The 52,545-nt window shown below is 61.2% G+C and carries 41 protein-coding genes (1 of these 41 running past the window's edge); 26 read left to right on the top strand and 15 right to left on the bottom strand.

Annotated features, from left to right (window positions below):
- Positions 1-2,099, bottom strand: a 2,099-nt coding sequence (locus ASD32_RS13615; RefSeq protein WP_244490164.1) for an FdhF/YdeP family oxidoreductase, incomplete at its 3' end; no start/stop codon positions are given.
- A 260-nt stretch (positions 2,100-2,359) separates the two neighbouring features.
- On the opposite strand from ASD32_RS13615, the gene ASD32_RS13610 reads away from it, so the two are divergent.
- On the top strand, positions 2,360-3,268 hold the full coding sequence (locus ASD32_RS13610) for a DMT family transporter (protein WP_060638662.1): 909 nt from the start codon (positions 2,360-2,362) through the stop codon (positions 3,266-3,268).
- 29 nt (positions 3,269-3,297) lie between these two features.
- Here the strand turns inward: ASD32_RS13610 and ASD32_RS13605 are convergent, their stop codons facing one another.
- The 5 genes from ASD32_RS13605 to ASD32_RS13585 all read right to left on the bottom strand — a co-directional run bounded on the left by ASD32_RS13605 (position 3,298) and on the right by ASD32_RS13585 (position 9,723).
- Positions 3,298-4,209, bottom strand: a complete 912-nt coding sequence (locus tag ASD32_RS13605) for an SMP-30/gluconolactonase/LRE family protein (RefSeq protein ID WP_060638559.1) — start codon at positions 4,207-4,209, stop codon at positions 3,298-3,300.
- 207 nt (positions 4,210-4,416) lie between these two features.
- Positions 4,417-6,018 (bottom strand): ABC transporter ATP-binding protein, encoded by a 1,602-nt coding sequence (locus ASD32_RS13600; RefSeq protein ID WP_060638558.1) that lies wholly within the window; start codon positions 6,016-6,018, stop codon positions 4,417-4,419.
- 1 nt (position 6,019) lies between these two features.
- Positions 6,020-7,147 carry an ABC transporter permease subunit gene (locus ASD32_RS13595; RefSeq protein ID WP_060638557.1) on the bottom strand — a complete coding sequence of 376 codons (1,128 nt, stop codon included), beginning with the start codon at positions 7,145-7,147 and terminating at the stop codon, positions 6,020-6,022.
- Positions 7,140-8,063, bottom strand: a complete 924-nt coding sequence (gene oppB, locus ASD32_RS13590) for an oligopeptide ABC transporter permease OppB (RefSeq protein WP_060638556.1) — start codon at positions 8,061-8,063, stop codon at positions 7,140-7,142. Before oppB ends, ASD32_RS13595 begins: the two co-directional genes overlap by 8 nt.
- A 61-nt stretch (positions 8,064-8,124) precedes the next feature.
- Positions 8,125-9,723, bottom strand: coding sequence for a peptide ABC transporter substrate-binding protein (locus ASD32_RS13585; protein ID WP_060638555.1), 1,599 nt, complete (start codon positions 9,721-9,723; stop codon positions 8,125-8,127).
- Between the two features lie 649 nt (positions 9,724-10,372).
- On the opposite strand from ASD32_RS13585, the gene fba reads away from it, so the two are divergent.
- From fba to ASD32_RS13565, 4 genes are all read left to right on the top strand, one after another.
- The gene (gene fba, locus ASD32_RS13580) at positions 10,373-11,419 is read left to right on the top strand and encodes a class II fructose-bisphosphate aldolase (RefSeq protein WP_060638554.1); all 1,047 of its coding nucleotides are present in this window, start codon (positions 10,373-10,375) and stop codon (positions 11,417-11,419) included.
- Between the two features lie 54 nt (positions 11,420-11,473).
- The gene (locus tag ASD32_RS13575) at positions 11,474-12,241 is read left to right on the top strand and encodes an SDR family oxidoreductase (RefSeq protein WP_060638661.1); all 768 of its coding nucleotides are present in this window, start codon (positions 11,474-11,476) and stop codon (positions 12,239-12,241) included.
- Complete coding sequence (locus ASD32_RS13570; RefSeq protein WP_060638553.1) at positions 12,216-12,761, top strand: gluconokinase; 546 nt, start codon at positions 12,216-12,218, stop codon at positions 12,759-12,761. The genes ASD32_RS13575 and ASD32_RS13570 overlap by 26 nt, the downstream gene beginning before the upstream one ends.
- A gap of 91 nt (positions 12,762-12,852) precedes the next feature.
- Positions 12,853-13,692: a fumarylacetoacetate hydrolase family protein gene (locus tag ASD32_RS13565; RefSeq protein ID WP_060638552.1), complete on the top strand. Its 840-nt coding sequence runs from the start codon at positions 12,853-12,855 to the stop codon at positions 13,690-13,692.
- A 286-nt stretch (positions 13,693-13,978) separates the two neighbouring features.
- Here ASD32_RS13565 and phnF read toward each other — a convergent pair whose 3' ends face one another.
- Positions 13,979-14,716 (bottom strand): phosphonate metabolism transcriptional regulator PhnF, encoded by a 738-nt coding sequence (gene phnF / locus ASD32_RS13560; RefSeq protein WP_060638551.1) that lies wholly within the window; start codon positions 14,714-14,716, stop codon positions 13,979-13,981.
- Between the two features lie 85 nt (positions 14,717-14,801).
- Between phnF and phnG the strand changes: the two genes are divergently transcribed.
- The 15 genes from phnG (at position 14,802) to phnN (ending at position 27,576) form a co-directional block, all read left to right on the top strand.
- Complete coding sequence (gene phnG / locus ASD32_RS13555; RefSeq protein WP_060638550.1) at positions 14,802-15,269, top strand: phosphonate C-P lyase system protein PhnG; 468 nt, start codon at positions 14,802-14,804, stop codon at positions 15,267-15,269.
- Positions 15,269-15,889, top strand: coding sequence for a phosphonate C-P lyase system protein PhnH (phnH, locus tag ASD32_RS13550; protein ID WP_060638549.1), 621 nt, complete (start codon positions 15,269-15,271; stop codon positions 15,887-15,889). The genes phnG and phnH overlap by 1 nt, the downstream gene beginning before the upstream one ends.
- A gap of 3 nt (positions 15,890-15,892) precedes the next feature.
- Complete coding sequence (locus ASD32_RS13545) at positions 15,893-17,005, top strand: carbon-phosphorus lyase complex subunit PhnI (protein WP_060638548.1); 1,113 nt, start codon at positions 15,893-15,895, stop codon at positions 17,003-17,005.
- Positions 17,002-17,421 carry a FosX/FosE/FosI family fosfomycin resistance hydrolase gene (fosX, locus tag ASD32_RS13540; protein WP_060638547.1) on the top strand — a complete coding sequence of 140 codons (420 nt, stop codon included), beginning with the start codon at positions 17,002-17,004 and terminating at the stop codon, positions 17,419-17,421. The genes ASD32_RS13545 and fosX overlap by 4 nt, the downstream gene beginning before the upstream one ends.
- Positions 17,418-18,296 (top strand): alpha-D-ribose 1-methylphosphonate 5-phosphate C-P-lyase PhnJ, encoded by an 879-nt coding sequence (locus tag ASD32_RS13535; RefSeq protein WP_060638546.1) that lies wholly within the window; start codon positions 17,418-17,420, stop codon positions 18,294-18,296. The genes fosX and ASD32_RS13535 overlap by 4 nt, the downstream gene beginning before the upstream one ends.
- 241 nt (positions 18,297-18,537) lie before the next feature.
- On the top strand, positions 18,538-19,314 hold the full coding sequence (gene phnK, locus ASD32_RS13530; protein WP_060638545.1) for a phosphonate C-P lyase system protein PhnK: 777 nt from the start codon (positions 18,538-18,540) through the stop codon (positions 19,312-19,314).
- A 64-nt stretch (positions 19,315-19,378) separates the two neighbouring features.
- Positions 19,379-20,086: a phosphonate C-P lyase system protein PhnL gene (gene phnL, locus ASD32_RS13525; RefSeq protein WP_060638544.1), complete on the top strand. Its 708-nt coding sequence runs from the start codon at positions 19,379-19,381 to the stop codon at positions 20,084-20,086.
- Positions 20,083-20,700 (top strand): DapH/DapD/GlmU-related protein, encoded by a 618-nt coding sequence (locus ASD32_RS13520; protein WP_060638543.1) that lies wholly within the window; start codon positions 20,083-20,085, stop codon positions 20,698-20,700. Before phnL ends, ASD32_RS13520 begins: the two co-directional genes overlap by 4 nt.
- A gap of 141 nt (positions 20,701-20,841) precedes the next feature.
- Positions 20,842-21,678 (top strand): phosphonate ABC transporter ATP-binding protein, encoded by an 837-nt coding sequence (phnC, locus tag ASD32_RS13515; protein WP_060638542.1) that lies wholly within the window; start codon positions 20,842-20,844, stop codon positions 21,676-21,678.
- Between the two features lie 88 nt (positions 21,679-21,766).
- Complete coding sequence (gene phnD, locus ASD32_RS13510) at positions 21,767-22,672, top strand: phosphonate ABC transporter substrate-binding protein (RefSeq protein WP_060638541.1); 906 nt, start codon at positions 21,767-21,769, stop codon at positions 22,670-22,672.
- Between the two features lie 124 nt (positions 22,673-22,796).
- Complete coding sequence (gene phnE, locus ASD32_RS13505; RefSeq protein WP_156383178.1) at positions 22,797-23,717, top strand: phosphonate ABC transporter, permease protein PhnE; 921 nt, start codon at positions 22,797-22,799, stop codon at positions 23,715-23,717.
- Complete coding sequence (gene phnE, locus ASD32_RS13500; RefSeq protein WP_060638539.1) at positions 23,717-25,069, top strand: phosphonate ABC transporter, permease protein PhnE; 1,353 nt, start codon at positions 23,717-23,719, stop codon at positions 25,067-25,069. Before phnE (ASD32_RS13505) ends, phnE (ASD32_RS13500) begins: the two co-directional genes overlap by 1 nt.
- Positions 25,070-25,164: 95 nt before the next feature.
- Complete coding sequence (locus tag ASD32_RS13495; RefSeq protein WP_060638538.1) at positions 25,165-25,860, top strand: DUF1045 domain-containing protein; 696 nt, start codon at positions 25,165-25,167, stop codon at positions 25,858-25,860.
- 1 nt (position 25,861) lies between these two features.
- On the top strand, positions 25,862-27,001 hold the full coding sequence (locus ASD32_RS13490; RefSeq protein WP_060638537.1) for an alpha-D-ribose 1-methylphosphonate 5-triphosphate diphosphatase: 1,140 nt from the start codon (positions 25,862-25,864) through the stop codon (positions 26,999-27,001).
- Positions 27,001-27,576, top strand: a complete 576-nt coding sequence (gene phnN, locus ASD32_RS13485) for a phosphonate metabolism protein/1,5-bisphosphokinase (PRPP-forming) PhnN (RefSeq protein ID WP_060638536.1) — start codon at positions 27,001-27,003, stop codon at positions 27,574-27,576. Before ASD32_RS13490 ends, phnN begins: the two co-directional genes overlap by 1 nt.
- A 15-nt stretch (positions 27,577-27,591) precedes the next feature.
- Here the strand turns inward: phnN and ASD32_RS13480 are convergent, their stop codons facing one another.
- From ASD32_RS13480 to ASD32_RS13450, 7 genes are all read right to left on the bottom strand, one after another.
- Complete coding sequence (locus ASD32_RS13480) at positions 27,592-28,572, bottom strand: hypothetical protein (RefSeq protein WP_060638535.1); 981 nt, start codon at positions 28,570-28,572, stop codon at positions 27,592-27,594.
- A gap of 2 nt (positions 28,573-28,574) precedes the next feature.
- On the bottom strand, positions 28,575-29,984 hold the full coding sequence (locus ASD32_RS13475; RefSeq protein ID WP_060638534.1) for a cytochrome P450: 1,410 nt from the start codon (positions 29,982-29,984) through the stop codon (positions 28,575-28,577).
- A gap of 164 nt (positions 29,985-30,148) precedes the next feature.
- Positions 30,149-30,700 carry a fasciclin domain-containing protein gene (locus tag ASD32_RS13470; RefSeq protein WP_060638533.1) on the bottom strand — a complete coding sequence of 184 codons (552 nt, stop codon included), beginning with the start codon at positions 30,698-30,700 and terminating at the stop codon, positions 30,149-30,151.
- A 139-nt stretch (positions 30,701-30,839) separates the two neighbouring features.
- Positions 30,840-32,072, bottom strand: coding sequence for a pyridoxal phosphate-dependent aminotransferase (locus ASD32_RS13465; protein ID WP_060638532.1), 1,233 nt, complete (start codon positions 32,070-32,072; stop codon positions 30,840-30,842).
- Between the two features lie 53 nt (positions 32,073-32,125).
- A complete protein-coding gene (locus ASD32_RS13460) occupies positions 32,126-33,658 on the bottom strand; it encodes an aldehyde dehydrogenase family protein (RefSeq protein ID WP_060638660.1) in 1,533 nt (510 codons plus the stop codon).
- A gap of 30 nt (positions 33,659-33,688) precedes the next feature.
- Positions 33,689-35,110 carry an FAD-binding oxidoreductase gene (locus ASD32_RS13455; protein ID WP_060638531.1) on the bottom strand — a complete coding sequence of 474 codons (1,422 nt, stop codon included), beginning with the start codon at positions 35,108-35,110 and terminating at the stop codon, positions 33,689-33,691.
- Between the two features lie 10 nt (positions 35,111-35,120).
- The gene (locus ASD32_RS13450; protein WP_156383173.1) at positions 35,121-36,521 is read right to left on the bottom strand and encodes a VOC family protein; all 1,401 of its coding nucleotides are present in this window, start codon (positions 36,519-36,521) and stop codon (positions 35,121-35,123) included.
- 115 nt (positions 36,522-36,636) lie between these two features.
- Here ASD32_RS13450 and ASD32_RS13445 point away from each other — a divergent pair, with 115 nt between their 5' ends.
- The 4 genes from ASD32_RS13445 (at position 36,637) to opgC (ending at position 47,776) form a co-directional block, all read left to right on the top strand.
- Entirely contained in the window at positions 36,637-37,530 is an 894-nt protein-coding gene (locus ASD32_RS13445; protein WP_060638530.1) for a LysR family transcriptional regulator, read from the top strand.
- A gap of 73 nt (positions 37,531-37,603) precedes the next feature.
- Positions 37,604-37,897, top strand: coding sequence for a hypothetical protein (locus tag ASD32_RS29590; RefSeq protein ID WP_156383172.1), 294 nt, complete (start codon positions 37,604-37,606; stop codon positions 37,895-37,897).
- A gap of 95 nt (positions 37,898-37,992) precedes the next feature.
- A complete protein-coding gene (locus ASD32_RS13440) occupies positions 37,993-46,482 on the top strand; it encodes a glucoamylase family protein (protein ID WP_244490163.1) in 8,490 nt (2,829 codons plus the stop codon).
- Positions 46,483-46,612: 130 nt separating this feature from the next.
- Positions 46,613-47,776, top strand: a complete 1,164-nt coding sequence (gene opgC / locus ASD32_RS13435) for an OpgC domain-containing protein (protein WP_060638528.1) — start codon at positions 46,613-46,615, stop codon at positions 47,774-47,776.
- 51 nt (positions 47,777-47,827) lie between these two features.
- Here opgC and ASD32_RS13430 read toward each other — a convergent pair whose 3' ends face one another.
- A complete protein-coding gene (locus tag ASD32_RS13430) occupies positions 47,828-49,585 on the bottom strand; it encodes a glucan ABC transporter ATP-binding protein/ permease (RefSeq protein WP_060638527.1) in 1,758 nt (585 codons plus the stop codon).
- A 458-nt stretch (positions 49,586-50,043) separates the two neighbouring features.
- On the opposite strand from ASD32_RS13430, the gene ASD32_RS13425 reads away from it, so the two are divergent.
- Positions 50,044-50,784 carry a LuxR family transcriptional regulator gene (locus ASD32_RS13425; protein WP_060638526.1) on the top strand — a complete coding sequence of 247 codons (741 nt, stop codon included), beginning with the start codon at positions 50,044-50,046 and terminating at the stop codon, positions 50,782-50,784.
- Between the two features lie 114 nt (positions 50,785-50,898).
- Positions 50,899-52,545, top strand: the start of a protein-coding gene (gene pyc / locus ASD32_RS13420) for a pyruvate carboxylase (protein WP_060638525.1). Its footprint extends 1,812 nt past the window's final position; 1,647 of the gene's 3,459 nt are visible here — the first part of the coding sequence; it begins with the start codon at positions 50,899-50,901; its stop codon lies off the right edge, out of view.

Below are 52,545 nucleotides of genomic sequence, written 5' to 3'. Positions count from 1 at the left end.
ACATCGACGCGGCTGCCCGCCTCGGCACCGAGTTCAGCGAGGTCGGCGGGGTTGATGAAGACGACGCTGCGTTCGCCATAGACGCCACGATAGCGGTCGTCCATGCCGTAGATCGTCGTATTGTACTGGTCGTGCGAGCGGAAGGTCTGCAGCACGAAGACGCCGTCCTGGCCACGAGCGACCTGATGTTCGATCGCGGCGGGAAGCGTGCCGCTCCAGAAGGTGGCGCGGCTGGCCGGGGTTTCCCATTCCCGGTTTGCGGCGGCATTGCGCAGGTGGAAGCCGCGCGGCTTGCGGACGCGTTCGTTGTAATTTTCGAAACCGGGGATGACATTGGCGATGTGATTGCGGATCAGATCGTAATCATCGGCAAGCGCTGCCCAGTCTACCTTGACTGAACCGACAGTCGCCGCCGCGATACCGGCGATGATGGCGACTTCGGAGCGCAGTTCCGGCGAAGCCGGTTTGTTGATGCCGCCGGAGCCATGCACCATGCTCATGGAGTCCTCGACAGTGACGATCTGGCTGACACCCTTTGAGTTCCGGTCGATCTCTGTGCGGCCGAGGCAGGGCAGGATGAAGCTGACTTCGCCCGGCATCAGGTGCGAGTGATTGAGCTTGGTGGCGATATTGACCGTCAGCTTCTGCCGCGAAAGCGCCTTGGCGATGATCGGGCTATCGGGGGTGGCGCGGGCGAAATTGCCGCCAAGGCCGATAAAGGCTTTGGCCGAGCCATCCAGCATGGCGCCGATGGCGGCCAGCACGTTATGGCCTTCCTTGCGCGGCGCCTGGAAATCGAATTCCCGTTGCAGCGCGTCGAGAAAGGCGGCAGGCGCCTTCTCGTTGATGCCCACGGTGCGGTCGCCCTGCACGTTGGAATGTCCGCGCACGGGGCAGAGGCCAGCGCCCGGCTTGCCGATATTGCCGCGCAGCATCATGAAATTGGCGATTTCGCGGATGGTGATCACCGAATGCCGGTGCTGCGTCACGCCCATGGCCCAGGTGCAGATCACGCGTTCGGCGCCCAGATAGGTTTCGGCCGCGCGTTCCAGCTCCAGCCGCGTCAGGCCCGACTGATCCTCGATCTCGGCCCAGCCGGTCGCATCGACAGCGACCCGGTAGGCTTTAAAACCGGCGGTGTGCTGCGTCAGGAAATCAAGATCGAGAACGGAAGGTTCTCCCGCCGCAAGGGCCGCATCATCGGCGGCAAAGACGGCCTTGGCTATGCCGCGCACGGCGGCCATGTCGCCACCGAGGCGTGGCTGGAAATAGTCGCTGGCAATCTCGGTCGAGCCGCCGCGCAGCATTTCCAGCTTGTCTTGCGGATCGGCAAACCGTTCCAGCCCGCGCTCGCGCACCGGATTGAACACTGCGATTTTTGCGCCGCGCTGGGCGGCACGGCGCAGATCGCCGAGCATGCGCGGATGATTGGTTCCGGGATTCTGGCCGATGACGAAGATGGCGTCGGCCTTTTCAAAATCCTCCAGAAGCACGGTGCCCTTGCCGACGCCGACGGCCTGTTTCATGGCAATGCCGCTTGCCTCTTGGCACATGTTGGAGCAATCGGGAAAATTGTTGGTGCCGTAGAGCCGCACGAACAGCTGGTAGAGGAAGGCGGCTTCGTTGGAGGCGCGGCCGGAGGTGTAGAATTCCGCCCGGTCCGGCGTGTCGAAACTGTTGAGGATGGCGCCGATTTCGGTAAAGGCAGCGTCCCAGCTGACGCGCGTATAGGTGTCGGTGGCGCTGTCATAGCGCATCGGATGGGTGAGGCGGCCCTGCTGTTCCAGCTCGTAGTCGCTCCAGGATTGCAGCGCCGTGACGGTGTTTGCCGCAAAGAAATCCGGCGGCGTGCGCTTGTCCGTCGCCTCCCAGGCTACGGCCTTGACGCCGTTTTCGCAGAATTCGAACGAGGATCCATGTTCGGGATCACCCCAGGCGCAGCCGGGGCAATCGAAGCCATCCGGCTGGTTTGCCTTCAACAGCGCACGCGCGCCCGAAATCGGCGAGCCGCTTTCCAGAAGCCGCTTGCCGCAGCTTTTCAATGCACCCCAGCCGCCTGCAGCCTTGGAGGCCTTGCCGATGAAAACAGTCTTGCCCATGAACGCAGTGATCCCTGACGTGCAGCCGATAGAAGAAACGTGACCAAAAAAGAGGTTTAGAGAGGCTTTTGATGGAATTTCGCAGTTCATTCAAGGGTCCGCATCGCATGCGCCGATAGGAATTATCTATCAATCGGTCCAGTCCTAAGCAGGAGCAAGCTTGAACAGCATTCCAATTGTTCATGGACCTATGCTTTTTCGCGACTGGATCGCCCGGCCGGAATGTGCGACTGGCACGCATTGCCGCCGGAATCCATGCCATGACCACTGAGACCCTTGCCCCTTCATCAAATGCCGCCCGCAACGGCGTGTTGATCATGCTCTTGGGCATGCTGATGTTCTCGCTCAACGACGTCATGGGGAAATGGCTGGTCTCGACCTATTCTGTTCCCCAGCTGATGACGATCCGCAGCATCGCCGCGCTGATCGTGCTGACGCCGTTTTTCATCAAGCGCGGCTGGCGCAGCCTCATCCAGGTCGACCGGCCGTGGCTGCATGCGCTGCGTTCGCTGCTGTTTGCCGTCGATGCATCGGCCTTCTATTTTGCGGTCGCCTATATGCCGCTGGCCGATGCGATGACCTATTGGCTGGCAGCACCGATCTATGTCGCGGCCGCGTCGCCGTTCCTGCTTGGCGAAAAAGTCGGCTGGCGGCGGTGGACGGCGATCCTGATCGGCTTTGCCGGGGTCATCATCGCGCTGGAACCATCCGCCAAGAGCTTTTCGCTGCCGGCGCTGATCGCGCTGGTCGGTAGTGCCGCCTTCGCTTTTGCGCTGCTTTTGGGGCGGACCCTGCGGTCAACGCCGGATACGACGCTGATCTTCTGGCAGCTGAGCGGCGCGCTGATCTTTTCTCTGGTCGGCGTCGGGGCCAATACGGCCGGCTGGGCGCCCTTGGATATGCAGGCGCTGTTTGCGCTCAGCCTTCTCGGCATCGTCGCGATGATGGCGCATCTTCTGGTCAGCCGCTCGCTGAAGCTTGCGGATGCGGCCACCGTCGTGCCTTTGCAATATACGCTTCTGTTTTGGGCTGTGGTCTTCGGCTGGATGTTCTTCGGCGATACGCCGCGATGGACCGTGCTCGTCGGCGCGGCGCTGATCATCGCGTCCGGCCTGTTCATCTTCTTCCGCGAACAGCAGTTGAAGCGCCAGGGCGCGATCAACAACTAGCCGGGATCATTAGGGCCTCGTACGAGGCTCTAAGGCCGCTGGGCGCCGGTTGCGGTCACATAGATCGAATAGACGGATTGCGTCGCGGTGATGAATAGCCGGTTGCGGCGGGGGCCGCCGAAGGTAAGGTTGGAAACGCCCTGCGGGATGCGGATCTTGCCGAGCAGGGTTCCGTCCGGGGCAAAACAATGCACCGCATGGCCGCCGCTGGCCCAAAGATTGCCGTTAGTATCGAGGCGGAACCCGTCCGGGCGGCCTTCGTCGAGATGGCAGAAGACCGAGGAATTGGTGAGCCGCGTGCCTTCCACATCATAGACCCGGATATGGGCCGGGGCCGTATCGTCCGGGTTGGTGCCGCTATCGGCGACATAGAGCCTGGTTTCGCTGGGCGAGAAGGCAAGTCCGTTCGGCTGGAGGAAATCGCTGGCCACCGCCGTCAATTCACCTGTGCCCGGATCAAGCCGGTACACACTGCGCTTGTCCTGTTCCGGGGCTGATTTATAGCCCTCATAGTCCGACAGGATGCCGTAGGTCGGATCGCTGAACCAGATGCTGCCGTCGGAACGCACGACGACGTCATTGGGAGAATTCAGCCGCTTGCCCTCGAAACTGGCGGCCAGCACCGTGATCGAACCGTCGGTATCGGTGCGGGTGACGCGGCGGGTGCCGTGTTCGCACGAGATCAGCCGCCCCTGCCGGTCGCGGGTATGGCCATTGGCGAAATTCGAGGGATACCGGTAGACCGATACGCCGCCGTCCGGCACCCAGCGCAGGATGCGCTGATTGGGAATGTCGCTCCATAACAGCTGCTGGGCGTCATCGAACCAGACAGGGCCTTCGGCCCAGCGGCAACCGGAATGCAGTTCCTCGAGAGCGGCGCTGCCGACGATCAGTGACTGGAAGCGCTGGTCGTGGATTTCGTAGAGTGATGGGCTGGTCACGATCGTGCTCCGTTTGCCCGGCGCTGTGCGTCCGGCTTGCGGGCAATCTAGCGCATAAATTTTCGGACTGTAATTGGCGGATGGAAATAAGCGCAGGGCGGGGAGTTCAGTGTGAGTGGTTTTCGCCCCCCTCTGCCGGCTGTACCGGCATCTCCCCCGCAAGGGGGGAGAGCATTCTTTTCCGGCGCAGGGGGTTCCGTCGAACCGTTATGCCGTGAAGGCGGCGCTCATCAGGGTCTGGGTGTAGGTTTCGCGCGGGGCCTGGAAGATCGCGTCGGTATCGCCTTCCTCGACGATCCTGCCGTTCTTCATCACGACCACATAGTCCGACATGGCCTTGATCACCGAGAGATCGTGGCTGATGAAGATGTAGGACAGCCCGTGTGCTTTCTGCAGATCGCGCAGGAGATCGATGACCTGGCCCTGGACGGAGCGATCGAGCGCCGAGGTCGGTTCATCCAGAATGACGACCTTCGGCTTCAGGATGATGGCGCGGGCGATGGCGATGCGCTGGCGCTGGCCGCCGGAGAACTCGTGCGGATAGCGGTTGCGGGCGGCCGGATCGAGGCGGACCTCCTTGAGCGCTTCGATGGCCCGCTTGTCACGCTCGGCGCGGCTCAGCTGCGGTTCGTGGACATAAAGGCCTTCGGTGATGATCTCGCCGACCGTCTGGCGTGGCGATAGCGAGCCGTAGGGGTCCTGGAAGACCAGCTGCAATTGCCGGCGCAGCGGCCGCATGGCCGAGCGGCCGAAATCGGAAATATTGGCCGTTCCGAACTGATAACGGCCGGAACTCGGCACCAGCCGCAGAAGAGCGCGGCCGAGTGTCGACTTGCCGGAACCGGATTCGCCGACAATGCCGATCGTCTGGCCTTCCTTCAGCCGGATGTTGACGCCATCGACGGCGCGGAAGACACCGGCCGAGCGGCCGAACAGGCCGCCGCCGGTGGCATAATCGACAGAGACATTCCTGCCTTCGAGAATGACCGGTGCTGTCTGTGGGGGCGAAGCCTTGCGGCCGTGCGGTTCGGCGGCAAGGAGCATCTTCGTATAGTCGGCCTGCGGACGCTCGAAGATATCGGCCGTCGTTCCGGTCTCCACCACCTCGCCGCGGCGCATGACGGCAACCCTGTTGGCGAAGTGTTTGACGATGCCGAGATCGTGGGTGATCAGCACCACCGCCATGCCGAATTTCGCCTGCAGCGAATTGAGCAGATCGAGGATCTGCGCCTGGATGGTGACGTCGAGCGCGGTCGTCGGTTCGTCGGCAATCAGGATGTCGGGATCGTTGGCAAGCGCCATGGCAATCATGACGCGCTGGCGCTGGCCGCCGGACATTTCATGCGGATAGCTGTCGATGCGGCGCTTGGCATCGGGAATGCCGACCAGTTCCAGCAGTTCGAGCACGCGGGCGCGGGCCTGCTTGAATGTGCCGCCGCGATGGTGCACGATCGGTTCGGCGATCTGGCGGCCGATCGTATAGAGCGGGTCGAGCGAGGTCATCGGCTCCTGGAAGATCATGGTGATCTTGGCGCCGCGCACGGTGTTCAGCGCCTTCAGCGGCAGCCCGACCAGTTCCTGGCCGCGATATTTCGCCGAGCCGGTGACCCGGCCGTTGCCGGCCAGAAGGCCCATGATGCCCATCATTGTCTGGCTCTTGCCGGAGCCGCTCTCGCCCACCACGGCCAGCGTCTCGCCGGCCTTGATGTCGAGATCGATGCCCTTGACCGCCTGCACGTCGCCATCCGGCGTCGTGAAGGTGACCCTGAGGTCGCGCACGGCGAGGATTGTTTCCTGTTTATCGGTCATATCAACGGTCCTTCGGGTCGAGCGCATCGCGCAGGCCGTCACCGGCGAAATTGAGCGAGAACAGGGTGAGGACGAAGAAGATCGCCGGGAAGATCAGGAGCCAGGGTGCCGACTGGATATTGTTGGCACCTTCGGCAATCAGCGCACCCCAGCTTGTGAGCGGCGCCTGAACGCCAAGGCCGAGGAAGGACAAAAAGCTTTCCAGCAGAATAACTTTCGGCACGACCACGGTGACGAAAACCACCACCGGGCCGATCGTGTTCGGGATGATGTGGCGGCGGATGATCTGCCAGTCGGTCAGTCCCAGCGCCTGTGCTGCACCGATGAATTCCCGCCGTTTGAGGGCGAGCGTCTGGCCGCGCACGATGCGGGCCATGTCCAGCCATTCCACTGCGCCGATGACGAGGAAGATCAGGATGAACGAGCGTCCGAAGAAGACGACCAGCACGACGACCAGGAACACGAAGGGCAGCGAATAGAGGATTTCGACGAACCGCATCATGACATTATCGACGCGGCCGCCAATATAGCCGGAGGTCGCGCCATAGAGAACGCCGATGCTCAGCGAAACCAGGCTGGCGAGCAGCCCGACGGCGATCGAGATCTGGCCGCCAAGCATGACGCGGGCCATCAGGTCGCGGCCGTTGGAATCCGTGCCGAACAGGAAATATTCGCGCGAAACGCTGCCGGTGAGTTTCAGCGTCTTGCCATCGTCTTCGGTAGCGGCGATCTGCGTGCTGTCGAATTCGTTGGCGCGGTCGAAATAGCGCGTGGTGCGCGGATCGATCGGCGTGGCTGACGTCACGGTGGCGGTGAACGTCTGGCCTTCGACGGCAAATTCCTTCAGATCGACGCGCGCCCGTGACGCTACGCCTTCCATCACCGCCTGCAGGCTCGATGCGTCCGGCCGGGGCTCGACGCTTGGCGGGATCGAGACGTAGGACGGGAACACCTGGTCATAGCTATGGCTGATGAAATAGGGGCCGAGGAAGGAAAACAGGGTGATCAGCAGCAGCGTCACGCAGCCGGCCATGGCGGCGCGGTTGCGGCGAAAACGCATGGTGGCGAGCTGAAACAGGCTTCTGCTGGCCGTTTCCGGCGGCAGTTGCGTGGTGACGATATCAGTCATGGCGAACCCTCGGATCAAGAAGGCCGTAGAGAATGTCGACCAGAAGATTGAAAACGATGACGAAGATGGCAATCAGCACCACGGTGCCCATCACCAGCGTATAGTCGCGGTTGATCGCCCCCAGCACGAAATAGCGGCCAACGCCGGGAATGGTGAAGATCGTCTCGACAACAGCCGAGCCGGTGAGCAGGGCCGCAGCCGCCGGCGCCAGATAGGACACGACCGGCAGCATGGCAGCGCGCATCGCATGGGTGATGACCACAGTGCGCGAGGGCAGGCCATAGGCGCGCGCGGTGCGGATATGATCGGTATGCAACGCCTCGATCATCGAGCCGCGCGTCAGCCGGGCAAAGACCGCAAGCTGCGGCAAAGCAAGCGCGATCATCGGCAGGATCAGGAAGCGCAGCGAACCATCGCCCCAGCTGCCGGCGGGAAGCCAGGACAGCGTGATGGCAAAGATCAGCGTCAGCACGGGGCCGACGACGAAGTTCGGTATGGTGACACCCATGGTCGAGACCGACATGATGAGAAAGTCGAGGGCGCTGTTTTGCCTGAGGGCGGCGATCGTGCCGGCGAGAACGCCGCCAAACAATGCAAGCACCAGGGCGTAGAAACCGAGTTCCATCGAATAGGGCAGGCCCTTGCCGATCAGTTCGGCAACGGTGTTGTCCTTGTAGATGTAGCTCGGTCCGAAATCGCCGGTCACGGCATTGCCGATATAGGCGAGGTACTGGTTCCAGAGCGGCTGGTCCAGGTGATAGGTCGCCATCAGGTTCGCCATCGTCTGCGGCGGCAGCGGGCGTTCGAGATTGAAGGGGCCGCCGGGGGCGAACCGCATCAGGAAGAAGGAAATCGTGACGACGATGAACAGCGTCGGCACGGCGCTCGCAAGGCGGCGCAGGACAAAGGAGATCATGGGGCTTTACTCTCTGACCATGACGCGCGGCAACAGGCCGTTGCCGCGCGTCAAAGTTCCATTATTCGGCGATGCTGAGGAACTTGCTCAGATGCTCGTTGGCAGCATTATCCTGCCAGCCCTTGATCCTGTTCGATACCAGCCAGAGTTCCGCCTGGGCCAGCAACGGCGCGACAGGCTGTTCCTTCATCAAAAGGGTTTCGGCGTCGTAAAGAAGCTTGGAGCGGACAGTCGGATCCTGCTCCGTGTAGGACGACTTCATCAGGGCGTCGAAATCCTTGTTCTCGAAGTGACCGTAGTTGAAGGTCTTGTTCGCCGAGACGCTCAGTGCCAGGAAGTTTTCGGCATCCGCATAGTCGGCCACCCAGCCCGCACGGGCAACGTTGAACTTGCCGCCTTCCTGCAGGTAGGCATAGTGCGAGGAGACGTCGAGATTGACCATCGACACCTTGGCGCCGAACGTGTTCTTCCACATGTCGGCAACGGCCGTGGCGACACGTTCGTGGTTCGGGTTGGTGTTGTAGCGGATTTCGATGTCGAGCGGCTTGCCGCCTTCGCCGTACCCGGCTTCCTTCATCAGCTTGAGGGCTTCATCCTCGCGGTCCAGCTGCGACTTGTCGGCAAAATCGGCCTTTGAAGGCTCGCCGTAATTCTCCATGCCCGGAGGAACCATCGAATAGGATGGCAGCTGGGAGCCGCTGTAGATTTCCTTTGCAAGGAAGTCGCGATCGACGGCCATCGACAGGGCGCGGCGGACGCGGACATCGCTATAGGGCTCCTGGCGCGTATCGAAGGCGTAATAGTAGGTCGCCAATGCCGGAGAGACATGCACCTGGTCTCCGAGCGAGCCGCGCAGGCGTTCCAGCTGGTCAGCCGAGAAATTATAGGCGAGGTCCATTTCCTTGGCCTCGAAGCGGCGCACGGAGGCGGCCTGATCGTCGATAGGGTAGAAGATCACCTTGTCGATCTTGACGTTGTTGACGTCCCAGTAGGATGGGTTCTTCTCGACCGTGAGCGTGTCGTTCGGCACATGGGCTGTCAGCTTGTAGGCCCCGTTTGAGACCATGACGCCTGGCTTGACGAAATCGGCACCGCTCTTTTCGAAGCTGGCCTTGGAGATCGGCAGGGCGGTCTGGTGCGCGAGAAGTTCAAGGAAGAATGGCGTCGGACGCTCCAGTGTGATTTCCAGCGTCTTGTCGTCGATGGCCTTTACGCCGAGCTGGTCGACCGGCACTTCGCCCTTGTTGACCTTTTCGGCGTTCTTGACCGGGAAAAGAATGTTGGCGTAGCCGGCGGCAGTCTTCGGATCTTCGACGCGCTGAAGAGAGAACACGAAATCTCCGGCGGTGACCGGAGAGCCATCCGACCACTTTGCGTCGGCGCGCAGCTTGAAAGTATAGACGAGACCATCGTCCGACAGATCCCAGGTTTCGGCTGCACCCGGGACGATCTTGCCGGCGGCGTCGTAGATCGTCAGGCCTTCGAAAAGGTCCTTCAGGATGAAGGCTTCGATATTGATCGAGGTGTGGGCCTGATCGAGCGTCTGCGGCTCGCCGGCATTGCCGCGGTGCAGGACGGTTTCGGCGAGCGCCGGGCTCGCGCCAATCAGAATTGATCCCAGCAGCATTGCCGTACGGAGGTTGATTTTTGCCAATGTCATTTTGTTCTCCTTCCCCTCTTTTAGGTTGTGAAGCGGCGATAGAATGCCAATTCTTTTCCAGTGGCAAGGCTCTAAATGTCGCCTCCGGCACTGAAATGTCGCTCGCGGACAGGTCAGTATAGCGCCGTGGTTGCATTTCAATCGCAGGGTTTACGGGCGGAATTCGACGGCGTGAGCCCGCTCCTCGAAGGGTGTTTTGCGGCATCTGCGCAAGCTTGGCCATTATTTGCGGCTGTTGACGTAATATGCGTGCGCGCAAAGGCGGATTGCGACGGTGATCGTGCGCAACGCCACTTTCGTGGTTTCGCGGACCCGCCTGACGAAGCGCGTGCATGAACGGCGCGTGACGGTTCGATAACAATCAAAAGCTGTCCTTGCGGTGTCGACAAAAAAATACAGGATAATTTGCCTCTCGGGCTCGACCTGTAACGTTTCCGTACGCTGGCCACTCGCATTTCGCTTTGCGCGGCGGTTGCCAAACCCGGATCATCAATTATGGTGCCAGGCAAATCCGCCCCGCAATTCGCCAGGAGGCCTGGTCGCGATACCAGTTGGCTTTTGTGGGGAGTGCTTCTGCTCAGGCGGAGAATAACATATGCGTCATCATGATCAGGACGGATGGCGCTGAGACAATGGGAGACTTTCGACGATGGCATTGATCACCTTGCGGCAGCTTTTGGACCACGCCGCTGAAAACAACTACGCGCTGCCCGCGTTCAACGTGAACAATCTGGAATATATTCAGGCCGTGATGCGCGCCGCCGATGCCACGGATTCTCCGGTCATCCTGCAGGCCAGCCGCGGTGCCCGCGCCTATGCCGGTGATGCTTTCCTGCGTCACCTGATCCTGGGTGCCACCGAAGAATATCCGCATATCCCGGTCTGCCTGCATCTCGATCATGGCGACCAGCCGTCGACCTGCATTTCGGCGATCACCAACGGCTTTACCTCCGTCATGATGGACGGCTCGCTTCTGGCCGACGGCAAGTCGATCGCCTCCTATGAGTATAATGTCGATGTCACCGCCGAAGTGGTGAAGATCGCCCATGCCGCCGGCGTATCGGTCGAAGGCGAGCTTGGTTGTCTCGGCAACCTGGAAACGGGCGCCGGCGAAAAGGAAGACGGCCATGGCTTCGAAGGCAAGCTGTCGCGCGAGGAATTGCTGACCGATCCGGAGCAGGCTTTCGATTTCGTCGAAAAGACCGGCGTGGATGCGCTCGCCGTCGCCATCGGCACCAGCCACGGCGCCTACAAGTTCACCCGCGCACCGGATGGCGAAATCCTGTCGATCGACACGATTGCCAAGATTCACAAGCGCCTGCCGAACACGCATATGGTCATGCACGGTTCGTCCACGGTGCCGCAGGACCTGCAGGACCTGTTCAACGAGTTTGGCGGCCAGATGAAGCAGACCTGGGGCGTTCCGCTGGCCGAGATCCAGAAGGCCATTCCGCTGGGGGTCCGCAAGGTCAATATCGACACCGACCTGCGCCTCGCCTTCACCGGCGAAATCCGCAAGCATCACCTGCAAAACCCGGACAATTTCGATCCGCGCAACTACCTGAAGCCGGCGACGGCCCGCATGGTCGAGGTCTGCAAGGAGCGCTTCATTGCCTTCAATGCGGCGGGACAGGCATCGAAAATCCGCGTCAAGCGTCTGCCCGACATGGCAAAGGCCTATTCAAAGGCGGTCTGAAGACGCATGGTGGCGGAAGGTGCTTCCGCCACATCCCGCTTTAAGGGCAAACTGATGAGCTTTCCGCTGTTTGATCTGGCCGGCCGGCGCGCGCTGATCACCGGTTCCAGCCAGGGTATCGGGTTTGCGCTGGCGGAGGGGCTTGCGGCGCATGGCGCCGAGATCGTCGTTAACGGCCGGGATGCCGAAAAGGTCGCCGCCGCCGTTACCGCTCTCCGGGACAACGGCCATGTTGCCAATGCCGCCGCCTTCGATGTCACCAGCCGCGATGCTGCGGCTGAGGCTGTCGGCATTATCGAAAGCGAAATCGGCGCGATCGATATCCTGATCAACAATGCCGGCATGCAGTTCCGCTCGCCGCTCGAAGACTTTCCCGCCGACAAATGGGAACAGCTGCTGGCAACGAATATTTCCAGCGTCTTTTATGTGAGCCAGGCCGTTGCCCGTTTCATGATCGGGAGGGGCCGGGGCAAGATCGTCAATATCGCCTCGGTGCAGAGCGAACTTGCCCGGCCCGGCATCGCGCCCTACACCGCGACCAAAGGTGCGGTCAGGAACCTGACGCGCGGAATGTGCGCCGACTGGGCCCGGCACGGATTGCAGATCAACGCGATCGCGCCCGGCTATTTCCGGACGCCGCTCAATCAGGCGCTGGTGGACAATCCGGAGTTTTCAGACTGGCTGGAAAAGCGTACACCCGCAGCGCGCTGGGGAAATGTCGAAGAGCTTGTCGGCTCGGCAGTCTTTCTCGTCAGCAACGCGTCTTCCTTCGTGAACGGACACACGCTCTATGTCGATGGCGGTATCACAACCTCTCTCTGAAACGCCGAGCCTGCCGGTCATCGTCATGGGCGTCAGCGGCTGCGGCAAGACCTCGGTCGGCGAGCGGCTGGCGAATGCATTGAACTGCCGGTTCATCGAGGGTGACAGCCTGCATCCGCCCGCCAATATCGCCAAAATGTCGGCGGGTATCCCGCTTTCCGACGAGGATCGCTGGCCGTGGCTCGATCTCATCGGCGGCCTGATTGGTGAGAGTGTCGCGCGCGGCGAGCGGGTGATCGTCTCCTGTTCGGCGCTGAAGAAAATCTATCGCGACCGGTTGCGGGCTGCGGCCGGCGGGCGTCTGGCCTTCGTTTACCTGGAGGGATCGCGGGCGGTTTTCGACCAGCGGATGAAGGCCCGCGCCGGGCATTTCATGCCGGCATCGCTGCTCGACAGCCAGTTTGCCACGCTTGAGCCCCCGACGGGCGAACCCGGCGTCGTGACCGTCGATGTCGATCTGCCGCTGGCCGGTATCGTTGAGAAGGCTCTCGCCGGATTGCAAGATTTGCCGGCGCGCTGAGGCCGCGCCTGGGGCGAAAGCGCTTTACAACGCTGCCCGCCTTTGATTTGTCAGGCGGCAGGATTGTCTGGATTTCAAGGGAAGAGAAGAAATGAAACTTTTGCGCTACGGGCCGGCCGGCTCCGAAAAACCGGGTATTCTCGACACGGATGGCCAGATCCGGGATCTCAGCGGCGTTATCGCCGATGTCGGCGGCGATGCGATCAGCGACATGGGCTGGGCTGATGGCCTGGATATTGGCAGCCTGCCCCTGGTTGGCGGCAGCCCGCGCATTGGCGCTTGCGTCGCCGGTACCGGCAAATTCATCTGCATCGGCCTGAACTATGCCGACCATGCCGCCGAGACGGGGGCCACGGTGCCGCCGGAGCCGGTGATCTTCATGAAGGCGACGTCTGCCATCGCCGGCCCGAACGATAATGTTCTCATCCCGCGCGGATCGGTAGCGACGGACTGGGAAGTCGAGCTGGGCGTGATCATCGGCAAAAAGGTGAAATACGTATCGGAAGCGGATGCGATGGAGCATGTCGCCGGCTATTGCGTCATCAACGACGTCTCCGAGCGCGATTTCCAGACCAAGCGTTCCGGCCAGTGGACGAAGGGCAAGTCCTGCGACACCTTTGGCCCGACCGGCCCATGGCTGGTGACCAAAGACGAGGTTGCCGATCCGCAGAACCTGAAGATGTGGCTGACCGTCAATGGCGTCAGCAAGCAGAACGGGTCGTCGAAGACCATGGTCTACGGCGTCGCGCATGTCGTCAGCTATCTCAGCCAGTTCATGACCCTGCATCCCGGCGATATCATCTCGACGGGAACGCCGCCCGGCGTGGGCATGGGTTTCAAGCCGCCGCAGTATCTCAAAGACGGCGATGTCGTCGAACTCGGGATCGAAGGCCTCGGCACGCAGAAGCAGACTTTCGTCGCCGACGTTTGACGGCAGTTCCATAGGGGCTTGGCGCCGCGCCCTCAGATTGCTGCGAGACCAAAATTCGGCTATTTGTTGAGAGCGGTATTCACAGTCTCCGTCATCCCTGCCCTTGTGGCGGGGATCCAGCGACCCGACGTCTGTCGGGTCAAAAGACTCTTTCAGCTCAAGGACTTGAGCTGACTGGATTCCTGTGACGAGCACAGGAATGATGGAAATATTTGGCAATCGCATAATTTCCCAAATGACCTGCAACATTCCTGGAAAACTGACTTTGTCAGCCCTTTTTCATCTCTCAGGTTTCGATCTTCAGCTTGACGCGGTCGGCGGCGAAGCGGGTGCGGGAGAACTGCACGGGCACACCGCCGGGATCGGCATTGATGGCCGTCGCCTCGATGACAATGGCGCCGGGCGACAGGCGAAGCAGCGCCAGTTCTGACGCATCGGCATGGCGGGCGACAAGCTCGGTCGAGACCCGCACATAGTCCGCCAGGCCCTGTGCCGCAAAGGCCTTGGTGATCGAATGCAGCTGTTCGAATTGTTCGGCCATGGCCGGAAACCGGCTTTGCGGGAAAAAGCTGGTGGAACAGGAGACCGGCCGCCCGTCGGCGCTGCTGACCAGATCGAGCTGGATACAGAGCGCGCCGGGATCAACCTTCAGTCCTTTCGCGACGTCGCCTGCGGCCGGTAGAGTTGCCTTGTTCAATAGTTTCGCCTCGGTCTCGCGGGCCTGATCGCCAAGCCCTTGCGAAAAGCGGGTGCGCCGCGAAATCGGGAAACTCAGCCGCTCCTTGCGCTGGATCATCGTGCCCCGGCCCTGGATGGCCTGGACCAGGCCCTCATCCCCCAATGCTGCCAGGGCGCTGCGCACCGTGTGGCGGTTGACGCCGAATTGCACGGCAAGCACCGTTTCCGGCGGCACCATGCCGGTTTGATCATAATCACCATTGCTGATCGATAGCCGGATGAGATCGGCGATCTGGCGCCAGAGGGCGACGCCGGTTTGGCGCTCGACCGCTTTTTTCGCATTCATGTCACAAGCCCGTCATATGGGGGTTCTAAAAGCAGGATATCAGATGTATAGTTGTCTACATTAATAGACATTTCGGACGGAAGCAATGGACGCGATCAAAGAAAATACCGGCATGGCGACGAACGCCCGCAAGCGGGCAATGGAGCTGCTCGCGCGCGCTTCGGTGGCCGAATTGCAAGCGGGCTGGCAGGCGATCGAGCCGCAGCCGGAGGTGCATCCCGTGCGCGGTCCTGAAACCGGGCTGGTCATGGTGCGCGGCCGCGTCGGCGGCGGTGGCGATCCGTTCAATCTTGGAGAAGCGACGGTCAGCCGGGCCACCGTTCGCCTTGCCTCCGGAGAGATCGGCCATGGGCAGTTGCTCGGCAACGACCGGGAGAAAGCGCGCCTCGCCGCGATCTTCGATGCGCTGAACCAGCGGCCCGAATATCGCGCTGCGGTCGAACGCCTGATCGGCGCGGTGGAAAGCCGCATCGATGCCGAAGACCGCAAACATGCCGAACAGACAGCGGCCACACGGGTCGATTTCTTCACCATGGTCCGGGGAGACAACTGATGGGCGCTCACGCAGACATCCATGCCAGCACCTATGCCGGCGCATTCACCGATCCGGTCTTCCAGTCGCAATCGGTGTTTCGCGCGCTGATGGACGCGATGGCGCGGCCGGGCACGGTCCTGCCGCTCGGCGCCGGTGCCACCCCGCCATCGCCGCTTGGTGGCGGTGCCGGGGCGATCGCGCTGACGCTGTGCGATGACGGCACGCCGGTATGGCTGACGCCTGCGCTGAAACAATCCGCCGTCCCCGCCTGGCTGTCCTTCCATACCAGCGCACCGGTGACGGATATCAAGCCGGACGCCCGGTTCGTCTTCATCGAGGCTGGTGGCATCGTTCCCGGTTTCGACCAGTTTGCGCAGGGCACGCAGGACTATCCCGATCGCTCCTCCACATTGGTGATCGAGATCGCCGCGCTGACCGGCGGAGACGAATTTACCGCTGCGGGTCCCGGCATCAAGGATGAAACCGTCATAGCCCCCAAGGGCCTGCCGGACATCTTCCTGACGCTCTGGACTGAAAACCGGGGCCTGTTTCCCCGGGGCGTCGATCTGATCCTCGTTGCCGGCACGGATGTCCTGTGCCTGCCGCGCACCACGAAACTTCGCCGCCGGGAGGTCTGATCCATGTATGTTGCTGTCAAGGGCGGCGAAGCCGCCATCGCCAATGCACACCAGCTTCTCGCAGACCGCCGCCGCGGCGACCGGTCTTTGCCTTCCATCTCGATCGACCAGATCGTCGCCCAGCTCGGGCTTGCCGTCGATCGGGTCATGGCGGAAGCCTCGCTCTATGATCGTGAACTCGCCGCTCTCGCCGTGCGCCAGGCGCGCGGCGACATGATCGAGGCCATTTTCATCCTGCGTGCCTACCGCACCACGCTGCCGCGTTTCGGCATGTCGGTGCCGGTCGATACGGCGAACATGAAGATCGAGCGCCGGATTTCGGCGACCTACAAGGATCTGCCCGGCGGCCAGCTGCTTGGCCCCACATTCGACTATACCCACCGCCTGCTGGACCCGTCGCTTCTCACCGACGCGCCGGTTGACGAGCCGTTGCGCCGGACGGCAGACGAGGGCTCGATGATGCGGGTCTCCGACATCCTCGCTGGCGAAGGCCTGATCGAGGGTGACGGCCAGATGCCGGAAGATCATGTGCCGGGCGACCTTACCCGCGAGCCGCTGGAATTTCCGCTGAACCGCGACCTGCGCCTGCAGGCGCTGGCGCGCGGCGACGAGGGTTTCCTGCTTGCGCTCGCCTATTCCACCCAGCGCGGCTATGCCCGCACCCATCCCTTCGTCGGCGAAGTGCGTATCGGCGAGGTGGACGTCGAGCTCGATATTCCCGAGCTTGGTTTTGCCGTGTCGCTCGGGCCCATCCAGGTCACAGAATGCCAGATGGTCAACCAGTTCCAGGGCTCGGCCAAGAACCCGCCGCAGTTCACCCGTGGTTATGGCCTGGTCTTCGGCCAGAGCGAGCGCAAGGCGATGGCCATGTCGCTGGTCGACCGGGCGCTGCGTGCCGAAGAGTTCGGCGAGGATATCGTCGCCCCGGCGCAGGACGAGGAATTCGTCATTTCGCATTCCGACAATGTCCAGGCGACCGGCTTCGTCGAGCATCTGAAACTGCCGCACTATGTCGATTTCCAGGCCGAACTCGATCTCGTCCGCCGCATGCGCGCCGAATATGACGCGCGAAACGGCGTGGAGAAAAACGAGCCAATCCGGGATGCGGCCGAATGATCGAGGACCTCTCCCACATCACCTTCGTCGTCAGCGATCTCGAGCGGATGACCGACATCCTGCAGACCGTCTTTGGCGCCAAGCAGGTCTATGCCAGCGATGAGATGCAGTTTTCGCTGTCAGCGGAAAAATTCTTCACGATCGGTGATCTGTGGATCGCCATCATGCAGGGCGAGAGCCTGAGTGAACGCACGTACAACCACGTCGCCTTCAAGATCCGCGACGAGGATGTCGATGTCTATCTGGAACGCATCCGCTCGCTCGATCTCGACGTCATGCCGCCGCGTCCGCGCGTCGAAGGCGAGGGCCGCTCGATCTATTTCCACGATGCCGACAACCATCTGTTCGAGCTTCATACCGGCACACTTGCCGGGCGGCTTGAAACCTATTCCCGTTTGAAGGAGGCAGCCGAATGACGGACCTTGCCACATACAATTTTGCTTATCTCGACGAGCAGACCAAGCGGATGATCCGCCGGGCGATCCTGAAGGCCATTGCGATACCCGGCTACCAGGTTCCCTTCGCATCGCGCGAAATGCCGATGCCCTATGGCTGGGGCACCGGCGGCGTTCAGGTGACGGCGGCGATTCTGGGGCCGCAGGATGTTCTCAAGGTCATCGACCAGGGGGCCGACGACACCACCAACGCGGTGTCCATCCGCGCCTTCTTCCAGAAGGTCGCCAATGTCGCGGTGACCACCAGGACCCGCGAGGCGACGATCATCCAGACGCGCCACCGCATTCCCGAGGAAGCGCTGACGGCCGGCCAGACGCTGGTCTATCAGGTGCCGATCCCCGAACCCCTGCGCTTTCTCGAGCCGCGCGAGACCGAAACCCGCAAGATGCATGCGCTGGAAGAATATGGCCTCATGCATGTGAAGCTCTACGAGGACATCGCCCGCAACGGCCATATCGCCACGACCTATGCCTATCCGGTCAAGGTCGAAGGCCGCTACGTGATGGACCCTTCGCCGACGCCGAAGTTCGACAATCCGAAAATGCACATGTCGGAAGCCTTGCAGCTGTTCGGCGCCGGCCGCGAAAAACGCATCTATGCGGTTCCCCCTTATACCGACGTCGTCAGCCTCGATTTCGAGGATCATCCCTTCGAAATCCAGCATTTCGACAAGCCCTGTGCGCTGTGCGGCGCCGAGCACGTCTATCTCGATGAAGTCGTTCTCGACGACAAGGGCGGCCGCATGTTCGTCTGCTCGGACACCGACCACTGCGAGGATCGCCGCGAACACGGGCATGCGGGCGAAATGCTGGCCCGCCAGGAGGCCGCGGAATGAGGGGGGTGGAATACTGTGCCTGGAGCCTGCCGCAGCCTCCCTCTTCTCCCCAGCGGGGAGAAGGTGGCGCGAAGCGCCGGATGAGGGGTGCCGAAGGCCACCTCTCTCTGGCTCCGGCTTTGCCGAACCACCCCCTCATCGCCTCGCTACGCTCGGCACTTCTCCCCGCTGGGGAGAAGAGGGAGCACGCGGTGTCCATCCGCCCGCAACAGCAGTTCTCGCTCAACATGGAAACCGCCCCATGACCCCCGTCCCCCTTCTCAAAGTCAACGATGTCTCGAAATTCTACGGCAGCCGGATTGGATGCCGCAATGTGTCCTTCGAGCTATGGCCCGGTGAAGTCCTTGCCATCGTTGGCGAATCCGGGTCTGGCAAGACGACGTTGCTCTCCTGTCTCTCCACGCGGCTGATGCCGAGTTCGGGCGTGGTCGAATATCATATGCGCGACGGTCAGTACCGCGATCTGGCCCGCATGGGCGAGGCCGAGAGGCGGTTTTTGATGCGCACCGACTGGGGCTTCGTGCATCAGAACCCGGCGGACGGGCTGCGCATGACCGTGTCGGCCGGCGCCAATGTCGGCGAAAGGCTGATGGCGGTCGGAGACCGGCATTACGGCAATATCCGCGCCACGGCGGCCGACTGGCTGCGCCGCGTCGAGATCGAGGAAGACCGGATCGACGACCAGCCGCGAGCCTTTTCCGGCGGCATGCGCCAGCGCCTGCAGATCGCCCGCAATCTCGTCACGTCCCCGCGTCTCGTCTTCATGGACGAGCCGACCGGCGGCCTGGATGTCTCGGTGCAGGCGCGCCTGCTCGATCTGGTGCGCGGCCTTGTCCATGACCTCGGTCTGTCGGCCATCATCGTCACCCATGACCTCGCCGTTGCCAGGCTTCTGTCGCACCGGATGATGGTGATGAAGGACGGTCTGGTGATCGAGCAGGGGCTGACCGACCGGGTGCTCGACGATCCGCGCGAGCCCTACACCCAGCTTCTCGTTTCCTCCATTCTGCAGGTCTGAGCATGGGTGCGAAAAGCGGGAACCGGTTCTCGGACCAAACCATACTCCAAAAGGAGAAATAGTCATGCCGACACCCCTCGTTGTCTCCGAAGTCGCCAAGAGCTTCACCATGCACCTTCGGGACGGTATCCGCCTGCCGGTCGTCAATGGTGTGTCCTTCTCGGTGAAGAAGGGCGAATGCGTCGTGCTCGGCGGCCAGTCCGGGGTCGGCAAGAGTTCGATCCTGAAGATGCTCTATGGCAATTACGCCGTCGATGCCGGCCAGATCCTGATCGAACATCAGGGCCATATGGTCGATCTGGCGACGGCGGCCCCCCGTGCGGTGCTCGAAGTCCGGCGTGATACGCTGGGTTATGTCAGCCAGTTCCTGCGTGTTGTCCCGCGCGTGTCGGCCCTCGATGTCGTTGCCGAGCCGCTGCTGGCGCGCGGCTTCGATCAGGCTATTGCGCGGGAGAGGGCTTCCGAACTGCTGGCCAAGCTCAACCTGCCGCGCGAACTCTGGCAGTTGCCGCCGGCCACCTTTTCGGGCGGCGAGCAGCAGCGCGTCAATATCGCCCGTGGCTTCATCACCGGCCATGCCATCCTTTTGCTCGACGAGCCGACGGCATCGCTGGATGCGACGAACCGCCGGGTGGTGGTCGAAATGATCGCGGCCAAGAAGGCCGAGGGCGTTGCCCTGCTCGGGATCTTCCATGACGAGGAAGTGCGCGATGCCGTCGCCGACCGCATTCTCGATGTTTCCGCCTTTTCGCCGCGAAAGGCCGCCGCATGAGCCAGAAACTGAGTGTGGAGCCGACGATCCATCCGACCGCCACTGTCAATCAATCGACCCTTGGGCGCTATACGGAAGTGGGCGAGCGTTGCCGCATCGACGAGGTCGAGTTCGGCGACTACTCCTATATCGAGCGCGACGGCATGATCTGGTGTGCGACGATCGGGAAATTTGCCAATCTTGCGGCATCGGTGCGTATCAATGCCACCAATCATCCGACCTGGCGGGCGACGCTGCACCATTTCACCTATCGCGCCTCCAACTACTGGCCGGATGCCGACATGGAGCAGGATTTCTTTGCCTGGCGGCGTGAAAACCGTGTCGTTATCGGCCACGATGTCTGGATCGGCCATGGGGCCACCGTTTTGCCCGGCGTCACGATCGGCAATGGTGCGGTCGTCGGTTCCGGCGCCGTCGTCTCCAAGAACGTGGCGCCCTACACCATCGTCGGCGGCGTTCCGGCAAAGCTGATCCGCGAGCGCTTCGGCCAGGAGATCGCCGGCCGTTTCGAGAAGCTCGCCTGGTGGGATTGGGATCACGCCAAGCTGCGCGATGCACTCGATGACTTCAGAATGCTCGACGCCGACGCATTCCTTGCCCGTCACAATGCCTGATATTTGCGGCGCCAATCCCCGCCTTTGCGGGGATTGTGGACTGTAACAAAAACAACATCGAACTGACATTCCCCCTTCATCAACCGCCATTATGGCAAGGGCATACCGGTGACCGGTGCCACTGCCAGAGGACGACTGCTCATGTTTCAGCTGAAGAATGTAACCCGTCAATTCGGCAGGAAGATTGCCGTGGAAGCGGTTACTTTCGATATTCCGCAGGGCCAGATGGTCGGCATTATCGGCCGTTCCGGTGCCGGCAAGTCGACGCTGCTGCGCATGATCAACCGTCTCAACGACGTCTCGTCCGGCTCCATTCATTTCGGCGATCTCGAAGTGTCGTCGCTGCGGGGCGCCGCCTTGCGCAACTGGCAGCGCGATTGCGCCATGATCTTCCAGCAGTTCAACCTGGTGCCGCGCCTTGATGTTTTGACCAATGTCATGCTGGGCCGGCTCAATCACCGCTCGACGCTGTCATCGCTTTTCGGCTTGTTCACGCAGGACGAGCGCCTTGCTGCACTGGCAGCCCTGGAACGCTTGGGCATCGAGCAGACGGCAATGCAGCCGGCCGGAACGCTGTCCGGCGGCCAGCAGCAGCGCGTGGCCATCGCGCGCGCTCTGATGCAGCAGCCGAAGATGCTGCTCGCCGACGAGCCGATCGCATCGCTCGATCCGCTCAACGCCAAGATCGTGATGGATGCGCTGCGCGATATCAACGAGCGCGAGGGCATCACCGTCGTCACCAACCTTCATACGCTGGACACCGCCCGTTCCTATTGCGAGCGCATCATCGGCATGGCGCATGGGCGCGTCGTGTTCGATGGACCGCCGCGCGAACTGACGGCGGAGGCTGTCGCCGAAATCTACGGCAGCGGCGCGGAAATCGAGGAATCGATGACATCGACCAGCATCAATCTTCCGCCGTCGCAAGACAATCGGAAGGCAACCCATCCTTCACCGGTGGCACTTGCGGGCCTTTGAGGGTCCGCCCGGGGATCGTTGGCCCGCGTCAAGGGCAAAGTATTTCAGAAGCGAACTCCGGCCAGGCCGGAAACCAGGAGACTATCTCATGTTGAAGAAAGCCCTTCTTGCTGCCGTGGCGCTGAGCGTCATCGCAGGGTCCGCAATGGCCCAGGACGTCAAGGTCCTGCGCATCGGCCTCGACGGTTCGGAAAACGAAGCCGACCAGATCCGCAACACGCAGTGCGTCGCGGATGGCCTCAAAGCTGCTACCGGCGTTCCGGAAGTCCAGATCTTCCCGTCGCCCGACTATAACGGCGTCATCCAGGGCCTGCTCGGCGGCACGATCGACATCGCTACGATGGGTGCATCCTCCTACGCCGCCATCGAACTGCAGAAGCCCGATGCGGTCGATCCGATCCTCACCTATACGGGTTCGGACGGCTCCAGCGGCTACTATTCGCTCATGGTTGCCCGCAAGGATTCCGGCATCAAGACGCTCGCAGACCTGAAGGGCAAGAAGCTCGGCTTCGCCGATCCGGATTCGACTTCGGGCTACCTGGTTCCGAACGTCTCGCTGCCGGCTGATATCGGCGCTCCGGTGAAGGAATACTTCTCCGAAACCGGCTTCGGCGGCGGCCATGAAAACCTCGTTCTCGCCGTTCTCGACGGCAAGTTCGATGCCGGCACGACCTTCGGTTCGGGCGTCGGCAAGTGGGAAGAGGGCTATACCGGCGGCAACCTCCATCAGATGGTCAACAAGGGCAATCTGGACATGGACGATATCGTCGAAATCTGGCGCTCGCCGCTGATCCCGAACGGCCCGCTGATGGTCAACAACGCCGTCCCGGCCGACATGAAGGCCAAGGTCAAGGCCTTTTTCCTGGACCTGCCGAAGAAGGACCTCGCTTGCTTCCAGGCCTACACGCAGGGCCAGAACAAGGACTATATCGAAGTCAACAAGGCCTTCTACCAGACGATCATCGACGCCCGTAAGTCGGTCATCGGCGGCTGATCCTCTCTTGACCTCATTTCGCGGCGGCGCCTTTTAGGCGCCGCCATTCTGCAGCGAGAACAGGCACATGACGGCGATCAGCAAACAGAACAATGGCGGGCTCGGTCCGGCCGCATCCCTGGTGATGCAGCATTATCAGCAGCAGTTGCGCACCCGCCGCATCTATACGATCATCTCGGCCGTGGTGTTTTTCATCGTGCTGTGCGCATCGCTGAAATTCGCCAATGACGCGAATGCCGGCAAGTTTTTCGATCGCCTGCCGTATTTCTTCGATTTCATCCTGAATTTCGTGCCGAACAGCCCGCTGGAAATTATCCGCGCGATGTTCGATCTGCCGTCGCCCTATGCCGACGGATCGCTGAAATACAATTATACGATCGACCGGGTCTATCTGACCGACGGCTTCTATATTCCTCATTTCTTCTATCAGCTGGCGATCACCATCAATATCGCGCTGGTTTCGACCATTGTCGGTGCAGCGCTGGCATTCCTTCTGTGTTTCTTCGCCTCGACGAACCTCATCGGCTCGCGCGTAACGCGGTGGGTCGTTCGGCGCATCATGGAAGTTATGCGCGCCTTTCCTGAAATCGTGATTGCCGGATTGCTGACCGCCATTCTCTCGATCGGGCCGATCGCCGCCATCATCGCGATCACAGTCCATACGATCGGCGCGCTCGGCAAGCTGTTCTTCGAAGTGGTCGAGAATGCCGACATGAAGCCGGAAGAGGGGCTGCGTGCCACCGGCGCCAACTGGTTCGAGCGGGTGCGTTTTGCCATCGTGCCGCAGGTTATGCCCAATTTCGTGTCCTATGCGCTGTTGCGCGCCGAAATCAACGTGCGCGCCTCGACCATCATCGGCGCTGTCGGCGGCGGTGGCATTGGCGAGGTCTTCCGGCTGGCGATCGGCCGTGATCATGCGGCTCAGACCTATGCGATCATCATTCTTCTCTTGATCAGCATCATCATCATCGACCAGTTTTCGGGTTGGCTGCGCCACCGGCTGACCGGTCACCAGTCTTTTGAATTCGGCAGAGGAGCGGCCTGATGTCCTCGGTTCCGTCGATCAATCCGTCCGAACGCGCGCGCCTGCTCGCCACCTATCCGCAGGCCTTCCACCGCAGCTTCATGCAGCGCTACGGTTTGGCGCTCATCGCCGGCGGTATCCTTGTCTATCTCGTCGCCTGCTTCTTTGCCTTTCAGATCGGCCCTGCCTTTGCCAATGGCCGCTGGGATCGCGCCTCGCTGTACCTGCAGGACTGGTATTCCTGGCGTGCCCAGCCGCGCTTGCGTTTCGAGGACGGCGGCACGGTGCGTCCGCAATGGTCGAGCCGCGGCCAATACCCGGCCGGCGCCAATATCGACTGGCTGCAGCCTGCAGCTAACGGCGGCTACACCGTTACCTATGGCAGCCGCGACGACCGCCTTGAGATCACGCCTTCGAAGGTCGATGTCTATCTTGGCGGCACGGTCTATCCCGTCACCATCGCCGCAGATGCCGTTACCGCGCCAGCCGATGCACCGGCCGCCATCCAGCAGGACGGGACAAAAGTCATTGTCAGCTACGGCTTCGAGGGCCAAGCGGAAATCCGCACCGGCCAGGTGTTTGTTCAGCGCCGTTTCCTCGGCTGGTCCAACTTCTTCTTCGACACAAAGTCGCAGTTTTGGGGCAGGAGCTGGGGTGACCTTGCTTACCTCGCGACCTTCGGCGATCGCCTCGATTCGGCCCGGTCCAACCTGTTCCACATGCGTGACGACTTTCTTGGCAACGGCGTCTGGCAGCATGCGGATATCCTGTCCAAACTGATGCAGACGCTGGTCATGGCCTTTGTGGGCACGCTGCTCGGCACCATCTTCGCCTTTCCGCTGGCCTTCATCGCGGCGCGCAACATCACGCGCAATCGCGCTGCCAACTGGGGCATGAAGCGGATATTCGATTTCCTGCGTTCGATCGACATGCTGATCTGGGCGCTGTTTTTCACCCGGTCCTTTGGCCCCGGCCCGATCCCCGGCATCGCCGCCATTTTCTTCACCGATGCCGGAGCGCTCGGCAAGGTCTATGCGGAGGCTTTGGAGAACGTTGACGACAAGCAGCGTGAAGGGGTGAAATCCGTTGGCGCCAGCCCGATCGCGGTCAATCGCTTTGGCGTCGTACCGCAGGTCCTGCCGGTGTTCATTTCGCAGTCGCTCTATTTCTGGGAATCCAACACCCGTTCAGCCACAGTCATCGGTGCTGTCGGCGCCGGCGGCATCGGGTTGAAGCTTCTGGAAGCCATGGGCACCAATGCGGATTGGGACAAGGTTGCCTATATGGTGCTGTTGATCCTCATCGTGGTCTTCCTGTTCGACAATCTCTCGACCTTCCTTCGTCAGCGGCTGATCGGAGAAAGGGCGCATTGATTTTTGTGACCGGGAGAGGGGATTTCACGGTATGGTCACGATGAATCGCTAAGCCTTGCGTCTCTCCCGTTTTTTACTGCCCTCATGGAATGAACATGCGTTACGCCTTCTATTTCACCCCTCCCGCAGATGACCCGCTGACGGACGCTGCGGCGCGCTGGCTGGGCCGGGATGCCTTTACCGGCACGGCGCTGGTGCCGGACGGCCAAAGACCGGATGGGTGGGAGAGCCTCGTCGCCGAGCCGGCGCGCTACGGGTTTCATGCGACACTGAAGGCACCCTTTCATCTTGCCGGTGGCCAAACGGAAACGGACCTTCTCAGCGCGCTCGACGTTTTTGCCGCCGGAACGCCGGCCTTTACCATTCCGCGTCTGAAGATCGGCCGGCTTGGATCGTTTTTCGCTCTCGTTCCCGATGGGAATGCTGATGCGCTGGATCGCTTGGCTGCCGATGTCGTGCGCGCCTTCGAGCCATTCCGCGCGCCGCTTTCGGCTGCGGATATCGCCCGGCGCAAGCCCGAAACGCTGCCCGAGCCGGAACGGACCTATCTCCACGACTGGGGATACTCTTATGTCTTCGATGCCTTCCGCTTCCACATGACGCTGACCGGGCCCGTGCCGGCCGAGCGGCAGGACGAGGTCGCTGACCATCTGGAAACACGTTTTTCATCGCTGATCGGCGGCCCGCTGCCGGTGCGTGGCCTTGCGCTGTGCATCGAGCCCGAGCGCGGCGCGCCGTTCAGAGTTCTCACCCTTGCGGCGCTCAGTGCCGCCCACCGAAAGATGGCCTGACATGACCGTAGAAACCGTTCTCTCCAACGCCCGCATCGTCCTTGAGAACCAGATTCTCAACGGTTCGGTCCTGATCCGCGACGGCAAGATCGCCGATATCTCGGAAGGCACCAGCCGCACCGGCGAGGATTTCGAAGGCGATTACCTGATCCCCGGCCTGGTCGAATTGCATACCGACCATCTGGAAGCGCATTACTCGCCGCGCCCCGGCGTCCGCTGGCTGAAGATGGCGGCGATCCAGGCGCATGACGCGCAGATCGTCACCTCCGGTATCACCACCGTCTTTGATTGCCTACGCATGGGATCGGACGAGGATGGCGGCTTCGAGCAGGGCGAGATGCGCGACATGGCAAACGCCTTGGCGCAGGCCGCCAGGGAAAATCGGCTCCGCGCCGATCATCGCATCCATCTGCGCTGCGAAGTCTCGACCGACAACGTGCTGGATCATTTCGTGGAATTTGAAAACGATCCGCAGGTCGGCCTCGTTTCGCTGATGGACCATGCGCCGGGTCAGAGACAATTCCAGACGATGGAGCAGTATACGCTCTACTACAAGACCAAGCGGGGCCTGTCCGACGAGGCTTTCGCACAGTTCTGCGACCGCCAGCAGGCTCTGTCGGCCAAATATGCCGGGCCGCATCGCACCCAGATCGCCAAGGCCTGCGCCGAGCGCGGCATCGCCATTGCGAGCCACGACGACGCGACCCTGGCGCATGTCGAGGAATCCGTTGGTTTCGGTATTCGCCTTGCGGAATTCCCCACCAGCTTCGAAGCGGCCGAAGCCTCGCATGCGGCCGGGCTGAGCGTGCTCATGGGTGCGCCGAACATCGTGCGCGGCAAGTCGCATTCCGGCAATATCGCCGCAAAGGACCTTGCAGAGCGCGGCGTGCTTGATGTGCTGTCATCCGATTATGTCCCTTTCAGCCTGATCCACGCGCCGTTCGTGTTGTCCGACGAACTGGAAAGCGTCAGCCTGCCGCAGGCGCTCGCCATGGTCACGGCGACGCCTGCCCGCACCGTCGGGCTTGACGACCGGGGCCGTATTGCCACTGGCCTGCGTGCCGATATCGTCCGGGTCCAGCGGTTGGAAGGCATTCCGGTCGTCCGTTCGGTCTGGCGCGAAGGCAAGCGGGTCGCCTGATGCACGGGCAAGGTCAGACAGGCGCGATCGTCGTTGTGGTCGGCCCGAGCGGCGCCGGCAAGGACAGCGTCATCGGTTTTGTCGCGCAGCATTTTGCCGATCGCAAGGACATCGATTTCGTCCGCCGCATCATCACCCGCCCTTCGGACGCGGGCGGCGAGGATCACGAGAGCATTTCCGGTGAAGATTTCGATAGCCGGCTATCGGCTGGCGATTTCGCCGTCGCCTGGCAGGCGCATGGATTGAAATACGGAATTCCGCAGGATGCGCTGGAAAAGGTGCGGGCGGGCAGGATCCTGATCGCCAATGGCAGCCGGGCCGTTCTCGGGCAGTTCCGCCAGACCTTTCCAAGGGTTGCGATCGTCAACATCACCGCCTCGCCGCAGGTCCTGGCAAGCCGCCTTGTCGCCCGCGGGCGCGAGAGCGAGCAGGATATCCTCAACCGGCTGAAGCGCCAGGTGCCGGATATTTTCGACGAGCCCGATGTGACGACGATCGACAATAGCGGGCCGCTTGAGATTGCGGGCTCGCGCTTTGCCGCGCTGGTCACGCAGTTGCACGGATCCGCAGGCTGACGTCATATCTTGGTATCAGAGCGCGTTGTCGAGAAAGTACCATTGGTCGAGATGGGCGCGGATGACCGGCTCGATGACCCCGTTGAGCACGAGGACGTCGTCGAGCAGGCGCTCGCCGGGTTTGTTTTCCGGGGGGAGGGTGATCGGTGGTTGTGCATGAAAGCTGAACTGCGCTCCATCTTCGCGCAGTGTATAGACCGGGCAGATCCGTGCGCCGGTCAGGCGGGCAAGCCTTGCGACCAGCGCCAGGTTGCCATCGGCATGCGGTTTGCGCCCCAGAAACGGCCCGCGAATTTTTCCGCGCAATCCCTCGTCGCAGAAGATGATGACGGTGCCGCCTTTCTTCAGGCGCTGCAGGGCCGGGCGGACGGCGCTCTTGCCCGGTGGTAGCAGCGAAATGCCGGCCCGCCGCCGCACGCGTCTGGCAATCCAGTGCCGCGCTGTGCTGTTCGGCGGCGCGTAGTTGAGGGCCGCATCAAGCCCCAGCCTGCGCACGATCGGCCAGATGAGCTCCCAGTTGCCGGTGTGCACTCCCATCAGGATCAATGGGCCCTGCCTTGAGGCATCGACAAGATTTTCAGCGCCATGCACGGTCACGCGGTTTCGGTCCGCCGCCATCCGGTTGACGACTGAGAACTCCGTCATCAGCCGGCCCTGATTTTGCCAATTGCGTAACATCAGGGCATCGCGTTCCGCCTCGTTCAGGTCCGGAAGCAGGCGCGCCAGGTTGCTGCGGGTCTTACGGATGGCGCCCTTGTGCCAGCGGGGAAAGGAAAAGGTACCCAGTTTCGCCCCGAGTGCCGAGCAGACATCCGCCGGCAGCAGTTTCATCGCGTAAAACATCGCGAGATCAAAGGCATTCTGCAGAGGCGTCACCACCCAATAGTTCAGACATGCTTTCCGGATTGCCGCGTTCTTCCAGAAGCCGGCAAGCGGCGGCGCCTGGCGCTCAGCATAAATCCAGACCTTTCGCGCTGGGTCGCGGTTCGGCCGCATCGTCACCGCCGGTGCAAGGTTACGGGCAGACCGCCGCGTGGGCGCAGTGTCAGCCGGCATTGCGGCTCGACCTTGGTGTTATCCGCGACCCGCACCCTGAAGCGCTGGGCAAGGATGGCCAGGCACAGGATCGCTTCCTGCAGGCCGAATTGTAATCCGGGGCAGACGCGTGGACCGCTGGCAAAGGGAATGTAGCTGTAGGGTATCGCCTTGCTGCCGTTCATGAAGCGCTCGGGCTTGAAAAGATGGGCGTCCTTGAAGAAGGCTTCGGTCCGGTGCAAAAGCCATGGCACGATCAGGATCAGCGATGCGGGCTTGACGTCGATATCGCCGATCCGGTCAGCCTCTTTTGCCTGGCGAGCGAGGATCGGCACCGGCGGATAGAGGCGCAGCGTTTCCTCGATGATGGCACGGCACCAGTCCAGCTGCGGGATATCGTCGAGCGTCGGGGTGCGGTTGCCGCAGACGCGGGCGATTTCCTCATGCAGCGATTTTTCGACCCATTGTGCGCGTGACATCAGATACCAGGCCCAGGTGAGCGTGGCGGCTGTCGTCTCGTGACCAGCCATGAAGATGGTTGCGGCTTCGTTGCGCAGCGCCACCACGTCGAGCTTCAGTTCCGGATTTCGCTTCTGGCGGCGCACCAGAAGCTCCACCATCGAATTGTCGTCGCCGCGCCCGGCCAGATGGTCTTCGACCACCTTGTCGATGATCTGGTGGATGCGCGAGACGGACCGGCGCAGCTTGGGTGTGCGCAGCACGGGCAGGCCCTCGTCGAGCCCAAGGAAATAGCCGATATTCACCGAATCGATCAGCGACTGATAGCTCTCGAACCCCTCGCTGACGGCCTTGGCGCCCTCTTCGCCGAGATCGTTGCCGAAGACGGCGCGGGAAATGATCTCCGCTGTCAGCCCGGCCATTTCGAACAGCGCGTTGACAGGCGCGCCGTCGGGAAGCGATTCCCAGCGCTGCACCAGTTCGCTCGTGGTGTTTTCCATGATCTTGCCGAAAGCCGGCACGCGGTTTTTGTGAACGATATCGGCGACCAGCGGGCGCCGCTGTTTCCAGGTTTCACCGTCGGAAATGAACAGCCCGTCGCCCAACAGAAATTCCAGTGCGCGCCGCATCTGCGGCGTCTTGCGCTCGAAATTGTCGTGGCGCTTGGCCACCACATAGCGGATCGCGTCCGGGGAATTGACCACGACGATCTGACGTCCGAAAATTTTCGTGACGCTGACCCGATCGGTGTAATCGGCTCTGCGCCAGACCGAGAGAAAGTCATGGCGCGCCTTGAGGATAAGATTGAGCGGGCGGCCGGGCTTGCCCTGGTAATAGTCGGAATGGGCGGGCTCGAACGAATTCTTCCGGAGCGTTTCAATGATATCGGTCGATGGCCGTAAACGGGAGAACATTGCTCCGGCTGCCCCTGTCTGTGGCCGGTGACGGCTCTGTGAATTCTGTCGGCGACCCCTACCGGATAGCAGCAAACTCCGGCAGCGCAAAATTCTTTCCGCAGACAAAACCCTGCCATCGGGGACGGCAGGGCCGGTGGTTTCCCAGCAATTGCGTGCGGTGATTACTTCGGCAGCAACACCTTGTTGACGACCTGGATCACACCATTCGACTGGTTGACGTCGGCGACGGTGATCTTCGAGGCGCCGCCGCTTTCGTCGATGATGTAGATGCCCTTGCCGCGCATGACGGCCGTCAGATGATCGCCGCTCACCGCAGTCATGTTATATTTGCCGCCATTCGCCTTGATACGCTTCATCAGGGTGGCGGTGGAGAGCTTGCCGGAGACGACATGCTCCGTCAGAACCTTGGTCAGCTGCGTCTTGTTTTCAGGCTTCAGCAACGTATCGACGGTGCCGGCCGGCAGTTTGTCGAAAGCGGAATTGACCGGTGCAAAGACTGTGAAGGGACCTGGACCCGCCAGCGTATCGACAAGGCCCGCAGCCTTGACCGCAGCCACCAGCGTGGTGTGATCCTTGGAATTGACGGCATTCTCGACGATGTTCTTGTTTTCATACATCGGAGCGCCACCCACCATCGGGTTGGCGAAAACGCTACCGGCGATGCCGGCGGCCAGCACTGTCAGTGATGCTGTTTTGGCGAATGAAGACCACATGAAATTCTCTCCCGGTTCTGGTTCATCTGTCTCTGCAGATAAGCAAGCAACGGGGGCGTTTCCGGATAAGTTTCGCCGGTTTCATTCTAATTTAGAAAATTGGAAAGAAGCCCGCCAAAGGCCGGCGGGCTCGATGTCTTCAGCTCAAGGCCCCACAGGCCTTGGCAATCCGTTGAAGGGCTTCGCGCAGTTCTGCCTCGGAGGTGGCATAGGAGATGCGGAAGAACGGCGACAGGCCGAAAGCCGAACCCGGCACGACGGCGACATGGGCGTCATCGAGCAGGTAGGCGCAGAAATCCGTATCCGTCTCGATACGCTTGCCTGCGGGCGTGGTCTTGCCGAGCATGCCTGAACAGCCGGAGAAGGTGTAGAACGCGCCTTCGGGTGTGCGGCAATCGAGACCCTCGATGGCGTTGAGCGCCGAGACGACCAGATCGCGGCGGTGCTGGAAGCTTGCGGTGCGTTCCTCCAAGAAATCCTGTGGCCCGTTCAGCGCGGCGACAGAGGCGGCCTGGCTGATCGAGGACGGGCAGGAGGTCGCCTGGCTCTGTACCACGGCCATCGCCTTGATGAGGTCGCGCGGGCCGCCGGCATAGCCAATGCGCCAGCCGGTCATGGCATAGGCCTTGGAAACGCCGTTGACGGTCAGCGTCCGGCTCTTCAGCGCGGGCTCAAGGGCTGCCGGCGTGACGAACTTGAAGCCGTCATAGACGATGTGCTCGTACATATCATCGACCAGAAGCCAGACATGCGGATGTTTCAAGAGCACATCGAGCAGCGGACGGTAATCATCCGCACTGTAGGCGGCGCCCGATGGATTGGAAGGCGAATTCAGCATCACCCAGCGCGTCTTCGGCGTGATGGCTGCTTCGAGCTGTTCGGCTTTCAGCCGGAAACCGGCTGCAGCATCGCAGGCGATCAGGACCGGCTTTCCCTCGGCGATCTCGACGATGTCGGAATAGGAGGTCCAGTAGGGCGTCGGAATGATGACTTCGTCGCCGGGGTTCAGCGTCGCCATCATGGCGTTGAAGAGGATCTGCTTGGCGCCGGTCGCAACGGTGATCTCGTCGGGTTCGTAGGACACGCCGTTTTCGCGTAAGAACTTGTCCCGGATCGCCTGCTTCAGCTCCGGGGTACCGTCGAGTGCGGTATATTTGGTCTTGCCGCTCTGGATGGCCTCGCAGGCCGCCTGCTTGACATGATCGGGCGTGTCGAAATCCGGCTCTCCGGCGCCCAGAATGATCACCGGCTTGCCATCGCGCTTCATAGCCTGCGCCCGGGCGCCGATCTTCAGGATCGGCGAAACGCCGATCGTTGAGATCCGCGAGGCGGGCGCAAAGCCCGCCTCCTCAACCTTGGTATTGATAGTCATGACCGATCCTGTCGATTATTCGATGTCGCCAATCTTATTCGATGTCGCCAATCTTATTCGATGTCGAAAGAGACGCCCTGAGCCAGCGGCAGGGCTTTCGAATAGTTGATCGTATTGGTGGCACGGCGCATATAGGCGCGCCAGGCGTCCGAGCCGGATTCGCGGCCGCCGCCGGTTTCCTTTTCGCCGCCGAACGCGCCGCCGATTTCAGCACCGGATGTGCCGATATTGACGTTGGCGATGCCGCAGTCGGAGCCATCGGGCGACAGGAAGCGCTCGGCTTCCTGCAGGTCGAGCGTGAAGATCGACGAGGAAAGGCCGGCACCCACCGCGTTGTGATCGGCAACGGCAGCGTCGAAGTCGCTGTATTTCATGACGTATAGGATCGGCGCGAAGGTTTCTTCGGTGACCGGACCGTCCTGCTTGGGCATTTCGACCAGCGCCGGTTTCACGTAGTAGCTGTTAGCATGGCCGAGATCGACGCGTTCGCCGCCGGTGATCGAGCCGCCATGTGCCTTGGCTTCGGTGAGCGCCTTCTGCATGTTGTCGTAAGCCGGCTTGTCGACCAGCGGGCCGACAAGGGCGGTGGATTCCAGCGGGTTGCCGACCGACACGCTCGAATAGGCCTTCTTCAGGCGCGGAACGAGCCGGTCGTAGACGCTCTCATGGACGAACAGGCGGCGCAGCGTCGTGCAGCGCTGACCGGCCGTGCCCATCGCACCGAAGGCAATGGCGCGCAGCGCCATGTCGAGATCGGCGGACGGGCAGACGATGCCGCCATTGTTGCCGCCGAGTTCGAGAATGGCGCGGGCAAAGCGCTTGGCAAGGCGCGGACCGACATCGCGGCCCATGCGTGTGGAGCCGGTCGCCGAAACCAGCGGAACCTTGGGGTGATCGACCATGACTTCGCCAATGGTGCGGTCGCCGATCAGAACCTGCGTCAGTCCATCAGGCGCATCGCCGAAGCGGGCGATGGCGCGGTCGAGGATGGCTTGGCTGGCAAGCGCAGTCAGCGGGGTCTTTTCCGACGGCTTCCAGACGACGGCATTGCCGCAGACGAGAGCGAGCGCCGAGTTCCAGGCCCAGACGGCGACGGGGAAGTTGAAGGCGGAGATGACGCCGATGACACCCAGCGGATGCCAGGTTTCCATCATGCGGTGACCGGGGCGCTCGGTGGCAATCGTCAGACCGTAGAGCTGGCGGGAGAGACCGACGGCGAAATCGCAGATGTCGATCATTTCCTGGACTTCGCCAAGCCCTTCGGAGGTGATCTTGCCGGCTTCGATCGAGACCAGACGGCCAAGATCGGCCTTGCTGGCGCGCAGTTCTTCGCCGAGCAGGCGGATCAGTTCGCCGCGCTTGGGCGCCGGCACCAGACGCCAGGCGCGAAAGGCCGCATCGGCCTTTTCGATCTTGGCAGCGGCTTCAGCAGCGGAAACCGTCTTCAGGCTCGCAATCTGCTCGCCGGTGACCGGCGAGAAGGAGGCCATGTCGCCACCGGTGTAGAGATCCTTGGAGACGCCGAGCTTCTCCAGAAGGGCGGCCGTTTCCTGAACGACATTCACCGTCTTTGTTGCAATGTTCATGATGAGCAAACTCCCGTTTCTTCAAAAGGACTATCCGAAGCGCACCGCGCCGAGCTCTCCCGGCGAGGTGATGGCCTTGAGGCCCTGGGCCATGTCCTTGATCTTCTGTTGCGTATAAAGGTCGTAATAGGCCTGGTTCTTGCGGCCGATGGCATGTTCGGCACTGAAGCTGCCGTTGAAATCCTGAACCGCGACGGCAAACACCCAGTCGCGCAGCCGCCGCTCGAAATCCGTGTCCGATGCCGAAGCACTGTCCTTCGGCACGACGAGATTGAAATGCACGCCGCCATCGCCGATATGGCCGAAATCGCAGATCGTCACGTCCGGAAAGGCCTGCGGCATATCGGCCTTCATGCGGTCGCAGAACGCCATGATATCACCTCTGCGGAAGGAAAGATCAAAGGCGATCAGTTTTCCCGAATGCTTCACGCCTTCCGACAGGGCATGGCGCAGCGACCACATTTCATGGGCCGGACCGACAAAGGCATCGGCGAGCGGCGCCTCCTCCGTTTCCCAGATTTCGGCAAGCACCGCTTCCAGGACCGCATCGAGCGATTGTTCACCTTCGCGCGGTTCCCAGGTGCGGGAGATTTCGGCGAGGATCACGTATTCGGGCACGTTGCCGCCCTGAAACGGGTTTTTCAACGACGGGACATGATCGAGCGCCGCCGTGATAGAATTCTTCGAAATACCCTCGAAGGCGGAGAGATAGGCGCCGAGCCGGTCTTCCATGGCGCGCAGCAGCGGCATGACATGGGCGCCGCTGGAAGGAACCAGATAGGCAGTCGCCACCTGCTTCGGCAGGGGTTCGATATTCAAGACGCATTCGGTGATTACGCCGAAGGAACCGGACGTGCCGATGAAGACCTGCTTCCAGTCGATGCCGGTATTGTTCTTGCGCAGCTCGCAGGTCAGGTCGAGGACCGTGCCGTCTTCGTCGGCCAGCACGACCTTGATGCCCAGCGTGTTGCGGCGCACGTCGCCATATTTGAGGAAGCGCGAACCGCCGGTATTGGTGGCCAGCATGCCGCCGAGACGCGGATCGGCGCCAAGATCGATCGGGAAGAACAGGCCGTGTTTTTCGAGCTTCTGGTTGACATCCGACAACCGGAAACCGGCATCGGCGCGCAGCGAGCGGTTGTCGAGGTCGAGATCAAAACGTGTTGTCATCCGGTCGAGGCTGAGGACTGCCTGGGCGCCGGTCATATCCGGGGTCGAGCCGGACACGAGACCAGTATTGCCCGATTGCGGAATGAGAACGATGCCGTTCTTCACGCAATAGGAGACAGCCGCAGACACCTCTTCGGTGGTCTGCGGGCGCAGGACAATCGATGCGCGGCCCTGATCGTAGCGCGCGCCGGTCTGGTAGGCGGCCACATCACTGCCTTCGGTGACAATGCCCTTGTCACTAAGGAGTGCGGTCAATGCGGCTGTATGTTTCTGATCGATCATCGCTTGCGTTTTACTCCGCCGCTTGCGCCGACGAAAGCATCTCTCTGATATCGGTGATCGAAGTCTGTTCGATACCGGCATAGTGATCGAACTCGTTCAGCACTTTAGCGCCGAGGTCGAGTTCGAAGCGCTGCTGGTTCGGGCTTGCGGCAAATTCCTGCGCCGCGTCATCCCCGAGATTGGACTGGAAGATACCGGCGGCGCTGACGGGCAGAAAGTCCTCATAGACAATCGGGTCGAATTGCACGAGGCCGTCAGCAATCAGGCTGTCGAGGCTCAAAGACGCGTCGGCGCTGGCCTTGCGGCCCTTGGCGGTCAGCGAATAGGCGAAATAGCCGAGACCCTCTGCGCGAATTCCAGCCCATGTATCCGGGAACGGGATGAAGGCATCCGAAAGCGCCTTTTCGTATTCCGCCGCATTCGAGCCGTCTGCGGCCGGGCGCACGATCTTTCGCGACGCGTTGAGCAGGTCGTCGTAGAGCGCACGGCCTTTCGGGGTGAGTGCAATGCCACGCTGTTCGATCTCGCCGAAGCGGGCGGTGTGCGAGCCCTCATGCCAGCTGCCGTCTTCGGCCTGGAACGAAACCGGCTCTTCCAGCGCCTTGAACGAGGTCTGGCGCAAAAGGATAGCGCATTTGCGGGTCGGCGGACCCTCGATCGTCGCCTTGGGGGCGATCTCGTAATCGGGCATGCGCGCCTGCACCGCATCGATATCCAGCGTGCGGGGCGTCAGGTGATTGATATGCGGGCCCTTGAACGAAACGACGTCGGCGATCAGGCGGTGGGCCTCATGCAGGCGGTGGTACATGCCGGGGCTGACATTGGCCCTGTCGTGCCAGCGGAAGGTTTCCAGCGCCTCGGCCACGAACTGCTCGGCGTCAGCCTTGTCGAGGCCGCCCTGCCGTTCCGCTTTTTCCGTCAGCGCGATGGCGCCATCGGTAAAAATCTGGCGCTTGGACAGGATCTCTGCCGCTTCATTGCGCAAGGCTTCGTCGGCAATCAAGTCGAGACGCAAAAGCGAGGTAAAGACGCGGAAAGGATTTTTCTTCAAGGCGGCATCGCCGACCGGTCGGAAGGCCGTCGAATGAACGGGAACGCCGGCAGTCGAGAGGTCGTAATAGCCGACCGGCAGCATGCCCATGACGGCAAAGACGCGGCGCATCATCGACAGCTCTGCAGGCGTGCCGAGCCGGATCGCCCCGTGGCGTTCCTGCGAAATACGATCCAGCGAATCCGTGTCCTGAAGACGGGCCTGCAGATCCGGATCAGCAGCCAGCGTTTCGGCGTTCACCTTGCCCACCAGTTCCATCAGCGTGCCATAGGCCGGCACCTCGGTGCGGTACATGGCCGACATCGCCGCCGAGAAGGCAGAGCGGATATGGTCGGCGGATACGAAACTATTCTCTTTCACGGCAACGCGCCTCGCAGTATGGAAGGGATATGGGCGATCATTCTCATTTCGTATCATATATGGGATGAATGGGCATTGATTGCGACAGTTATGACTATGATCATGCGAGGCTGGAATGAAGTTGAGCAGAAGACTGGTCCCCGACGTCACCACGCTGCAGGCATTCGAATGTGCCGCGCGTCATGGCAGCTTCACGCAGGCGGCCGCCGAACTGAACCTGACCCAGAGCGCCGTCAGCCGCCAGATCAAGGATCTCGAAAGCCAGATCGGCGTTCTCCTGTTCGAACGCATCCGCCAGCGCGTCATTTTATCCGATGCTGGCCAAAAGTTCCTGCCTGAGGTGCGCCGGCTTTTGACCCAGTCGGAAGAGCTGATGGTGCGTGCCATGGCGTCCGCCCGCTCGGAATCCACCCTTTCGGTCGCATCGCTGCCGACCTTCGGCAGCCGCTGGCTGACGCCGCGCCTGCCAGACTTTCTGAGCCAGCATCCGGGAACGGTGATCAACATCGCCTCGCGGTCGCAGCCTTTCGATTTTGAAGAGCAGAACTTCGATCTCGCCATTCATTACGGCCAGCCCGTCTGGGCGCATGCGACCTGCAGCTATCTGTGCAGCGAGATCATCGTGCCCGTCGCAAGCCCCGCACTCCTGGCGCTCAATCCGATGCAGGAGCCGGGCGAGCTGGAGCACAAGCCGCTGCTGCATCTTGCCACCCGGCCGAAGATGTGGGCGCAATGGTTTGAGAGCAATGGCGGCGAGATGAAATCCGCCTATAGGGGCAACCGGTTCGATCAGTTTTCCATGGTGATCGAAGCTGCGGTCGTGGGTCTCGGCTTCGCGCTTCTGCCGCGATACCTGATCGAGCAGGAGATTGCTGCCGACCGGTTGCGCGTCGTTTTCGACCGGCCGATGCAGACGGAAAACAGCTATTATCTCGTCGTGCCGGAGGGCAAGCTGGAAAATCCGGTGAGCCAGGCCTTCCGGGCGTGGATCGTCCGCCAGGTTGGTTGATGGTGGCGAAGAACCATTTTGCAATGCGGTATAAACGGCGGAACATTTTTGATCCCACCGCGTTGCGGTCTGGATGAACATCCTCAAAGATACAGTTGCGAACCATTTCCCGGGATTGATTGCGTTGAAAAAAGTGTATGCTGCGCTTTCTTTGGCGTGGCACGCTCTATTTCGCCCCGAACCTTGGCCGCGCTTCTTGCAACATATTCGCACTGCGGCTAAAAAATGCCCATTTCTTGCACCACGCAGCCTTGATAGCGAAGCGACTGTCGTTTTCACACCTTCCAACGCCCGTCCGGGCAGTGCCAAACTTTTCGGTTTCCCGCATGCGCGAGACCTGATGGTTTCCGGCAGAGCGGACAGCTAGGGACCGTGGGAACGCAGAGCGAAAAATCAGGGCAGCAGCCCATCCGGCACGACCACCGGACCCTTCAACACCGCTTGGATCCAGAACCCGTACCCATGCCCCTTCATAACACGCCGTCCACGCCTGCGCCCGAAGCCGAGATCAAGCCGATCGATTACAACGATTCGATCCGCTCGACCTATTTCACCATCGATGAGCTTCGTGAATGCGGTGCAGCGCTCGCCAGGGACGGCGTTTCGTCTCTCCCAGGGTTCTTCCCCTTCGAGTTCCGGCCGCGCCACCGGGAAAATGAAGACGAGATTTTCCGCGTCTACAAGGTGACGGCGACCGATGTCGAAGCGGGTGCCTCGATCACGCCGGCCGCCGAATGGCTGCTCGACAATCACTATCTGGTCGAGGAATCGATCCAGGAAGTGCGGCGCGATTTTCCACGCAAGTTCTATCGCCAGCTGCCCACCCTCTCGGTTGCCGGCACGACGATCCCGCGCTCCATGGCGCTTGCCTGGCTCTATATCGCCCATACACACAGCACGGTGTCGCGCGAAAGCCTGACGGCCATGGTTGCGGGTTTCCAGGAGCACGAGACCTTCAAGATCGGCGAATTGTGGGCGCTGCCGTCCATCGTCCGGTTCGTGCTGATCGAAAATCTGCGGCGCATCGCCATCCGGGTCGACCGGTCGCGCAACATGCGCAACAAGGCAAATGACGTCGCCGACCAGATCGTCCGTCTGGGCACGCCCGACAAGTTCAAACCGGTGCTGGCGGAAGCCGAGCAGCTCTGTGCTGACAATACCTTCGTCGCCCAGTTGCTTTACCGCCTGCGCGACGGTTCGCAGACCTCCGGCTTCGTCATCACCTGGCTGGAAGAACAGCTCGAAAAACGCGGCAGCGATGTCGAGGAAGCTTTGGTCGCCGAGCAGAACCGGCTGTCGTCGGGCAATGCGACAATGAGCAACATCATCCGCAGCCTGCGCGAAATTGATGACAATGACTGGGCTGTCTGGTTCGAAAGCGTCAGCAAGCTTGACGAAGCCTTGCGTGAAGGTTCCGATTACTCCGCTCTCGATTTCGGCTCGCGCAACAAATACCGCAACACGATCGAACGGCTGGCCCGCCGCTCCGGCAGTTCCGAACTTGAAGTCACCAATATCGCGCTCGATATGGTCAAGGCCGATGCGAGCAATCTCGATCTGCCGCATGAGCCGAATGTCGGCGGTTTTCTCGTCGGCAAGCAGCGCCGCCTTTTGGAGGAAAAGATCGGCTACCGGCCGTCCATTCTCCAGAGCATCATCCGGCTTGGCCGCAAGCTGGATTGGCTGGCCATCGCCGGTCCGAATATCGTTCTCACCATCCTTGCGATGATCGCCGTCTACGTTTTCGTCAGCCCGATGGAAATTCCGACAGGTGCCAAGCTGATCATGCTCCTGCTGTTCGCGCTTCCGGCGTCGGAGGGTGCGGCCGGTCTCTTCAACACGCTGGTGACGCTCTTCGTCACGCCGTCGCGGCTGGTCGGATATGAGTTTCTAGAGGGGATTCCGCAGGACGCGCGAACCCTCGTCGTCGTCCCCTGTCTGATCTCCAAGCGCGATCATGTCGATGAACTCGTGCGCAATCTGGAAGTCCATTATCTCGCCAATCCGAAGGGCGAAATCTATTTCGCGCTGGTCAGCGACTGGGCCGACAGTGCGGAGGAGGAGACCGCAACCGATCTCGATGTGCTGGAATATGCCAAGACCGAGATCGATACGCTCAGCGCCCGCTACGCCCATGATGGCCGCACCCGCTTTTACCTGTTGCATCGCCGCCGCCTATACAATGAAGCGGAAGGTGCGTGGATGGGCTGGGAGCGCAAGCGCGGTAAGCTGCATGAGCTGAACCTGCTCCTGCGCGGCGACAGCGATACCAGCTTCCTGGCCGGCGCCAATACCGTGCCGGACAATGTCCAATATGTCATGACGCTCGATTCCGACACGCGCCTGATGCGCGATGCGGTGACCAAGCTGGTCGGCAAGCTCTATCACCCCATCAACCGCCCGGTTGTCGATCCCGTCACGCAGAAGGTCACGGCCGGTTACGGCATCCTTCAGCCGCGCGTCACCCCGTCTTTGACCACCGGCAGCGATGCCTCCGCCTTCCAGCGCATCTTCTCGATCAACCGCGGTATCGACCCTTATGTCTTCACCGTGTCCGACGTTTATCAGGACATTGCCGGCGAAGGCACGTTTACCGGCAAGGGTCTCTATCACGTCGATGCCTTCGAGGCTGCCCTGAAGGGCAAGATCGAGGAAAACGCGGTTCTCAGCCACGATCTGCTCGAAGGCTCGCTGGCGCATTGCGCGCTGGTCAGCGATGTCGAGCTGGTCGAGGATTTCCCGATCCGCTACGAGGTCGAGATGTCGCGCCAGCATCGCTGGGCGCGCGGGGACTGGCAGCTTCTGCCCTATATGTTCAATCTCTCCAACGGCGTCAGCATGCTCGGCCGCTGGAAGATGTACGATAACCTGCGCCGTTCGTTGATCCCTTGCGCCTGGCTGATCGCCTCGGTCATGGGCTGGTATTATATGGAGCCGACGCAGGCCCTGGTCTGGCAGTTCGTGCTGATCTTCAGCCTGTTCGTCGCGCCCACGCTTTCGCTGATCTCCGGCATCATGCCGCGCCGCAACGATATCGTCGCCCGCGCGCATCTCCATGCCGTTCTCTCAGAAATCCAGGCTGCCAATGCGCAGGTCGCATTGCGCATCGTCTTCATCGCCCATTCGGCCGCGATGATGATGGATGCCATCGTGCGGTCGCTCTATCGGACTTTCGTCAGCGGCAAGCTGATGCTGGAATGGCGCACGGCCGCGCAGGTTCAAAGCGCGTCGGGCGGCACCATCCTCGATTATTACCGTTCGATGTGGATCGCCCCCGTCCTGTCGGTCATCTCGCTGCTGCTCGCTGCTATCTCCAATACCGGCCTTCCCTTCATCGGCATCCCGTTTGCGTTGCTCTGGGCGTTGTCACCGGCGATTGCCTGGTTCGTCAGCCAGTCGGCTGAGACCGAAGATCAGCTGGTGGTTCCGGACGATGTCGTCGAGGAACTGCGCAAGATCGCGCGCCGCACCTGGCTCTATTTCGAGCAGTTCGTCACTGCCGAGCAGCATTTCCTGCCGCCGGACAATTTTCAGGAAATCCCGCATCCGATCCTTGCCGAGCGCACGTCGCCGACGAATATCGGCGTCTATCTGCTCTCGGTCATGTCCGCCCGTGATTTCGGCTGGATCGGCTTTGAGGAAACCATCCGCCGGCTGGAGGAAACGGTCGCCACTGTCGATCGCATGCCGAAATTCCGCGGACATCTGTTCAACTGGTACAAGACCGACACACTGGAAACGATGGAGCCGAAATATGTCTCCGCCGTCGATAGCGGCAATCTCGCCGGCCATCTGATCGCAGTTTCGTCCATGTGCCGCGACTGGGCCGAAGCGCCATCTGCGCATGTTCAGGGCAATCTGGACGGCATCGGCGACGTCGCCTCCATCCTGTCGGAGGTTCTGGGGGATCTGCCCGACGACCGCAAAACCGTCCGGCCGCTGCGCCGTTTGATGGAAGAGCGGATTACCGGTTTTCAGAACGCGCTGGCCGCCGTCAAGCGCGAGCGTGAATTCGCCTCCATCCGGGTGATCAACCTGGCCGTTCTGGCGCGCGATATCCACAAGCTCACGGTCAACCTCGACCATGAAGTCCGTAGCGCCCAGAGCGGCGAAGTGACGAAATGGGCAACGCTGCTCGTCAATACCTGCGAAGCGCATATTGCCGACGGCGTGTTTGATCTCGGCGCCATCGAGGCACTGCGTCAGCGCCTGATCGTCATCCGCGACCGGGCCCGCGATATCGCGTTTACGATGGATTTCAGCTTCCTGTTCCGTCCGGAGCGGCGTCTGCTGTCGATCGGCTACCGCGTCAATTCCAACGAACTCGACGAGGCCTGCTACGACCTTCTGGCGTCCGAAGCCCGCCTCACCAGTCTGTTTGCCATCGCCAAGGGCGATCTGCCGACGGAACACTGGTACAAGCTCGGCCGTCCGATCGTGCCGATTGGTGCGCGCGGCGCGCTGATCTCCTGGTCTGGCTCGATGTTCGAATATCTGATGCCACCGCTGGTCATGCAGGAGCGCCAGGGCGGCATTCTCAACCAGACCAACAACCTGATCGTTCAGGAACAGATGAACCATGGCCGCCGTCTCGGCACCCCATGGGGCATTTCGGAAGCGGCCTTCAATGCCCGCGACCATGAACTGACCTATCAGTATACCAATTTCGGCGTGCCGACATTGGGCCTGAAGCGCGGTCTTGGCCAGAATGCCGTCATTGCTCCCTACGCATCGATCCTTGCCAGCATGTACGATCCGAAGGCGGCTATTGCCAATCTGGAGCGTCTGCGCGGTCTTGGTGCGCTTGGCGTCTACGGCTTCCATGATGCGGTTGATTTCACGCCGACCCGCGTGCCGGAAGGCAAGACCTGTGCTGTGGTGCGCAACTACTATGCCCACCATCACGGCATGTCGATTGCAGCCGTCGCCAACGTCGTTTTCAACGGCCGCCTGCGCGAGTGGTTCCACGCCGATCCAGTCATCGAAGCCGCCGAGCTGCTTTTGCAGGAAAAGGCGCCGCGCGATATTCCGATCATCAACACCAAGAAGGAACCGGAATCGCTGGGCAAGGGGCAGGAAGACCTGCTGCGTCCCGAAGTCCGCGTCATCACCAATCCACTGGCCAAGGATCGCGAGACGGTGTTCCTGTCGAACGGTCATTACGCCGTGATGCTGACGGCGACCGGTTCGGGCTATTCCCGCTGGAACGGCCAGACCGTTGCCCGCTGGAAAGCCGATCCGACCGAGGACCGTTCCGGCACGTTCATCTTCCTGCGCGACACGACCACCGGAGACTGGTGGTCGGCAACGGCGGAACCGCGCCGCGCCGAAGGTGAAAAGACCACTGCCCGCTTCGGCGACGACAAGGCCGAGTTCATCAAGACGGTCGGCGATCTCACCAGTGAAGTCGAATGTATTGTTGCCACCGAGCACGATGCCGAAGGCCGCCGGGTGATCCTGCTCAATACCGGTACCGAGGACCGCTTCATCGAGGTGACGTCCTATGCCGAGCCGGTCCTGACCACGGACGATACCGACAGCGCCCATCCTCTGTTTGCCAAGATGTTCCTGAAGACGGAAGTCGATCCGAAGGGTGACGTTATCCGCGTCACGCGCAACAAGCGCAGCCCGAGCGAGCCGGATATGCAGGTTGCGCATCTGATCGTCGACAATGCCGCCAGCACCCGCCACACCGAGGCTGAAACCGACCGGCGCCGCTTCATCGGTGCTGGACGCACGCTTGCCGAAGCGCAGGCTTTCGACACGGATGCCAAGCTTTCCGGCTCGGATGGCTATACGCTCGATCCGATCGTTTCGCTGCGCCGCGTCGTGCGCGTGCCGGCAGGCAAAAAGGTCAGCGTGATCTTCTGGACCATCGCTGCGCCTAACCGCCAGGATATCGACAAGGCGGTCGATCGCTATCGTCACCCCGACAGCTTTAACCATGAGCTTATCCACGCCTGGACCCGTTCGCAGGTACAGATGCGTCATGTCGGCGTCACCTCTCAGGAAGCCGCAAGCTTCCAGATGCTTGGCCGCTACCTGGTCTATCCCGACCTGCAGCTGCGTGCGGATACTGCCACCGTGCAGGCCGGTCTCGCGCCGCAATCGGCACTTTGGCCGCTGTCGATCTCCGGCGATTTCCCGATCTTTGCCGTCCGCATCAATGACGATATTGATCTGGGGATCGCGCGCGAAGCCTTGAAGGCGCAGGAATATCTGCGCTCGCGCGGCGTCACCGCCGATCTGGTGATCATCAACGAGCGTGCATCGTCCTATGCACAGGACATGCAGCACACGCTCGATGCGATGGCTGAAAACCTGCGCCTGCGCGGCCTGTCCGACGGTCCGCGCCAGCATATCTTTGCGGTTCGCCGTGATATCATGGAGCCGCAGACCTGGTCGGCGCTGCTCTCTGCCTCGCGTGCCGTGTTCCATGCCCGCAACGGCAAGATCTCGGACCAGATTTCGCGCGCCGAAAATCTGCTGGCCAAGCCTCTGCCCAAGGAAGACGTGCCCGCAGCACCGCTGCTGGCCATTATTCCGGAGAGTGGCGGCGCTGGACCCGTCGAGATCAACGGCGATGGGCTGGATTTCTGGAACGGCTATGGTGGTTTCTCCGCCGACGGCCGGGAATATGTGACGCGGCTGCGTGGCGGCGAAGCGACGCCGCAGCCATGGATCAACGTGATTTCCAACGAATCGTTCGGTTTCCACGTTGCCGCCGAAGGCGCAGCGTTCACCTGGAGCCGCAATTCGCGCGACTATCAGCTGACGCCCTGGACCAACGATCCGGTCATCAACCGTCCGGGCGAAGCGATCTTCATCCGCGACATGGAGAGCGGTGCCGTCCTGTCGCCTTTTGCTGCGCTGTCGCGCCGCAAGTCGGTTCAGTTCGAAACGCGGCATGGCCTTGGCTATTCGGTTTTCCAGAGCACACAGGATGGGTTGGAGATCGAGGTCGGGCAGACGGTGCATCGCACGGCGCCCGTCAAGTATCTGCGGCTGCGCGTCACCAATACCACGGGTGGCGCACGCCGCCTCAAGGTCTATGGCTATGCGGAATGGGTGCTCGGCAACAACCGGACAAAGACCGCGCCCTTCATCCTGTCGCATCAGGACGAAGTAAGCGGTGCCGTTCTGGCAACCAATCCTTACAGCATCGACTATTCCGGCCGTACCGCCTTCATCGCGGCCAGCGAATTGCCGTCCGGGTTCACATCCAGCCGCCGCGAATTCCTCGGTCAGGGGGGCAGCATCTATGCTCCGCAGGCTGTGGTCGATGGGGGTGCCCTATCGGGTGCGGTCGAGGCCGATGGCGATCCCTGTGCCGCGATCTCGGTCGATCTGACGCTGGAGGTGGGTGCTGCCCGTGAATTGACCTTCTATATCGGCGATTCCGGCAATGCCGTGCAGGCACTGGAGCATCTGGCCGAAGCGCGCAAGAGCACGTTCGACGCGGTTCTCGAAACGTCCAACAGCTACTGGCAGGACTTTACCAGCGTGCTGCAGATCGAAACGCCCGACAAGGCGTTCGACAACATGGTCAATGCCTGGCTCCCCTATCAGAGCCTTGGATGCCGCATCCTTGCGCGCTCCGCGTTCTATCAGGCCAGCGGCGCCTTCGGCTTCCGTGATCAGTTGCAGGATACGCTCGCGTTTATCGTTCACCGTCCGGAGCTTGCCCGGTCGCAGATCCTCAACGCCGCTGCACGGCAGTTTGCCGAGGGTGACGTGCTGCATTGGTGGCTGCCGAATACCGGTGCCGGCGTGCGCACGCTGATCTCCGACGATGTCGTCTGGCTCGGCCATGCCGTGCAGCACTATTGCTCCGTCACCGGCAACAAGGACATTCTCGACGAGCAGATTGCCTTCATCGAAGGGGCAGCTCTTGAACCCGGCCAGCACGACAGCTTCTATCAGCCGGTGGTGTCAGATCGGCGTGCCAGCCTCTACGAGCATTGCGCCATCGCGCTTGACCTTGCCATTGCCCGCAAGGGCGAGAACGGCCTGCCGCTGATCCTTGGCGGCGACTGGAATGACGGCATGAACCGTGTCGGCATCGAAGGCCGCGGAACCAGCGTCTGGCTCGGCTGGTTCCTCGCCTCCACGCTGCGCTCCTTCCTGATCATCGCGCGCGAGCGTGGCGATACCAAGCGGGTTTCCGCCTGGGAGGCACATCTGGAAAGCCTCAAGAAGGCTCTGGAGACGGCCGGCTGGGACGGCAATCACTATCGCCGCGGCTACTATGACGACGGCACGCCGCTTGGGTCTGCCGAAAGCAGCGAGTGCCGGATCGATTCCATCGCCCAGTCCTGGAGCGTGCTGTCCGGCGAAGGGGATGCGGCCCGCTCGGCGCAGGCCATGGATGCCGTGCTGGCGGAACTGGCCGACGGCGATCATCAGATCATCCGCCTGTTCACCCCGCCGCTCTCGGGAACCGAGCAGGACCCCGGCTATATCAAGGCCTATCCGCCCGGCGTTCGCGAAAACGGCGGCCAGTATACCCATGCCGCAACCTGGGTGGTGCTGGCGCTGGCGGCACAAAACCGGACCGAAGACGCCTGGCGTGCCTTCGAGATGCTCAATCCGGTCAATCATTCCAAGGATCGCGACAGTGCGGATCATTATAGGGTCGAGCCCTATGTGGTTGCGGCCGACATCTATGGCGACGGCACCCTGACAGGGCGTGGCGGCTGGACCTGGTATACGGGGTCGGCGGCCTGGCTCTACCGTGCCGCAGTCGAAGGCATTCTCGGCATCCGCCGTCAGGGAGACAAGCTGATCGTCCAGCCCGTCCTGCCGAACGACTGGAATGGTTTCACCGCGACCCTGACCATCGACGGCAAGCCGCATGTGATTTCCGTGACGAAAAATGCGGAAAACGGTGAACCAGTCGTCAGCGTCAATAATACTGTCACAAAAAACGCGCATGAAGGCGTTTTGTTGTAGCTGCCGGTCGAAGATGAGAATTGAAACCGGCTTTGCTCCAGACGGCGCAAAGCCGGTTTTGTTTTGATCACCTGCATCAAAGTTGCGTCAATGGGGGCAGGGGCACTGAACTCGGACGAGACCATTCTGAATGCTTCAAAAACTGCAATTCGAGCCGCCTGCCGGTCATGGCCAGGTGGGCGAAACCCAGACCGTACCCGCACAGCGCGATACCCGCCTCGATGTCTTCCGGGCGCTCTGCCTGCTGACCATCTTTATCAATCATGTGCCGGGGCAATATCTCGAATATCTGACCACCAAGAATTTCGGCTTCTCGGATTCGGCGGAGGCCTTCGTGCTGATCTCCGGCCTTTCGGCGGGGCTTGCCTACGGGCGAAAATTCACGATCGGCAACCGGCTTGCGCTCAGCCTGAAAATTTGGCGGCGCGCCTTTACGCTCTATATCGCGCATATCATGACCAGCATCATCACGCTGGCGATCTTTGCCGGCGGTGCGCTCTATTTCGGCCGTCAGGACCTGATCAGCGAGATCAATATTCGCCCGCTCGTCGATCACACCGAGCAGGGTTTTGTCGCCATGGTGCTGCTCGGGCATCAACTCGGCTATAACAATATCCTGTCCATGTATGCCGTTGTCTTCCTGCTTCTGCCGGGCATGCTGTGGGTCTATGGGCGCAGTCCGTTCCTGCTGTTCATGGCATCGGCTGGCCTGTGGCTTGCGGCTGGGATCTTCACGATCGTGCCGATCAATTTTCTCGATGAAGGCTACTGGTTCCTCAATCCCTGGTCCTGGCAGTTCCTGTTCACCATCGGGATGATTTGCATGATGCGCGCGCGCGCCGGAAAGCCGATCGTGCGCAATCCGGTTCTGGTGGCGATATCAGCCAGCTATGTGACGCTGTCCTTCTTCTGGGTGCTGCTGTCCTGGTGGAATATCGATTTTTCCTATGGCCTGCCGGCGGTGCTGACAGGGTTCGACAAGACGTTCCTGTCGCTGACGCGGCTATTGCATGTTCTGGCGCTCGGCTATCTGGTGGCAGTGTTTCCGGTGTTCAGCCGCATGACGCGGCTGCGGATCGATCATCCGCTTGTTCTGATCGGCCGGCATTCGCTACCGGTCTTCATCTTCGGGACCATCCTTGCCATGGTTGGTCAGGTACTGCTGTTTGTGACGGGACGTGACCCGCTCTGGGGCTCGCTGTTCGTGCTGGCCGGTATCGGGCTGCACTTCGCCTATGCCCGCTATCTCGACTGGCTCGGTGGCCTGTCGCGCCCTGCGGCGGCCAAGGCATGAAAAAGGCCCCGGTGCGGGGCCTTCTCACTGTTTGGATACTTGACCTGATGATCAGGCGGCGGCGTGGCTCTTGCGGACGTCGTCGTCCGTCAGGATGCCGCTTGCCCGCAGCAGGGATGCAAACCGGCCATTGCTCTGGCTCAGTTCGTGGAAGCCACCCATCTCGACGATCCGGCCGTGATCCATGAAGATCACCAGATCGGCTTCGCGCACCGTCGACAGGCGATGGGCGATGATGAAGGTGGTGCGATCCTTGCGCAGGTTGTCGATCGCAGCCTTGACCCGGTTCTCGGTTTCGACGTCAAGCGCACTAGTCGCTTCGTCGAGCACGAGGATCGGTGCATTCTTCAGGATCGCCCGGGCAATGGCGATACGCTGGCGTTCGCCACCGGACAACCGGTTACCACGTTCGCCGACGCGGGTTTCGTAGCCATCCTGACGGCCCTCGATGAAGTCGTCAGCGGCGGCAGCTTGCGCAGCGGCCATGACGTCGTCCAGCGAGGCATCTTCCCGGCCGAGGCGAATGTTTTCGCTGATCGAACGGTTGAGCAGGCCGGCATCCTGGAACACCGTGGCGATCGAGCGGCGCAGCGACTTGCGGGTGACCGTCGAGATATCGACGCCATCGACAAGGATCTGGCCACCGGCCGGCTCATGCACACGCTGCAGGAGATTGACCAGCGTCGTCTTGCCGGCACCGGTCGGGCCGACGATGGCGATCGTCTGACCGGCCTTTGCCGTGAACGACACATTGCGCATGCCTTCGGTCGAATTGGCGAAGTTGAAGGAAATGTCGCGGAATTCGACTTCGCCACGGACATTGTTCAACTCGCCGGCATCGGCAGGCTCTTCACGTTCACGCACCGAGTCTTCCAGCACGAAGAAGTCTTCCAGCTTGGCACGGGCTTCGAAAATCTGCGTCACGAAGGCTTTCATCTGGTCGAGGCGGCCGATGAGCAGGCCGGCAAAGCCGATGAAGGCAATGACGTCACCGATGCCGAGCTCACCCTTCTGCACCAGGAAGGTGCCGATGACGAGGATGGCCATCATCGAAATGGTCGAGGCCATGCGGTTCAGCGCGCTGGCCAGCGCCCACCAGTCGAGGACCGGCAACTGGGCGGAGATCAGCTTCTGGGTGAAATTCTTCAATTCGCGGGTTTCAGCCTCGATCCGGTTGTAGCTATGGACAACCGATACGTTGCTGATCGAATCGGAGACATGCGAGAAGACCGTGTGATAATGGTCCTCGACCGAAGCCTGACCTTCCTTGGTGCGGGTCATGACGAACTTGCCGACGACCACATAGAGCACGCCGAGGACGACGAGCACGAGCGACAGGCGAACGTCCATGGCAAAGGCCGTGGGAACCAGAAGCGTCAGCGCAACCGCAGTCGCCAGATGCTGGCGCATGAACTCGAGCCAGAGGCCAAACAGCGTTTCGCAGGCGCGCAGCAGGGTATGCAGCGCATTGGATGTGCCGCGCTGGGTGTGCCAGGAGAGGGGCATCGAGATGATGCGGCCGAAAGCCTCGGTGATCAGCGTCGAGCGGCGGGTATGCGCCAGCCGGTCTGCCTCACGGGCGACCAGGACGAAGGCGATCGTGTTGAAAACGCCAAGCGCTGCCCACATCAACAGCATGGGCGTGACCGTCTGTTTGGAGGTGATCGCGTCGATGATGCGGCCGAATAGAATGGGCTCGGCAATCGTGATGACCGCCAGAACGATATTGGCGACAACGATGGCCGATACACGGAGTTTGTGGACGGCAAGATACTGAAGCGCTCTTGCATAGACCTGGAACAATGACACTGTCTTATCCCTCTTGGGCAGTTGGTTTGCGGTGCAATGAAAAAGCAACTGAGCAATTGCATCGCGGGAAATAGTTTCCGGGAAGAAAAGGCCGTTTCTCGGAAGTATTCATTCTCTCATCTTGGGCAGATGGAACGAAAATTCCAAAACTGAACGCCGTCTTCCTTCCGTCGTCATTCTCTTCAACCAACCGTACCGGAAATCATCTTTTCACTTCGCCGCGCAAACTTGATTATGATAAACCGGTGCCGCAACTGAAAATTACAGACACATGGAGTTGATCATTCATAGCTTGCTATTTTTTGCGCCTTGAAGTTCGTTGATGATGCAGTGTTAGGTGGTCTCTTGACTGATGCAGGGATTATCGCGTTTGCAACATGAATGGGTGCTGAACGGCATATTCATGTTGCGGCGCAGCGGATCGGTCGGAGATTGAAAAATCTTTTGGAAGGGCATTTATGAATATCACCTTGCTGGTGCAATTTTTGGCACTGATAGACGAGATGAAAAGCAGGGACGAAATTGTTCAGGAGTTCGAGCGGCTTCTGGATCACTATGGTTTTGACTTCTACGGCATTGTCCGCCAGCCCAAGCCTGATGAAAATCCGTTGAGCCTGCTGCTCGCCGGCCGCTGGCCGGAGGGCTGGCCGCAGATCTATATCAAGAAGAAATACGTCATCATCGATCCGACCATCCGCTATCTCGGCCACGCGCAGCGCGGCTTCCGCTGGCGCGATACGCTGGTGGCCTTTCGCTCCGATCCGCACCGCAAGCGCATGGAGCGCATGATGGTGGATGCGCGCGGCCATGGCCTTCATGACGGCTATATCTTTCCGGTGCACGGACGCCGGGGCCTGCTCGGCAATATGACATTGGGTGGCCGGGTGGTCGATCTCAGCCCGGTCGAAATGAGCCTGTTCGACGCCATCGCCAAGAAGATATTCTGGCGCCTCCTGGAGCTTACCGACCCTTCGGTCCTTGCCGCCATGGTCTCCAATGTCGATGTGCAGATGACCCGCCGCGAGATGGAAGCGCTGCACTATCTGGCCGATGGCATGACCTCCAACGAGATCAGCAAGATCCTCGACATTTCCACCCACACGGTCGATTGGTACATGAACGGTATCCAGGACAAGCTGAAGGCGAAAAACCGCCATCACGCCGTGGCCCTTTCGTTCCGGCTGGGGTTGATTTCCTGACCGAAAATGAATCGGTCTGCACCGCCAATCTGAAATTGAACTTCACCTCACGAAACGCTAATAATTCTTTTCGCGGTGCAGCATTACCGTGTTTCAAGTCTTGAGGAGTCCGACTTGCCCATCTCGAAAATCCTTGTCGCCAACCGTTCTGAAATTGCCATTCGCGTCTTTCGCGCTGCAAACGAACTGGGAATAAAAACGGTTGCGATATGGGCGGAGGAGGACAAGCTGGCGCTCCATCGGTTCAAGGCGGACGAGAGCTATCAGGTTGGACGCGGGCCGCATCTGGCCCGCGATCTCGGGCCGATCGAAAGCTACCTGTCGATCGAGGAAATCATCCGGGTCGCCAAATTGTCAGGCGCCGACGCCATTCATCCGGGTTACGGGCTTTTGTCCGAAAGCCCGGAATTCGTCGATGCCTGCAAGGCGGCCGGCATCATCTTCATCGGCCCGACCGGCGACACGATGCGCCGTCTCGGCAATAAGGTGGCCGCCCGCAATCTCGCCATCGAAATCGGCGTACCGGTCGTTCCGGCAACGGAGCCCTTGCCGGATGATGCGGCCGAAGTCGCCAAGATGGCCGAGGAGATCGGCTATCCCGTCATGCTCAAAGCCTCATGGGGCGGCGGCGGCCGCGGCATGCGGGCGATCCGCGATCCGAAGGATCTGGCGCGCGAGGTGACGGAAGCCAAGCGCGAGGCGATGGCCGCCTTCGGCAAGGACGAGGTTTACCTCGAAAAACTGGTCGAGCGTGCCCGCCACGTCGAAAGCCAGGTTCTCGGCGATACCCATGGCAATGTCGTACACCTGTTCGAGCGCGACTGTTCAGTCCAGCGCCGCAACCAGAAGGTCGTCGAGCGCGCGCCGGCACCGTACCTTACCGAAGAGCAACGCCAGGAGCTTGCCAGCTATTCGACCAGCATCGCCAAGGCGACCAACTATGTCGGCGCCGGCACCGTCGAATATCTGATGGATATGGATACGGGCAAATTCTACTTCATCGAAGTCAATCCGCGCATCCAGGTCGAGCACACCGTCACCGAGGTCGTCACCGGCATCGATATCGTCAAGGCGCAGATCCATATCCTTGAGGGCTTTGCCATCGGCACGCCGGAATCTGGCGTTCCGAAGCAAGAGGATATCCGCCTCAACGGCCACGCGCTGCAGTGCCGCATCACCACGGAAGATCCGGAACAGAACTTCATCCCCGACTATGGCCGCATCACCGGCTACCGTTCGGCCTCGGGTTTCGGCATCCGCCTCGATGGCGGCACGGCCTATCCGGGCGCCGTCATCACCCGCTATTACGATCCGCTGCTGGTGAAGGTCACGGCCTGGTCGCCAAGCCCGCAGGAAACGATCGCCCGCATGGACCGCGCGCTGCGCGAATTCCGTATCCGCGGCGTCGCCACCAACCTGACCTTCCTCGAAGCGATCATCACGCATCCGAAGTTCAAGGATAATACCTATACGACCCGGTTCATCGACACGACACCGGAACTGTTCCAGCAGGTCAAGCGCCAGGACCGCGCCACCAAGCTGCTCACCTATCTCGCCGACGTCACCGTCAACGGACATCCGGAAGCCAAGGGCCGGCCGAAGCCGAGCGCCGATGCTGCAAAGCCGGTCATTCCGCGGCTCCAGGGCGAGATTGCTGATGGCACCAAGCAGAAGCTCGATGCGCTTGGACCGAAGAAATTCGCCGAATGGGTGCGCAATGAAAAGCGCGTGCTTTTGACCGACACGACCATGCGCGACGGC

It is taken from the genome of Rhizobium sp. Root483D2 (assembly GCF_001426685.1).
Classification (GTDB): Bacteria; Pseudomonadota; Alphaproteobacteria; order Rhizobiales; family Rhizobiaceae; genus Pararhizobium; species Pararhizobium qamdonense.
The sequence above is the reverse complement of the archived record's forward strand: the minus strand, read 5'-3'. Positions and strand labels throughout refer to the sequence as shown.

Coding starts and splice junctions, on each gene's coding strand:
- ASD32_RS13610 (WP_060638662.1), top strand. CDS start 2,360: ATGACCACTGAGACCCTTGCCCCTTCATCAAATGCCGCCCGCAACGGC.
- ASD32_RS13600 (WP_060638558.1), bottom strand. CDS start 6,018: ATGACCGATAAACAGGAAACAATCCTCGCCGTGCGCGACCTCAGGGTC.
- ASD32_RS13595 (WP_060638557.1), bottom strand. CDS start 7,147: ATGACTGATATCGTCACCACGCAACTGCCGCCGGAAACGGCCAGCAGA.
- oppB (WP_060638556.1), bottom strand. CDS start 8,063: ATGATCTCCTTTGTCCTGCGCCGCCTTGCGAGCGCCGTGCCGACGCTG.
- ASD32_RS13585 (WP_060638555.1), bottom strand. CDS start 9,723: ATGACATTGGCAAAAATCAACCTCCGTACGGCAATGCTGCTGGGATCA.
- fba (WP_060638554.1), top strand. CDS start 10,373: ATGGCATTGATCACCTTGCGGCAGCTTTTGGACCACGCCGCTGAAAAC.
- ASD32_RS13575 (WP_060638661.1), top strand. CDS start 11,474: ATGAGCTTTCCGCTGTTTGATCTGGCCGGCCGGCGCGCGCTGATCACC.
- ASD32_RS13570 (WP_060638553.1), top strand. CDS start 12,216: ATGGCGGTATCACAACCTCTCTCTGAAACGCCGAGCCTGCCGGTCATC.
- ASD32_RS13565 (WP_060638552.1), top strand. CDS start 12,853: ATGAAACTTTTGCGCTACGGGCCGGCCGGCTCCGAAAAACCGGGTATT.
- phnF (WP_060638551.1), bottom strand. CDS start 14,716: ATGAATGCGAAAAAAGCGGTCGAGCGCCAAACCGGCGTCGCCCTCTGG.
- phnG (WP_060638550.1), top strand. CDS start 14,802: ATGGACGCGATCAAAGAAAATACCGGCATGGCGACGAACGCCCGCAAG.
- phnH (WP_060638549.1), top strand. CDS start 15,269: ATGGGCGCTCACGCAGACATCCATGCCAGCACCTATGCCGGCGCATTC.
- ASD32_RS13545 (WP_060638548.1), top strand. CDS start 15,893: ATGTATGTTGCTGTCAAGGGCGGCGAAGCCGCCATCGCCAATGCACAC.
- fosX (WP_060638547.1), top strand. CDS start 17,002: ATGATCGAGGACCTCTCCCACATCACCTTCGTCGTCAGCGATCTCGAG.
- ASD32_RS13535 (WP_060638546.1), top strand. CDS start 17,418: ATGACGGACCTTGCCACATACAATTTTGCTTATCTCGACGAGCAGACC.
- phnK (WP_060638545.1), top strand. CDS start 18,538: ATGACCCCCGTCCCCCTTCTCAAAGTCAACGATGTCTCGAAATTCTAC.
- phnL (WP_060638544.1), top strand. CDS start 19,379: ATGCCGACACCCCTCGTTGTCTCCGAAGTCGCCAAGAGCTTCACCATG.
- ASD32_RS13520 (WP_060638543.1), top strand. CDS start 20,083: ATGAGCCAGAAACTGAGTGTGGAGCCGACGATCCATCCGACCGCCACT.
- phnC (WP_060638542.1), top strand. CDS start 20,842: ATGTTTCAGCTGAAGAATGTAACCCGTCAATTCGGCAGGAAGATTGCC.
- phnD (WP_060638541.1), top strand. CDS start 21,767: ATGTTGAAGAAAGCCCTTCTTGCTGCCGTGGCGCTGAGCGTCATCGCA.
- phnE (WP_156383178.1), top strand. CDS start 22,797: ATGCAGCATTATCAGCAGCAGTTGCGCACCCGCCGCATCTATACGATC.
- phnE (WP_060638539.1), top strand. CDS start 23,717: ATGTCCTCGGTTCCGTCGATCAATCCGTCCGAACGCGCGCGCCTGCTC.
- ASD32_RS13495 (WP_060638538.1), top strand. CDS start 25,165: ATGCGTTACGCCTTCTATTTCACCCCTCCCGCAGATGACCCGCTGACG.
- ASD32_RS13490 (WP_060638537.1), top strand. CDS start 25,862: ATGACCGTAGAAACCGTTCTCTCCAACGCCCGCATCGTCCTTGAGAAC.
- phnN (WP_060638536.1), top strand. CDS start 27,001: ATGCACGGGCAAGGTCAGACAGGCGCGATCGTCGTTGTGGTCGGCCCG.
- ASD32_RS13480 (WP_060638535.1), bottom strand. CDS start 28,572: ATGCGGCCGAACCGCGACCCAGCGCGAAAGGTCTGGATTTATGCTGAG.
- ASD32_RS13475 (WP_060638534.1), bottom strand. CDS start 29,984: ATGTTCTCCCGTTTACGGCCATCGACCGATATCATTGAAACGCTCCGG.
- ASD32_RS13470 (WP_060638533.1), bottom strand. CDS start 30,700: ATGTGGTCTTCATTCGCCAAAACAGCATCACTGACAGTGCTGGCCGCC.
- ASD32_RS13465 (WP_060638532.1), bottom strand. CDS start 32,072: ATGACTATCAATACCAAGGTTGAGGAGGCGGGCTTTGCGCCCGCCTCG.
- ASD32_RS13460 (WP_060638660.1), bottom strand. CDS start 33,658: ATGAACATTGCAACAAAGACGGTGAATGTCGTTCAGGAAACGGCCGCC.
- ASD32_RS13455 (WP_060638531.1), bottom strand. CDS start 35,110: ATGATCGATCAGAAACATACAGCCGCATTGACCGCACTCCTTAGTGAC.
- ASD32_RS13445 (WP_060638530.1), top strand. CDS start 36,637: ATGAAGTTGAGCAGAAGACTGGTCCCCGACGTCACCACGCTGCAGGCA.
- ASD32_RS29590 (WP_156383172.1), top strand. CDS start 37,604: ATGAACATCCTCAAAGATACAGTTGCGAACCATTTCCCGGGATTGATT.
- ASD32_RS13440 (WP_244490163.1), top strand. CDS start 37,993: ATGCCCCTTCATAACACGCCGTCCACGCCTGCGCCCGAAGCCGAGATC.
- opgC (WP_060638528.1), top strand. CDS start 46,613: ATGCTTCAAAAACTGCAATTCGAGCCGCCTGCCGGTCATGGCCAGGTG.
- ASD32_RS13425 (WP_060638526.1), top strand. CDS start 50,044: ATGAATATCACCTTGCTGGTGCAATTTTTGGCACTGATAGACGAGATG.